The organism is Roseofilum reptotaenium CS-1145 (assembly GCF_028330985.1).
Classification (GTDB): domain Bacteria; phylum Cyanobacteriota; class Cyanobacteriia; order Cyanobacteriales; family Desertifilaceae; genus Roseofilum; species Roseofilum reptotaenium.
Window position 1 is genome coordinate 1 of sequence record NZ_JAQMUE010000024.1, and the last position, 47,568, is coordinate 47,568.

At 44.6% G+C, this 47,568-nt stretch carries 40 protein-coding genes, 1 tRNA gene and 1 pseudogene; 17 read left to right on the plus strand and 25 right to left on the minus strand.

The window, feature by feature from the left end; all coding sequences use genetic code 11:
• Positions 1-122 precede the first annotated feature (122 nt).
• The 5 genes and pseudogenes from PN466_RS03060 to metH form a co-directional block, all read right to left on the minus strand.
• Positions 123-466 (minus strand): annotated as a pseudogene (locus PN466_RS03060) (vitamin B12 dependent-methionine synthase activation domain-containing protein); the annotation flags it as partial.
• 8 nt (positions 467-474) lie between these two features.
• The gene (locus PN466_RS03065) at positions 475-813 is read right to left on the minus strand and encodes a DUF5615 family PIN-like protein (protein WP_271936875.1); all 339 of its coding nucleotides are present in this window, start codon (positions 811-813) and stop codon (positions 475-477) included.
• 11 nt (positions 814-824) lie between these two features.
• Positions 825-1,166: a DUF433 domain-containing protein gene (locus tag PN466_RS03070; protein ID WP_271936877.1), complete on the minus strand. Its 342-nt coding sequence runs from the start codon at positions 1,164-1,166 to the stop codon at positions 825-827.
• Positions 1,167-1,299: 133 nt separating this feature from the next.
• Entirely contained in the window at positions 1,300-3,084 is a 1,785-nt protein-coding gene (locus tag PN466_RS03075; protein ID WP_271936879.1) for a GmrSD restriction endonuclease domain-containing protein, read from the minus strand.
• Positions 3,085-3,214: 130 nt separating this feature from the next.
• The gene (gene metH / locus PN466_RS03080) at positions 3,215-6,760 is read right to left on the minus strand and encodes a methionine synthase (RefSeq protein ID WP_271936881.1); all 3,546 of its coding nucleotides are present in this window, start codon (positions 6,758-6,760) and stop codon (positions 3,215-3,217) included.
• A gap of 140 nt (positions 6,761-6,900) precedes the next feature.
• On the opposite strand from metH, the gene lhgO reads away from it, so the two are divergent.
• From lhgO to PN466_RS03095, 3 genes are all read left to right on the plus strand, one after another.
• The gene (lhgO, locus tag PN466_RS03085; protein WP_271936929.1) at positions 6,901-8,091 is read left to right on the plus strand and encodes an L-2-hydroxyglutarate oxidase; all 1,191 of its coding nucleotides are present in this window, start codon (positions 6,901-6,903) and stop codon (positions 8,089-8,091) included.
• 260 nt (positions 8,092-8,351) lie between these two features.
• The gene (locus PN466_RS03090; protein WP_271936882.1) at positions 8,352-9,719 is read left to right on the plus strand and encodes an NAD-dependent succinate-semialdehyde dehydrogenase; all 1,368 of its coding nucleotides are present in this window, start codon (positions 8,352-8,354) and stop codon (positions 9,717-9,719) included.
• A 129-nt stretch (positions 9,720-9,848) separates the two neighbouring features.
• Positions 9,849-11,486, plus strand: coding sequence for an acetolactate synthase large subunit (locus PN466_RS03095; RefSeq protein ID WP_271936884.1), 1,638 nt, complete (start codon positions 9,849-9,851; stop codon positions 11,484-11,486).
• 152 nt (positions 11,487-11,638) lie between these two features.
• Here PN466_RS03095 and PN466_RS03100 read toward each other — a convergent pair whose 3' ends face one another.
• Both PN466_RS03100 and PN466_RS03105 read right to left on the minus strand, forming a co-directional pair.
• Positions 11,639-12,082 carry a retroviral-like aspartic protease family protein gene (locus tag PN466_RS03100; protein ID WP_271936886.1) on the minus strand — a complete coding sequence of 148 codons (444 nt, stop codon included), beginning with the start codon at positions 12,080-12,082 and terminating at the stop codon, positions 11,639-11,641.
• A 71-nt stretch (positions 12,083-12,153) separates the two neighbouring features.
• Positions 12,154-12,735 carry a Uma2 family endonuclease gene (locus PN466_RS03105; RefSeq protein WP_271936887.1) on the minus strand — a complete coding sequence of 194 codons (582 nt, stop codon included), beginning with the start codon at positions 12,733-12,735 and terminating at the stop codon, positions 12,154-12,156.
• Between the two features lie 156 nt (positions 12,736-12,891).
• On the opposite strand from PN466_RS03105, the gene PN466_RS03110 reads away from it, so the two are divergent.
• A complete protein-coding gene (locus PN466_RS03110) occupies positions 12,892-13,458 on the plus strand; it encodes a ComEA family DNA-binding protein (protein ID WP_271936889.1) in 567 nt (188 codons plus the stop codon).
• On the opposite strand, the gene lepB is transcribed toward PN466_RS03110, so the two are convergent.
• From lepB to hisF, 7 genes are all read right to left on the minus strand, one after another.
• Positions 13,445-14,017 carry a signal peptidase I gene (gene lepB / locus PN466_RS03115; protein WP_271936890.1) on the minus strand — a complete coding sequence of 191 codons (573 nt, stop codon included), beginning with the start codon at positions 14,015-14,017 and terminating at the stop codon, positions 13,445-13,447. The genes PN466_RS03110 and lepB overlap by 14 nt on opposite strands.
• A 152-nt stretch (positions 14,018-14,169) precedes the next feature.
• Positions 14,170-14,577, minus strand: coding sequence for an allophanate hydrolase-related protein (locus PN466_RS03120; protein WP_271936891.1), 408 nt, complete (start codon positions 14,575-14,577; stop codon positions 14,170-14,172).
• A gap of 45 nt (positions 14,578-14,622) precedes the next feature.
• A complete protein-coding gene (locus PN466_RS03125; protein WP_271936893.1) occupies positions 14,623-15,852 on the minus strand; it encodes a DUF445 domain-containing protein in 1,230 nt (409 codons plus the stop codon).
• Between the two features lie 272 nt (positions 15,853-16,124).
• Positions 16,125-16,850, minus strand: a complete 726-nt coding sequence (gene ubiE / locus PN466_RS03130) for a bifunctional demethylmenaquinone methyltransferase/2-methoxy-6-polyprenyl-1,4-benzoquinol methylase UbiE (RefSeq protein ID WP_271936895.1) — start codon at positions 16,848-16,850, stop codon at positions 16,125-16,127.
• 79 nt (positions 16,851-16,929) lie between these two features.
• Positions 16,930-17,781, minus strand: coding sequence for a response regulator (locus tag PN466_RS03135; RefSeq protein ID WP_271936896.1), 852 nt, complete (start codon positions 17,779-17,781; stop codon positions 16,930-16,932).
• Between the two features lie 103 nt (positions 17,782-17,884).
• Positions 17,885-18,199, minus strand: a complete 315-nt coding sequence (locus PN466_RS03140; RefSeq protein ID WP_271936931.1) for a hypothetical protein — start codon at positions 18,197-18,199, stop codon at positions 17,885-17,887.
• Between the two features lie 117 nt (positions 18,200-18,316).
• Positions 18,317-19,093: an imidazole glycerol phosphate synthase subunit HisF gene (hisF, locus tag PN466_RS03145; RefSeq protein ID WP_271936897.1), complete on the minus strand. Its 777-nt coding sequence runs from the start codon at positions 19,091-19,093 to the stop codon at positions 18,317-18,319.
• A 209-nt stretch (positions 19,094-19,302) separates the two neighbouring features.
• On the opposite strand from hisF, the gene PN466_RS03150 reads away from it, so the two are divergent.
• Entirely contained in the window at positions 19,303-20,175 is an 873-nt protein-coding gene (locus tag PN466_RS03150; protein ID WP_271936899.1) for a calcium-binding protein, read from the plus strand.
• A gap of 143 nt (positions 20,176-20,318) precedes the next feature.
• On the opposite strand, the gene PN466_RS03155 is transcribed toward PN466_RS03150, so the two are convergent.
• Positions 20,319-21,827, minus strand: a complete 1,509-nt coding sequence (locus PN466_RS03155; RefSeq protein WP_271936900.1) for a serine/threonine-protein kinase — start codon at positions 21,825-21,827, stop codon at positions 20,319-20,321.
• A gap of 122 nt (positions 21,828-21,949) precedes the next feature.
• Between PN466_RS03155 and PN466_RS03160 the strand changes: the two genes are divergently transcribed.
• Together PN466_RS03160 and PN466_RS03165 are read left to right on the plus strand one after the other, a co-directional pair.
• Positions 21,950-23,473, plus strand: coding sequence for a UbiD family decarboxylase (locus PN466_RS03160; RefSeq protein ID WP_271936902.1), 1,524 nt, complete (start codon positions 21,950-21,952; stop codon positions 23,471-23,473).
• 201 nt (positions 23,474-23,674) lie between these two features.
• Positions 23,675-25,600 carry a mechanosensitive ion channel domain-containing protein gene (locus tag PN466_RS03165; protein ID WP_271936904.1) on the plus strand — a complete coding sequence of 642 codons (1,926 nt, stop codon included), beginning with the start codon at positions 23,675-23,677 and terminating at the stop codon, positions 25,598-25,600.
• A 44-nt stretch (positions 25,601-25,644) separates the two neighbouring features.
• Here PN466_RS03165 and PN466_RS03170 read toward each other — a convergent pair whose 3' ends face one another.
• On the minus strand, positions 25,645-26,334 hold the full coding sequence (locus tag PN466_RS03170) for a TerC family protein (RefSeq protein WP_271936905.1): 690 nt from the start codon (positions 26,332-26,334) through the stop codon (positions 25,645-25,647).
• Between the two features lie 216 nt (positions 26,335-26,550).
• Here PN466_RS03170 and PN466_RS03175 point away from each other — a divergent pair, with 216 nt between their 5' ends.
• Entirely contained in the window at positions 26,551-27,444 is an 894-nt protein-coding gene (locus PN466_RS03175; protein WP_271936907.1) for a hypothetical protein, read from the plus strand.
• 66 nt (positions 27,445-27,510) lie between these two features.
• Here the strand turns inward: PN466_RS03175 and clpP are convergent, their stop codons facing one another.
• Positions 27,511-28,119 carry an ATP-dependent Clp endopeptidase proteolytic subunit ClpP gene (clpP, locus tag PN466_RS03180; RefSeq protein ID WP_271936908.1) on the minus strand — a complete coding sequence of 203 codons (609 nt, stop codon included), beginning with the start codon at positions 28,117-28,119 and terminating at the stop codon, positions 27,511-27,513.
• Between the two features lie 284 nt (positions 28,120-28,403).
• Here clpP and PN466_RS03185 point away from each other — a divergent pair, with 284 nt between their 5' ends.
• From PN466_RS03185 to dxr, 3 genes are all read left to right on the plus strand, one after another.
• A complete protein-coding gene (locus PN466_RS03185) occupies positions 28,404-32,705 on the plus strand; it encodes a CHAT domain-containing protein (RefSeq protein WP_271936909.1) in 4,302 nt (1,433 codons plus the stop codon).
• A 186-nt stretch (positions 32,706-32,891) separates the two neighbouring features.
• Entirely contained in the window at positions 32,892-33,443 is a 552-nt protein-coding gene (locus tag PN466_RS03190) for a zinc ribbon domain-containing protein (protein ID WP_271936911.1), read from the plus strand.
• 184 nt (positions 33,444-33,627) lie between these two features.
• The gene (gene dxr / locus PN466_RS03195) at positions 33,628-34,818 is read left to right on the plus strand and encodes a 1-deoxy-D-xylulose-5-phosphate reductoisomerase (RefSeq protein WP_271936913.1); all 1,191 of its coding nucleotides are present in this window, start codon (positions 33,628-33,630) and stop codon (positions 34,816-34,818) included.
• A gap of 195 nt (positions 34,819-35,013) precedes the next feature.
• Here the strand turns inward: dxr and PN466_RS03200 are convergent, their stop codons facing one another.
• The 4 genes from PN466_RS03200 to petL form a co-directional block, all read right to left on the minus strand.
• Positions 35,014-37,332 (minus strand): CHASE2 domain-containing serine/threonine-protein kinase, encoded by a 2,319-nt coding sequence (locus PN466_RS03200; RefSeq protein ID WP_271936914.1) that lies wholly within the window; start codon positions 37,330-37,332, stop codon positions 35,014-35,016.
• A gap of 65 nt (positions 37,333-37,397) precedes the next feature.
• Complete coding sequence (locus PN466_RS03205) at positions 37,398-38,219, minus strand: alpha/beta hydrolase (RefSeq protein ID WP_271936915.1); 822 nt, start codon at positions 38,217-38,219, stop codon at positions 37,398-37,400.
• A gap of 76 nt (positions 38,220-38,295) precedes the next feature.
• On the minus strand, positions 38,296-38,766 hold the full coding sequence (locus tag PN466_RS03210) for a DUF29 domain-containing protein (protein WP_271936916.1): 471 nt from the start codon (positions 38,764-38,766) through the stop codon (positions 38,296-38,298).
• Between the two features lie 119 nt (positions 38,767-38,885).
• Positions 38,886-38,987 (minus strand): cytochrome b6-f complex subunit PetL, encoded by a 102-nt coding sequence (petL, locus tag PN466_RS03215; protein ID WP_271936917.1) that lies wholly within the window; start codon positions 38,985-38,987, stop codon positions 38,886-38,888.
• 115 nt (positions 38,988-39,102) lie between these two features.
• Between petL and aroB the strand changes: the two genes are divergently transcribed.
• The 3 genes from aroB to PN466_RS03230 all read left to right on the plus strand — a co-directional run bounded on the left by aroB (position 39,103) and on the right by PN466_RS03230 (position 41,778).
• Positions 39,103-40,224, plus strand: coding sequence for a 3-dehydroquinate synthase (gene aroB, locus PN466_RS03220; protein WP_271936918.1), 1,122 nt, complete (start codon positions 39,103-39,105; stop codon positions 40,222-40,224).
• Positions 40,225-40,336: 112 nt separating this feature from the next.
• Complete coding sequence (locus tag PN466_RS03225; RefSeq protein ID WP_271936919.1) at positions 40,337-40,486, plus strand: hypothetical protein; 150 nt, start codon at positions 40,337-40,339, stop codon at positions 40,484-40,486.
• Positions 40,487-40,554: 68 nt separating this feature from the next.
• A complete protein-coding gene (locus tag PN466_RS03230; RefSeq protein ID WP_271936920.1) occupies positions 40,555-41,778 on the plus strand; it encodes a URC4/urg3 family protein in 1,224 nt (407 codons plus the stop codon).
• 131 nt (positions 41,779-41,909) lie between these two features.
• Here the strand turns inward: PN466_RS03230 and PN466_RS03235 are convergent, their stop codons facing one another.
• Entirely contained in the window at positions 41,910-42,338 is a 429-nt protein-coding gene (locus PN466_RS03235) for a Uma2 family endonuclease (protein ID WP_271936921.1), read from the minus strand.
• Between the two features lie 117 nt (positions 42,339-42,455).
• On the opposite strand from PN466_RS03235, the gene upp reads away from it, so the two are divergent.
• Positions 42,456-43,088, plus strand: coding sequence for a uracil phosphoribosyltransferase (gene upp, locus PN466_RS03240; protein WP_271936922.1), 633 nt, complete (start codon positions 42,456-42,458; stop codon positions 43,086-43,088).
• Here the strand turns inward: upp and PN466_RS03245 are convergent.
• Together PN466_RS03245 and dprA are read right to left on the minus strand one after the other, a co-directional pair.
• A complete protein-coding gene (locus PN466_RS03245; RefSeq protein WP_271936923.1) occupies positions 43,050-43,979 on the minus strand; it encodes a WD40 repeat domain-containing protein in 930 nt (309 codons plus the stop codon). The two genes, upp and PN466_RS03245, sit on opposite strands and share 39 nt — an antisense overlap.
• 220 nt (positions 43,980-44,199) lie before the next feature.
• Positions 44,200-45,351: a DNA-processing protein DprA gene (gene dprA / locus PN466_RS03250; protein ID WP_271936925.1), complete on the minus strand. Its 1,152-nt coding sequence runs from the start codon at positions 45,349-45,351 to the stop codon at positions 44,200-44,202.
• A gap of 90 nt (positions 45,352-45,441) precedes the next feature.
• On the opposite strand from dprA, the gene PN466_RS03255 reads away from it, so the two are divergent.
• Positions 45,442-45,513: transfer RNA gene (locus tag PN466_RS03255), tRNA-Thr, on the plus strand.
• A gap of 245 nt (positions 45,514-45,758) precedes the next feature.
• Here the strand turns inward: PN466_RS03255 and PN466_RS03260 are convergent.
• Positions 45,759-46,259 carry a hypothetical protein gene (locus PN466_RS03260; protein WP_271936927.1) on the minus strand — a complete coding sequence of 167 codons (501 nt, stop codon included), beginning with the start codon at positions 46,257-46,259 and terminating at the stop codon, positions 45,759-45,761.
• A gap of 435 nt (positions 46,260-46,694) precedes the next feature.
• Between PN466_RS03260 and PN466_RS03265 the strand changes: the two genes are divergently transcribed.
• Positions 46,695-47,021 carry a hypothetical protein gene (locus tag PN466_RS03265; protein ID WP_271936928.1) on the plus strand — a complete coding sequence of 109 codons (327 nt, stop codon included), beginning with the start codon at positions 46,695-46,697 and terminating at the stop codon, positions 47,019-47,021.
• The last annotated feature ends 547 nt before the right edge of the window (positions 47,022-47,568 follow it).

Sequence of the window (47,568 nt, forward strand, 5' to 3'; positions counted from 1 at the left end):
CTCGATCAGCTAGAAGAAGTGTTGTACCAGCGCTGCCAAACCTTATTGAAACAGCCAGAATTAATTGGAGGGTTAACCGATTTTTACGGGTGGAGTGAACTCACTGCTATATCACAACTTATTCAACGGACTTGATATAACTTGTAAATACTATAGCGCGCAGCGCTATACATATTAATGCGATCGCTCCCCAGCAGCTCCAATTGCTTGTACTGGTCTTCCATATTCGGACAAGCAGGATAGCCGAAACTATAGCGGGAACCGTGATAGCGCTGTTTGAACATATCGCGCACATTATCGGGTTCTTCATCTCCAAAGCCTAATTCACGGCGAATTTTGGCGTGCAACCATTCCGCCATCGCTTCAGCAGTTTGCACCGCCATACCATGGAAATAAAGATAATCGGAATAGCGATCTCCTGCAAACAACTTCTGCGCGTTTCCGTTCCTACTTCTCTAACCGTAATTTCATGTATTAGACAAAAATCACTTGATTAGCAAAATCCTCTAGTTCTCCAATTTTGGCATACACTTCTAACTCCTCTACCGCATAGCCAATAGAGATTTTGGCACTGAGAAAGAAGATTCCTGTAAAATATTCGCCATTGTCACTACAATTTTTAGCTAAAACAAGAAAATCATGGTCAGTGGTTACCAGGGGAAGATTGAGTTGCACAGAGCGGCTCAAAATAATTTCATCAATAGCACTACTTCTATCGTCTTCTTGAGCCGTCAATACATCAACCCCCCTCAGTTGCAGACCAATTTTAATCGATCGATGAACTGGAGCATCAAAATAGTAAGAGATTGCCATTTTTAGTCCTACTATCCCCGTTTTGCCTGAATTTTTTGTTTGAAATTGGAGCTATGATGACCGACTCCCATTTGAATTAAGTCCGCTTGCAATGCTTGAATGGTTTGCTGTTCTTGAGCAATTTGGGCATCAATCTGGGGTTGATAGGTATAGTAATAGCTGAGGGCAGAGTAAATAGCGGCAAGGGAAATTTCAGGATGTTGAAAATGCAGTTCTTCAGGACTCCAGCCGTGGGCGTGTTTTTCTTGAATTAGTTGGGAAACGAACACACGACTATCCACAATTTTTGCCCGATTTTGAGCGTCAATTTCCAGGTATTGCCAAGTTACGGGGTTGTCTATGGTGAAGGTCATATTCAGGATAAGGTAAGAGTTGATGTTATTATAACGAAGTTCCTAGAAACCGGGTTTCTTAAGCTCTGATTCAGGGTATAATATTAGGTATATAGTCATGGAGAGGTTTAAAACTGGTACTTCAATACTGTCACTACTTTTGAAAAAGTGCGGAAATAGCCAGTATTTTTGGCCCTTTAGCTTCTACTGTTGAAGAATCCTCCCTGATAAAAGCTGTTTCACCGACAAATGAAATTTCCTTTTGAGGTGGGATATTAATTCTAATTACAGAATGTTCTTTGTATTTTATTGTATCAATTTTCATTAAAACTTGGGTCTTTAAGGCATTCGTTAATTCAGATCTTTTTATTGTATTAATTAGTACTCCAACATAATCTTCTAGAGTTTTACCTAAAATGTTAGCTTCTCTATCAATGCCCACAACATATCTACCACTAATTTCAATTGAATGAAGACCATCTAACTTTTCGATTTTGTCTGCATCTTGCTTTTTATCAGCTACCCCAAGAAAAATATATCCATTTTCTTGAGGGTCAGAATTAGCAATACCGCAAATTGTTTCAACAAGTCTCTGCAATAAATTATCATTTAGTTTTCTAGCACTTGGGTTTAAATCTAGCAAACCTTGCTTACATTCGTATTTTGCAGTTTCTATACAAGAACGAAGCAATGAATTCTTGAAAGTTTGTATTAAATCAGCACCTTGTCCCAGAGTTGATTTATCTTTTTGGGCAAAGTAGTCTTGTATCAATCCCTTTGTTTTCTTAATATTAGTTATACGACCTTTTGTCGTTTTATAGCGTTTACTAATTTCTAGATTTTTTTGCAAATTTTCAAGTGAATGCATAATTTCTTGGAGATTTGCAGGTAATAGATCTAAATCAATCACCAATTCAAAAAAAGTCATAAATATTGTATAAAAAGCCTGTGGTATTGGGTTTGTAGCTCCTGGATTAACCAGTTGTTGTAAGCATTTATTATCACAACTATAGGTTTCAATTGTTTCTACGAGAACAGAGAAAGTTTTAACAATTTGTTCTTCCAGTAAACCAGAACCATGACTGGCAAGTGCTTTCTCTATTGACTGAAACTCTCTACTTTCTTCATCATAGAGACTATCCATCAGTTCTTTGCTGACTTGTATGGGTTTACCGAGTAATATTGATGCTGCAATATCTGCTATCATAGCTTCATCTTCACTATCACGAAGTTGACGTGGCGTAAGAATTCCTTGTTTGCACCATAAAGTTTCTTCGGCTTGAATTCTATAACCTTGATGATTGCGTTTTGAATCAATACTGACTTGGGGCATATCACAAAGGTAAAGTGTTTTCTGCGAATCATCCCCCCGCAACTGCATAGCAATTTTACGAACTACTTCTGAGAAGGATGTTGTCACACCTGCTTGTCGTCTCTCTTGATTACTTAAATGTTTGCCACCAGAATTTATTCTGCCAAAGACTTCTATGATATCACTTTCATCCATTGCAGTATAGATCGTTACTGCCAGTTGATAGTCTAAAATATCTGTACATTCTGTAACAGATAAGTAATTGTCATGTTCAACAACTTTAAATTTGCCTTCATCTGCATATTGTTTTGCAGTTGAATACTTGTTTATATCGAAATAATGTCCATTAAATGGAAATGAATTTTCAATAAAACTACAAATTGCATTAAGTCGCTGCATCCCATCAATGATTTCATGAATTTTCTCTCTACCACCATGATTTTGAGGTCGTTCAGCTAGTAGAATTAAGGGAATTGGATATCCATTTAAAATACTTCCAATTAATTTTTCTTTCTCTTCAACTGACCAAATTAATTTTCTTTGATACTTTCTGTTTACGAATAAGCTTCCTGATCGATAGAGTCGATAAGCCTCAGTCACTGTCATGCCACGTGGAACAATGCTCATCCGTGAAATCCCCTGAACTCAGTATTTTTCTATTTAAACCACTTGGTTACCCTTAAAAAGGATAGCAGAAAGCAAAAATAGCTCCTTCCCCTCCCTGTGTGTTCAAGAGAGGGGAAGATGTCAAAGGTGCTTATGGGCTAAAGTATTTAGAAACTGGATGGTGGGTGATAATCGCGCTTGTTGATTGTTCGGGATAGATTTGTTCGCTCTCATCCATATACATATTAATGCGATCGCTCCCCAGCAGCTCCAATTGCTTATACTGGTCTTCCATATTCGGACAAGCAGGATAGCCGAAACTGTAGCGGGAACCGTGATAGCGCTGTTTGAACATATCGCGCACATTATCCGGTTCTTCATCTCCAAAGCCTAATTCGCGGCGAATTCTGGCGTGCAACCATTCCGCCATTGCTTCGGCAGTTTGCACCGCCATACCATGGAAATAAAGATAATCGGAATAGCGATCGCCGGCAAACAACTTCTGCGCGTATTCCGTCGCCACTTCTCCCACCGTTACCGCGTGCATCGGGAACACATCCATCACCCCGCTCTCCTTCGGTGCAAAGAAATCGGCAATACACAAGCGACGGGAGCGTTTTTGCCGGGGAAACTCAAAAGTGTATTTCACCGTTTTCGCCATTCCCCCATTCATTTCCTCGGCATCATAAACAAACACCGTATTGCCTTCCGACTGAGCGGGAAAATAGCCATAAAGCGCTTGGGGCTTCAAGATATTTTCGTTGAGAATCTTCTCTTTCCACTCGTCTAAGATGGGATAGACTTTCTTTTGCAAGAACTCATCGTATTCTTCGCGGGACTTATCCTTCGGCTTGCGGAACTGCCATTGTCCCACAAACAAAGCTTGCAAATCTAAATACCAAAACACCTCTTCTAAAGGAATATCTTCCGGCTGTAAAATCTGATTCCCCCAGAAAGGAGGAGTCGGACGGGGAATATCAATGTCCACGGCTTCCGAACGTCGGGTATCAATCACCTCGGGTTCTGAGGGTTCTGATGGTGCTGCCGTTTCTTCTCCCGTTTCCTCTACTGCATAGCGATTGCCATTGCCATTGCCCTCTTCATCCAAAAAGCCTTGGGAATCATCCCAATTATTTTCCGCTTTCGCTGGCATCAACTTGTCCATAAACGTCAAGTCAGAAAAGGCATCTTTTCCGTAAATCACTTGACCTTTATAGGCATTTTGGCAATCTTGATAGACAAACTTAGGCGTTAGAGCAGCTCCCCCCAAAATCACAGGAACCGTAATTCCTTGCTCGTTAAACACCTCCAAATTATCTTTCATAAACGCCGTCGATTTCACGAGCAAGCCACTCATGGCAATACAGTCGGCGTTATGCTCGCGATAGGCATCAATAATGTTATCGACAGGCTGTTTAATGCCCAAGTTAACAACTTTGTAGCCGTTATTGGACAGAATAATATCCACCAAATTCTTCCCAATATCATGGACATCCCCTTTCACCGTGGCAATCACAAAGATTCCTTTGGAACTATTTCCCGATTCTGATGTTTCCATGAGCGGTTCCAGAAAAGCTACCGCCGATTTCATAGTTTCTGCTGATTGCAACACAAAAGGAAGTTGCATCTGTCCTGAGCCGAACAAATCCCCAACGACTTTCATGCCATCGAGCAGAAAGACGTTGATAATTTCTAGGGGCGGATACTGTTCTAAAGCCTTTTTCAAGGAATCTTCCAAACCAATACGCTCGCCGTCGATGATATGGTTTTTCAGGCGCTCTTCAATAGGCAGATTTTCATCCACGGAGCGATCGCGCTTCGCCTTTTTCCCGGCAAACATTTTGGTCAGTTCAGCCAGGGGATCGTAGGTGCAAATGTCGCCATCAAATTCCCGTTGGTCGTAGATGAGTTTGCGGCAAACTTCTTGATGTTCCGGTTCAATTTTCGCCAGGGGTAGAATCTTGCTGGCACTGACAATGGCGCTATCTAATCCCACTTGCATGGCTTCATGCAAGAACATGGAGTTGAGGACAATCCGGGAGGCGGCGTTTAAGCCGAAGGAGATGTTGGAAACACCGAGTAAAACATGACATCCTGGTAATTCCGATCGAATCCGGCGAATCGATTCTATGGTTGCTTTTCCGTTTTCCCGGTCTTCTTCGATCCCAGTGGAAACCGGTAGCGCTAGAGTGTCAAAGAATATTTCGTGAGCAGGGATTCCGTACTCAACGGCTTGATTATAAGCCCGTTTTGCGATTTCAAACTTCTTATCCGCCGTTCGTGCCATACCATCCTCATCAATGGTTCCCACAACCACACCAGCGCCATATTTTTTCGCCAGTTCTAAGACTTTCAAAAATCGGGGTTCTCCATCTTCGTAGTTGGTCGAATTGAGGATACATTTTCCGCCAGCCACTTTTAACCCCGCTTCCATTTTTTCCCACTCGGTGGAATCTAACATTAAAGGCAGGGTATTATTGTTGACCAAACGGGAGGCGAGTTCGTTCATATCGCGCACCCCATCTCGACCCACATAATCGACGTTTACATCTAAAATATGGGCCCCTTCTTTGACTTGGGCTTTACCTAGAGAAACCAAGCCATCCCAGTCTTCATTATTGAGCAGGGTACGGCATTTTTTGGAGCCACTGGCGTTGAGTCTCTCGCCGACAATCAGGAAGGAATTATCTTGTTCGTAGGGTTGGGGACTATAAATGGAAGCGGCTGAGGGTTCAAATACGGGATTGCGTTCTTTGGGTTTCAGGGTAGCGCCAATTTCTGCTAATTGTTGAATATGATCGGGACGGGTTCCACAGCATCCGCCAATCACTTGCACGCCCCAATCTTCAACAAACCGATTGAGAGCCATGCGTAACTCCATGGGGGTGAGTTTATAATGGGCATGACCGCCAACATTTTCCGGGAGTCCGGCGTTGGGAATACAGGAAACGATGAAAGGGGAATGCTCGCAGAGATATTTAATATGATCGGCCATGCGATCGGGGCCGGTGGCGCAGTTTAAGCCTAAGATATCAATATTGTAGGGTTCAAGAATAGTTAAAGCTGCGCCAATTTCGGAACCAACTAACATGGTTCCCATGACTTCCATGGTGATGGAAACCATGATTGGGCGGCGTTCTCCTTTGCGTTCAAAAACAGTTTCTACGGCATTTAATGCGGCTTTTATTTGTAGAACGTCTTGACAAGTTTCAATAATAAAGAGGTCTACATCCCCATCATATAATCCTTCGGCTTGTTCGATAAAGGCGGCTTCTAAGGTATCAAAATCAATATGTCCCAAGGTGGGTAATTTGGTCGTCGGCCCCATGGAACCAGCCACAAACCGGGGTTTGTCTGGGGTAGAAAATTCGGCCGTGATGCTTTTCGCCAGTTCTGCGGCGGCTTTATTGAGTTCGTAGGCTTGGTCGGCTAAATCATATTCAGCGAGGACGATAGATGCAGCACCAAAGGTATCGGTTTCAATCACATCACATCCAGCACTGAGGAAATCACGGTGAACTTTGGCGATCGCCTCTGGCTTAGTTTTGATTAAATATTCATTACATCCTTCATATTCTGGGCCTCCAAAGTCATCTGCGGTTAAGTTTTGGACTTGGAGATTGGTTCCCATCGCGCCATCAAACACGATGACGGGACGTTCTGGACTGTGTAGACGGTTCAGGAAGGCACTATTCATGGGAACGATTTTGAAAAAGTTGACAAGCTTATTTCTTTATTGTACTGGCGATCGGGAGATGGGGGAATAGTAGGAGACTTTAGACACGCGGATGTGATATGAAATCCTTAGATGTTTGCTAGGGATAGAGGAGATCCATGATGTATGATTTCACAATCATTGGTGGCGGAATTGTTGGTTTAGCCACAGCGATGGCATTGAACAATCGTTTTCCGAATGCCCAAATAGCGGTATTAGAAAAGGAGCCTCAATTAGCTTTCCATCAAACCGGGAATAATAGTGGGGTTATTCATTCGGGAATCTATTATAAACCGGGAAGCTTGAAAGCGCGGTTTAGCCGTGCCGGAGCAAAATCTATGGTGGAGTTTTGCCAACAGCATGATATCCCCCATGAGGTTTGCGGCAAAGTGATTGTTGCTACAGCACAAGAGCAGTACCCCCAATTAGAAAAGCTCTATCAGCGCGGGTTGGACAATGGGTTAGAAGTGGCGAAAATCACGCCAGAAGAAGTGCGGGAAATTGAACCCCATGTGCGCTGTTTAGCCGGAATTAAGGTCACATCAACCGGCATTGTTGACTATCGCCAAGTTTGTGAAAAATATGCCTATTTGATTACCCAATCTGGGGGGGAGATCCACCTGAATACCAAGGTGGAAAACTGGCAAGACAGGAAAGAAAGCATTATTTTAGATACCTCTAAAGGGGAAATTGAAGCCAAATTTGTGATTAATTGTGGGGGGTTATTTAGCGATCGCCTCACCCAGATGAGTGGGATGCAACCCCAAGCTAAAATCATTCCATTTCGCGGTGAATATTACGAATTAAAGCCCGAAAAACGCTCTTTGGTCAAAAATCTCATTTACCCAGTTCCCAATCCACAATTCCCTTTTTTAGGCGTTCACTTTACTCGCATGATTGATGGTTCTGTCCATGCCGGCCCCAATGCGGTGTTAAGTTTAAAACGGGAAGGCTATCGAAAAACGGATATCAATCTGGCTGATGTGGCTGAAATGCTAATGTATCCTGGATTGTGGAAACTCGCAGCTCAACATGGCAAAGAAGGGGTTAAAGAAATTATCCGTTCCTTTAGTAAGACTGCTTTTGTCCATAGTCTGCAACAATTGATTCCCGAAGTGCAAGCTGAAGATGTAATTCCCACCCATGCTGGGGTGCGCGCTCAAGCTTTGAAACCTGATGGGGGACTGGTGGATGATTTTTTGATTGTCCAGGATAACCGGAAAATGCATGTTTGTAATGCCCCTTCTCCGGCTGCGACAGCTTCCCTAGAAATTGGTCAGGAAATTGCCGCACAAGTTCCTGAACTTGATTGAGTTCATCAATATTAATAAATGGTCAAATAGTGATATATATCGGATGACGTTGAAGTAGGACGATAAAACACATTTCTTAAGCTCTCATGCAGTAAGCACACTTGACAAGTGCTACAAATTGTAGAGTTTAAATCTTGTAACTCTCCATTTTATCTAAAATTTAAATGAAGACAATCAGTAAAAGTCTTTTGCTAGAAAGATCTGTCTCCTATCCGGCAAAGGGCTTTTTTCGCCAATGATACACTGGATGGAGAACCTGCATGGGCATTGCCACTGTTAACCCAGCAACGGGAGAAACTTGCGAAACCTTTTCCTCGCTCACAGATGCTGAACTAGAGCAGAAATTGGCTTTAGCACAACAAGCCTTTTTAGAGTATCGTCAGACTTCCTTTTCCCAAAGAGCGACTTGGCTCAAGCAAACAGCCGATATTGTGGAAGCAGACGCGGAAAGGTTTGGCAAAATTGTTACTATAGAAATGGGGAAACCCATTAAACAAGCGATCGCCGAAGTGAAAAAATGTGCCTTGGTTTGTCGCTACTATGCCGAGAACGCCAAAAATTTCCTCAGTCCCACCTATACCGAAACCGATGCGAGTCAAAGCTTTGTCGCTTACCATCCCTTGGGAGCCATTCTAGCAGTGATGCCTTGGAATTTTCCCTTCTGGCAAGTATTCCGCTTTGCGGCTCCCGCACTAATGGCTGGTAATGTGGGACTGCTCAAACATGCCTCCAATGTGCCCCAATGTGCGATCGCCCTGGAAGAGATTTTTACCCAAGGGGGTTTTCCTCCAGGAGCGTTCCAAACTTTGCTAGTTGGAGCAGATAAAGTCGCCCAAATTGTTGCTGATGACCGGGTAAAAGCCGCGACTTTAACCGGCTCAGAACCCGCTGGAGCGAGTTTAGCCTCCATTGCCGGAAAACACATTAAAAAAACTGTCCTGGAACTCGGTGGAACTGACCCCTTCATTGTTTTAGAGAGCGCCGATCTGGAGGCGGCTGTCGCTACGGCTGTGATCGCTAGACTGCAAAACAATGGCCAATCTTGCATTGCGGCTAAACGGTTTATTCTGCTTGAGGCGATCGCCGATCGCTTCCAAAATACCTTGTTAGAACAATACCGTCAATTGAAGATCGGTGACCCCATGGACGAGCTGAATGATATCGGCCCCTTAGCGACTCCCAGCATCCTCACAGAACTCGATCAGCTCGTGCAAGCCTGTGTCAGTCAAGGTGCAGACGTTATTATTGGCGGTCAACCCTTGAGCGATCGCCCTGGGAACTACTACCCGCCCACCATTTTAGCCAACATTCCCCCCGGAACTCCCGCAGATACCGAAGAATTTTTCGGCCCTGTTGCCTTACTGTTCCGAGTCAGAGATATTGACGAAGCCATTACCCTGGCTAACTCCACGTCCCTAGGACTAGGGGCTAGCGCTTGGACCAATAATGAACCAGAGCGCGATCGTCTAATTCGCGACCTAGAAGCTGGAGCTGTCTTCATCAATGGCATGGTCAAATCTGACCCCCGTCTCCCCTTCGGTGGCATCAAGCGATCGGGCTACGGCCGAGAACTGAGCGTCGAAGGCATCCGAGAATTTGTCAACCTCAAAACCGTTTGGATCAAGTAGAGGTAAGGGAATAGGGAATAGGGAATAGGGAATAGGAAAAACCGTATTTTCCTTATCTCCCCATCCCCCCATCTCCCTATCCCCCTATCCCCCCATCTCCCTATCCCCCTATCCCCCCATCCCATTCCCATGAATACCGCAGAATTACTAATCCGTTGTTTAGAAAACGAAGGCGTTAAATACATCTTTGGACTTCCTGGAGAAGAAAATATGGCAGTGTTAAAAGCACTGACTAAATCCTCCATTCAATTTATTACCACCCGCCACGAACAAGGCGCAGCCTTCATGGCCGATGTTTATGGTCGTCTCACGGGTAAAGCTGGCATTTGCCTGTCCACCCTTGGCCCAGGAGCCACAAACCTAATGACCGGGGTTGCTGATGCCAACCTTGATGGCGCTCCCCTAGTCGCCATTACCGGCCAAGTGGGGACAGACCGGATGCATATTGAATCCCATCAATATCTCGATCTGGTCTCCATGTTTACTGCTGTAACCAAGTGGAATACCCAAATTGTGCGCCCCAGCAATACGAGGGAAATTGTGCGCCGAGCCTTCAAAATTGCCCAAACGGAAAAACCGGGAGCAGTTCATATTGATTTACCCGAAAATATTGCTGACATGCCAGCAGAAGGCGACCCCTTAAAACGAGATAAAATAGATAAGTTTTATTCGGCTTATCATAGCCTCAATGAAGCCGCTTTAGTGATTTCTAAAGCCAAATTCCCCATGATTTTAGTGGGCAATGGAGCCATTCGAGCTAATGCTCACGAAGCCCTAACAGAGTTTGCTACCCATTTGAATATTCCAGTGGCTAATACCTTTATGGGCAAAGGCGCAATTCCCTATACTCATCCCTTATCCCTCTGGACAACCGGATTAAAACAACGAGATTTTATCAGTTGTGCTTTTGATCGTACCGATTTAGTGATTGCTATTGGCTACGATTTGATTGAATATTCCCCGAAAAAATGGAATCCTAATAACAAAATTCCTATCATTCATATTGGGGCCAAACCAGCCGAAATTGATAGCAGCTATATTCCCGAAGTGGAAGTGGTAGGAGATATTTCAGATTCACTTTTGGAAATTTTGCGGCGCTGCGAGCGGTCAGAAAAACCCGATCCCTATATTCATCAATTGCGCTCGGAAATTCGTGAAGATTACGAACAATATGCCAACGATCCAGGGTTCCCAGTCAAACCCCAAAAAATCATCTATGATTTGCGGCAAGTGATGGAGCCAGAAGATATTGCTATTTCGGATGTGGGCGCTCACAAAATGTGGATGGCTCGCCATTATCACTGCGATCGCCCCAATACCTGTATTATTTCTAACGGATTTGCAGCCATGGGAATTGCCATTCCAGGGGCGATCGCCGCGAAGCTAGTTTATCCCGATCGCAACGTTGTCGCCGTTACTGGTGATGGGGGATTCATGATGAACTGCCAAGAACTCGAAACCGCTCTGAGAGTGGGAACCCCCTTTGTGACTATCATCTTTAATGATGGCGGTTATGGCTTAATTGAGTGGAAGCAGGAAGACCAATATGGCGAATCTGCCTTCATTAAATTTACTAACCCTGATTTCGTTAAATTGGCGGAAAGTATGGGATTAAAAGGATACCGAGTAGACGCTTCGGAAAACTTATTACCCATCCTCAAAGAAGCTTTAGAACAAGACGTTCCTGCTGTGATTGACTGCCCTGTAGATTATCGAGAAAATGCTCGCTTTAGCAAAAAATCCGGGGGCTTAAGTTGTCCTATTTAGATGCTTTAGGGTATGGAGATCGCTTGTAAGGTAAACTTGCAGGCGATCGCTATATCAATTAAAAATTAAAAATGGGTATGGCTTATAGCGCAAAGTGCTGTATTGCCTACTGCCTATTGCCTATTGCCTATTGCCTATTGCTTTGCGCTATATTACAAAATAGTTAGATAAGTTTCTGTTGGAGTAATCGGTAAAGGTTTTAAAGTACGATTATTTAAGTCTATTTCTAAACCTAACAATTCCAAGGGAATAACACCTAAAAGAGGGTCTCGACCTCCTGGTAATGCTAAACACTCAAAGGTTCCTTGGCGATCGCCAATTGATAGGGTCGCATCCCGGAAAATCCCAGCTTTACCGATTCCCATAGCAGTTGCCACGTCAACTTCCCGCAGAAGTCTGAGTCCGAGTTGAGCGATCGCCTCTTCTGGCAAGCATAAGGTCGTCGCACCAGTGTCAACTAATACGTCTTTTAGAGTGATTGACCGGATTTGATCTTCAGCAATTACCCCAGCTTCTGCTAAAATCTCATCAGCGCGATTGGTAACGGTTAGGTTGGTGAATACTTTTCCCATGCTACTGTCCTTCGTCTGGCTCATGTTGGTTCACTCTGTTGATCTTAGTACTGTATTTTTGCTAGGGAACGAAAGATTACATTCATTACAGATTTCTACAGGCAATCGCTGCTCTCTTCATCCGTAAATACAGGCGGCCAAATTTCGTTAATTTTTATTGACCAACCTGGTAAAAGTTTGGGAATCGTTAGCTCTTGTTTATCTCGTAAAACAATCGGTTCAGCATTCGCGCGATAAACGGTTACTGTTTGCCGATCGGGATCGATCAGGAGACCAACCAAACTACCGAGACTGAGGAATAATTTAACTTTGTCTTCGAGTGATTTTATGCGATCGCTTTGAGATTTGATTTCAACGACTAAATCGGGAACCAGATCGCCGAAATAACGAGGGGTTGTTTTCAGTCGTGCAGCACGTACAAAGGAAACATCCGGTGCTTTGAGGTCTCTATTGGGTAAGATGAAGCCACCAGAGGAATTAAAAACTCGTCCTAAACGTCGAGGATAAACCCAAATTGCGAGTAAACTAGAGAATAGAACGGTTATTTCACTAGAAACAATATCTGAAGGCCCCATAACAATAATTTTTCCATCTTCAAGTTCTAAACGGTAATCTTGGCCAGATGCCTCGAGAATAGCCTGTACTTTTTCAAGGTCTTTTATGCTCATGCATGACATAATTGAATCTCCTGGATAGGCGACAAGAGCTATGTTAATTCTAGCGATGCACGCTGGTAATGGGTAATTGGAACCTCGATAATGGGTAATGCTGGTTTTCGTTTAAAATCGCTAAGTGCTGTATATTAAATATGCAGAGGTTAAATGTATCAAGTTATGGCTGAGTTAAATCGGGTCATTCGGATACTGAAAAATCAATTACGAGCCATATTATCCAATCCTATCCGGACTCGGCTTCTCGATCCCTATTATCGGTTTCAATCCTTGGAAGAAATCGCTTTAGCAGCTCAATTTGGGGTTAAAATTGATGTCAATCAAGCCACGGTAGATGATTGGTTACGGTTACCTCTTTTATCGATTCATCAGGCGCGATCGCTCGTTACTCTCACTCAAACAGGAGTACAATTCTACCGTTTAGAAGATATTGCTGCAGCCCTAGCTTTACCCGTGAAACGATTACGTCCAATTGAGCCGATTTTACAGTTTTGTTATTACGATCGCAGCCTGGAGTTAAATGTGAATCAAGCTTCTTTAGAGGAACTTTTACAAATTCCTGTCATCGATCGCCCTCTGGCTGAAGCAATGATTACCCAGAGAGAGCATCAGAGAGACTATCAAGATTGGGTGGATTTTCAACGTCGTCTAAGTTTATCTGGAGAGCAAATTACGGCCTTGCTCCCCTATTTACGATTTATTGCGTCTAAATCAATCAATGACGAATAATGTCTAGACGATCTAGGGGCCAAAAGCGAACAACAGCGCGACCTATAATATTTTCCTGGGGTAAGAACTTCCAAATATGGGAATCATTACTATCGTTGCGGTTGTCTCCCATAACAAACAATCGTCCTTCGGGAACTTGTTCTGGCCCCCACTGATATTCTGGCGGTTCAGCAATATAATCTTCTTGAATGGGTCGATCATTCAGATACACTTTACCTCCAGAAACTTCGATAGTCTGCCCCGGTTGACCAATAACTCGTTTAATAAAGGCTTGATCTTTGCGATATCCTTGAGCTTGGAGTTGGGGTGGGGGTTCAAAAACAACAATATCACCCGTTTCAGGGGGATGGAAATGATAGGAAACCTTTTCAATCACCAGGCGATCGCCGACTGCTAAGGTAGGAAACATAGAATCTGACGGAATAAAGCGGGGTTCGGCGATCGCTGTCCGCACCAATAGAGCTATAATCGCTGCGATCGCGATAATCACCACATTTTCCCGGTGCTGATTCCATACTTTCCCCAAACCCGAAAGAGAGGATTTTGAAGGTTCTGTCATTTCAATTAATAATGAAAATTTTATATCACAAGTCTCTCATTTTACCTAATTGCAGGTTATTCTCGCAATACCTATCGTCAAACGTTACTTCTTTTCGAGGGGATATACTCTAGGAGCAAATTTGCTCCTAGGGAAAAAGTCAGCAAATCTTATTAAGGATGAGGGGCACTCGGATCTAAGAGGTGCTGTTTATAAGCTGCCCATCCACCATATTTAGAAATATCTGGCCAACCATAGCTTTCAATCAGTTTTTGAGGGTAAAGCATAGCAGAAATTTCTGAGCCATCTTCTAGTTTTATTTGACCTTCATATAATCCAGGCGGTTCATTGGCCATCAGATTATTATATTGCTCAATCGTAAGTTCATAAATTTCTCCCGGAATCGAAATTCCACCTTCAGAAACCTCATAAATTCCTGGATGCAAATCGTCAACAGAATAGAGGCGATAGAGCGGTAAAGTTTGGGTGGCACAAATCAAATTTGCACCTTGAAGATTTTGATGATCGGGTTGTCCAGTAAGGGCTGAACCACAAATAAAAAAATGTTTAGTGTCTACCATGGTTTAAGAGATTTTCAATGTATATTAGACTGGCTAAATTCCATTCTATTTTAACAATAAGAAACTGACTTGTAAACAGCCAACGATCACCCCTAATATGCCACCTAAGTTCACAATGGCTTGTAATTCACTGCGGACAATTCCATTAATTGCCATTTCTAAATTAGCGGGAGAAGTGGAATTAACACGGTCGATAATCACCTGATCGATATCTAAAATGGGAATAACTTGGGCAATAATCAATTCCATATCTTTTTCTAAGTAGCGGTCTAAAACCAGCGCTAGTTCTTGGCTAACAATTTCTAAGGACGATTGCATAATACTCGAATTTTGCAGTCGAGTTAAGATTAAAGTCGCAATATTTTCCCAGTTAATAGAGTTACCTAAACCTTGAATTAAGTCTGATCCTCGTTCTTGTAAATAAATTCTGACACTGTGCCGGATATTTTTACGCAGTTGTCGCACGGTGAGAACGGGTAAATTTTGTAGGGAAAGACTTTGTAACCATTGTTTAATCTTACGCTGAATCGCTAAAGCATCTATGAGTTCTTTTATTTTTTGGTTAGCTTCTTCCCGTTCATCTAAACAGTAGTTGCGGAGACGATGTAAGGCGTTTTTTAGCCCTAGGAGGTTGGCAACGACCCAGTAAGTGCCGCTGGTTTTTTCTCGAAATCCTTCATCAATGATTTGAATATTGTAGTCCGTGAGAAAGTCAATTAGGGCTTGGCGAATGGTATTCGGGGGACAGACGACATGAAAGAGCCATTCACACAGCGATCGCGCCTGAACTTCCGTTAAACTAAAATCTAACAAGACTTGATCGAAGATATGATTAATCTGGTCTTCAAGAAAATCTTCTCGCCGAGCTAACACCCGAATTAAGCGGGGTAGAGATTGACCCAGTAAATCTTTGAGGATGCCAGCGAGAATTTTAATTGTTTTTTGTTCTTTATCGGCCTCTAGCTGCTTTAGGGCTAACTGGAGTAACCAGAGAATAGCCGCTTGAGTGCGCTCAGTTTGTAATAAGCGACGGGCTAAATTTTGGAGTTCCCTGGGGGTGAGTAAAGACCCCATGATCGTATCAGCAACTCTTTGAGCTAACCGTCCTTGGTTACTGGGAATTAAACCGGGAGTAAAGGGGAGTTTCCGTTTACCAATATAAATCGCTCGATAGGGACGAAAGAGCATTTTAATGGCTAAATCATTGGTAAAGTAGCCAATAATGCCACCGGCAATGGGAGGAGTGATGTATATCCAAAGATCTAGAAAACGCAAGGCTAAGACTAGGAATCAAGAGCAATAGTGGGAGCATGGAATCCCCCTTTTGAAAAAGAGGGAGGAAAGGCGAGCCGCTCATTTGACCGTCGTTGATCTCGAATCATGGAGATAATCCTTTTCGAGAAAAGTTGTGAGTCCCTAAGACCACCAAAAGCGTTGTGTCTCGCAACGACGCGATGCTTCCCCCAAAGAAGCCAACAGATAATTCGGACTAGGGAAACACTTAACAAGTGTTATCGTTTTTGGCTCATGGTCTAATCACCTCTTAGTTAGATTTTTGGGAATCCAAGCTGCGTCTCTTTAGAGTGCAGAAGGTGACCAGATTTGGTAGCGACCAATACTCCCATCATACCGCCTGCGATCGGATAATGAACAGCGTGGGCAAATCCTGCTTGGTAGGCGAGTTTAACTTGTTCGGAGCCGAGGGGGAAGCGCTGGAGACTGGGGATAATGTAGGCGTATTCTTCTGTAAGTCCTTGTTGTTGGGCGTAAGGAACGACAATTTGATTCAGATACCACTGTTGAAATTGCTCGAGTAGGGGTTGGCTGGGACGATGGAAGTCCAGGATAGCAGCCGTTGCACCGGGTTTGAGGACACGATGGAGTTCTTGCAAGGCTTGGGGAATACTACAGACGTTGCGGAGTCCATAGCCCATGGTGGCAGCATTAAAGGTATGATCGCTGAAGGGAAGATGGAGGACATCCGCTTCCACCCACTCGATGGGAGTCCAGGTATAGTGATGTTGGGCGATCGCCAACAAATTCTGACAAAAGTCTACCCCATACACTTGACCGCTAGATCCCACTTGTCGAGCTAATAACCGCGTCAGATCGCCACTTCCACAGCATAAATCGATCGCCACCGAGCCGGGTTTTGCTCCACTCCACTGAACTGTCATTTGTTTCCAAATGCGATGTTGCCCTAAACTGAACCAGTCGTTCATCTGGTCATAAACTGGAGCAATACGATTAAAGATATCCTGAACCTGAGGCATGAGTCATTGAAAGGCAATAGGCAAATAAAGGCAATAGGCAATAGGCAAATAATTCAGAAGTCCCCGAGTCCCCCATCCTCTAACCCATGGCAGCAATGAGCAAACCCACAAGTTGGGCGGAGGTATGAATAGAGTTTTTTTCTTCCTCGTTCAGGTTATACGCTTGCGTCCATTGTAAGGAAAGCAGAGCTAAGAGTTTTTGCTGATAGTGGATGGGCATAGCCAGATGGGCCTTAATCGGGCCATCAGCAAGTTCTGAATATTGAAGGCTAGCCGAAGATAAGGCCTCTTGAGTTAAGGCATCTGTACTTAAGTCAAGAAGCTCATCGGTACTGCTATAACGACCCACAGGGGAAGCGAATGCACCATCTTTAATAATTTGTAGGATACACCCTTGGGTTTCAAAGGCTTGAGCAAACACTTCGGCGATCGCCCCTAAAGCGGTCTCTAACTCTTGAGGCTCTTCAGTTAACTTGACTAAAGTCGAGAGCAGTAGGGTTTGAGATTCACAAGCTTCTAACTCTTCCGTGCGCTGTTTGAGCAGATCGTAGGTTTGAGCCGCTCGATCAACCACTCCCTTTAATTCTGTAGGGTCCCAAGGCTTCGTAATATATTTATAAACCTGGCCGGAATTAATCGCTTCTACCAGGTCTTCTACATCCGTAAACCCAGTCAGAATAATCCGCATGGTATTCGGATATTGTTCGACTGTCTGACTCAGGAACTCTGTGCCCTTCATTTGGGGCATTCGCTGGTCAGAGATAATCACTGCCACTTCCCCTTCTGTGGCTAACACATTGAGCGCGTCTGCTCCACTTTCAGCTTTCGACACCTGAAATTCACGCCGAAAGGTTCGGTAAAGCAAGTCCAAATTATCCGGTTCATCATCTACGACGAGCATTTTTGGCTTTTTCCGTCGGCTCATACTCATAATTGGGGATCTAGTGGGCAATTGAGACCAGCACTGAACAACTGGTTAATCTTAATCATAATAGTTTTTGGATGGTTCTCCAACTGTATGATCGGGGAATGATTTAGCGATCGCCCAAATTTGGGTAGCTACTAATCTCTGTGCCTCCTACCCGGGTTTGTTGAGCTTCATCGAACTCTACCAGCCAACTGAGGACTTCACGGGGTTCTCCGATCGCCTGATTGTCCAGCCGAGCTGTTTCATTTAAATAGCCGAAGTAATGGCCCATGAGAAAATAAACCGCTACCATCGCTACAGCAGCCCCTGCCACTAGAACCCCAGCTAACATCAAAGAGAATTCCCGCGTATGAATCGCCGATTCCATTAGATGCAAAGACCAGGCTACTAAGGCAATGACAATTATGAGAATAATGATCATTGCTCGTTTAAGAAATGTAACAATTCCTGTATTGTAACAACTTATTGCAGGACTGTCGCGGTTCAATTCTTAAATTCTTCTAGAAATCTGTACTTTCTGAACAAGATGTGATATATATCACCTCGCCAGTTGTCTAATTTTCAAACCCTGGGCAATCAGATGCTCCTTAATTTGAGCGACAGACAGTTGGCCATAGTGGAGTAAAGAGGCTAAAAGGGCCGCCTCAGCCTTTCCTTCCGTTAACGCTTCATGGATATGTTCGCAGGTTCCCGCGCCACCCGAAGCAATCACCGGAATTTCCACAGATTCAGCAATGGTGCGGGTTAGCTCTAGATCGTAACCGGCTTGAGTGCCATCAGCATCCATACTCGTGAGCAAGATTTCTCCAGCCCCACGAGCTGCCACATCTTTAGCCCAGGAGAGTGCATCAAGCCCTGTATTCTCCCGTCCCCCGCGCACATACACATCCCATCCTGGATTCTCAGGATCGCTGCGTCGTTTAGCATCAATAGCAACAACAATACACTGATTTCCAAAGCGATCGCTGGCCCGATTTACCAAATCTGGGTCTCGGACTGCCGACGAGTTAATACTGACCTTATCCGCCCCGGCCCTTAACAAATTTTTAATCATTTCTAAGGATTGAATTCCCCCACCCACTGTCAGAGGAATAAACACCTGCTCGGCCGTCCGGTAAACCACATCCAGAATAATATCGCGGTCTTCATGAGTCGCCGTAATATCGAGAAACACCAACTCATCAGCCCCCGCGTCATTATAGACCGAAGCCAACTCCACCGGATCGCCAGCATCCTGAAGGTTAACAAAATTAATCCCCTTCACCACTCGTCCCGCCCTCACATCCAGACAGGGTAAAATCCGTTTAGCAACCATCTGCTTCCTCTTTTCTTCTGTTCAATAGTTGTCCCCAGACATCATACAGTGCCAAGCCTGGGTCATGGGTGAACCACTTTTCCTCTTCCCTATTCCTTAATTCCATAATTCCATGTAAACCTCTCAGGATTTGACCGGTTTAACGTCAACCTATTGTTTGGCTTCCCTCACAATGACAAAATACTGATATTGCTGTGAAAGACTAATTTATGCGTCTTCTATTTACCATTGCCCATTTTTATAACCCCCAAGGGTCTCAACGGCACGCTTCCCAACGTCCCGATCCCCAACCGCGCATCCAAGCGCTCACCTCAAGTCTGTCAGCTATTCATCAACTCTATAGCCAATTTCAATGCATGATTGACATTGCTCAAAGGGTCGTTGTACCGAGCAATCAACAATACACGAATCATATTGATATCGTGATTTGTACTACTGGGGAATACCATCTACTCAAACAACTACCTATCCCTCAGGAGTATTACCATCACCATGCAACCCAATGTGAACCGATGCTTCTCGGTTTTGAATGTCAAGCCGTATTGCGCAGCAACCTTGGCTGTTATGATTATTACTGTTTTCTAGAAGACGACTTAATCTTATCTGACCCCTGGTTTTTTGTTAAACTGATTTGGTTTAATCGGATTACTGGCGATCGCAACCTTCTGCAACCCAACCGCTACGAGAGCGCCATCGGCACTACATTCCGCAAGGCCTACATTGACGGAGATCTAAAACCTCACGTCACTCAACCTTTTCAAAACCTAGAAGAACATCCCCAACTCACAGGAAAAGTGATGGAATGTCCGGTTATCTTAAAACGTCCTCTCAATCCCCATTCTGGTTGCTACTTCCTCAATGGCGCACAAATGGATTATTGGGCCAATCAACCCCATTTTCTCGACCGAGATACCCGCTTTATCGGCCCCCTAGAAAGTGCCGCCACCCTAGGTATTATGAAAACCTTCCGCATCTACAAACCTGCCCCCCAGAATGCTAATTTTCTAGAAATTCAGCATTTTGGTACAGGCTTTTTAAATCTTATTGGTAAAGAAGTGAAAATCCCCAATCAAACCGCTTGAAGGTTGTTGAAAAATGGGAGAATAGGGAAGTAGGGGTATCAAAGCTAATCCGCGATTAAAAGCAACCCTTATAGTAAAATAGAGCCAACAAGAATGGTGATGAACCGGTCTAAAAACCTAACAATCTGTTGAGGGGCTAGAGTCTAGAGAAGAGAAAAGAGGATACACAGGACTACCCCTACTCCTCCAGATCCCACCCGTACTTCCCCAACCGCCAATCCCCAAACTGCGCTCGCAGGCAGGTGACCTTGCAGTGCATTGGTCGTGAATATGTAATCACTATAATTTAACAATGAACCATTTTTACGCCAGCCAACGCGATCGCCAAGTTTTATAAACGTATCATAATCATAATCGTCTAGCGTTCCTCCCAAGTCCAGCCAGATCCGCTTTTGCACGCTAAAGCCAAATCGACCCCTGCTATATTTCACCCATAATTGGTCAATGGTTTTCAAGTCCATGCAAGGAAAGTTTTTCAAGTCTTCAAGACGAAAGTAACTCTCTTTTTCCCGTTTCACCGCTTCCAGCATCCTGCGGTAGGTTTCATCATCTGCATCTTTCCATCTCTGCTGCTGCAACAGTCTCTGCAAGAGCGTATAGTCTACTCCTCGCTCTGACCTTAAATCATCTTCTTGCGGTTGATATACATTCAATCCAGGAATGGAAGCAAGAGGTTTATTAATTTTCGATTTAGGAGCAGATATAGGGAGCTGATGCACAGTCGATTGAGGCACAGGAGACACAGAACCATTCACCCAAGGTAACCATGACCAGTCCCATCCCTTATTCTCCGGCTCAGGAAGTTCACTCATTCTGACTGTATCGGGAATATCTCTGGAAAAACAGGGCAACCCTAACCACTTCTGGATTGACTGGGGACGTTTTCCTGCTTCCAAAGCCATCCCCCAGACAATAGCATAATTTAAGCTGGGACTAATCGATTTATAGCTTTTTGGCTCAATCAAAGGAACCTTTTTCAGTCGCTCTGTAGAAGGGGTCGGACATTCTCCCATCACTGCATAATATAAACCAGCAGCTAACGTATAGATATCTACTGTTACGTTCCGCTCTCCCAGAAACTGCTCGTAAGGGGCAAATGCTGGATTTCCCGTTTGCAAAGAAATTGAACTAGGAGGACAATCTCCAGCAATGCCAAAATCAATTAATACAGCCGTTCCATCCGGTCGAATCATGATATTCATCGGAGTTGCATCGAAATGGACTAACCCCGTTTTGTGGATATGCATTAAGGCACTACCGATTTGCTGAATATACCCCACTGCCTCATTTTCCGGGAGTGCCCCTCCATCTTTGACTAAATTGAATAAACTCTTTCCTTCAATAAACTCCATCATTAAACAAGGAATTTTCACCCTAGGGTCATCCTCATCCGGCTCTTCAAATAAATCAAACACTCGCACAATATGAGGATGGGGTTTGAGACTCGCCAGGGTTTTCGCCTCTTTGTAAAACCGGTATACAAACTCTCTATAGTTGTTATCCTGACGAAATTCTGTCCTTGGCGTTTTAATCACACAGAACGAACCCAGGGTAAGGTGTTTGGCTTTGTAAGTAATGCCAAACCCACCTCTACCCAACACTTTCTCAATCCTGTACTTGCGGTCAATAACTTTTCCGGGTTGCCAATCCACGATCTTCAGGTACACAAACGCCAGTTTTCCCTATTATGCTACATCTGTTCCCTATCTCCCTATCTTCCCACTCCTATTCCCCCATTCCCCTACAATAGAAAAGTAACCCTTTCACTCAACCCATGGCCAGAGACTTACGCGGATTTATCAACCTACTCGAAGAGCGCGGACAACTACGACGAATTAAAGCATCTGTCGATCCGGATTTAGAAATTGCCGAAATTGCCAACCGAATGTTGCAAGCGGGAGGCCCTGGGTTACTGTTTGAAAATGTTCAAGGATCGCCCTTTCCCATTGCCATTAATTTAATGGGAACGGTTGAGCGTATCTGTTGGGCGATGAATATGGATAATCCTCTAGAATTAGAAGATCTAGGGAAAAAATTGGGCATGTTGCAACAACCCAAACCGCCCAAAAAGATTTCCCAAGCCATTGATTTTGGCAAGGTTTTATTTGATGTGGTGAAAGCCAAGCCAGGACGCGATTTTTTTCCGAGTTGTCAACAGGTCGTGATTTCAGAAGAAGACTTAGACTTAAATACCCTACCCCTAATTCGTCCCTATCCTGGAGATGCGGGAAAAATTATTACTTTGGGATTGGTAATTACCAAAGATTGTGAAACCGGAATTCCCAATGTTGGTGTGTATCGGTTACAGCTTCAATCTGCTAAAACAATGACCGTACATTGGTTATCGGTACGGGGCGGGGCACGTCACCTGCGAAAATCCTCTGAGCAAGGAAAAAAATTAGAGGTGGCGATCGCCCTCGGCGTTGACCCCCTGATCATTATGGCTGCCGCAACCCCCATTCCCGTGGATCTCTCGGAATGGTTATTTGCCGGACTCTACGGAGGTTCTGGAGTACCCTTAGCTAAATGTAAAACTGTAGACCTCGAAGTTCCGGCAGACTCAGAATTTGTACTCGAAGGAACCATTACCCCGGGTGAAGTTCTCCCTGATGGTCCGTTTGGCGACCATATGGGTTACTATGGAGGAGTGGAAGACTCGCCCCTAATCCGTTTCCAATGCATAACTCATCGAAAAAAACCAGTATACTTAACCACTTTTAGCGGTCGTCCTCCCAAGGAGGAAGCCATGATGGCGATCGCCCTTAACCGTATTTACACCCCCATTCTGCGCCAACAAGTCTCCGAAATTGTTGATTTCTTCCTCCCTATGGAAGCCTTAAGTTACAAAGCTGCCATTATTTCCATTGATAAAGCTTATCCCGGCCAAGCTAAACGTGCAGCCCTCGCCTTTTGGAGCGCTCTACCCCAATTTACCTACACAAAATTCGTCATTGTTGTCGATAAAGACATTAATATTCGCGATCCTCGGCAAGTGGTTTGGGCAATTTCCTCTAAAGTTGACCCTTCACGAGATGTTTTTATCCTTCCAGAAACACCCTTTGACACCCTCGATTTTGCCAGTGAAAAAATTGGCTTAGGAGGTAGAATGGGTGTTGATGCAACCACGAAAATATACCCAGAAACCACTCATGAATGGGGCGCAGTTCTCGACTCAGATCCAGACATAGCTGCTAAAGTAGACCAACGCTGGCAAGAGTATGGATTAGCCGATCTCACCCTCGGAGAAGTTGACCCCAATGTATTTGGTTACGAAATGCCATCAAAATTCAACCACTGAACCGGATCAATTCTGATACCATTTCTTCTAAGATTGCCATTAATCAATCCTTAGGAGGTAACTTGTTCTGGGACAATTGTTAAAGGACATCATTATAGAGAAATGGTATGACAAATCAAAATTTGTCGTTTACACTATCCCTACAGCCTGATTAAGTCTTTAATTCTAGTTTTAAGACCAAGGAGAAGGAGATCCATAATTATGTCCAAGCCCAAGCGCCGCCTACGACAGCTCGTGTTAGCTGCCATGGTTTGCACCCTCGCTAGTTGGGGCGATGTTGTGCCCAGACCCATGCGCTCTGCCGCAGTTGCCCAAGAAGAAGCTACAACGGCTTCTGCCCCCGCACCCAAAACCACCGAAGATCCAGATATTCCTGTTGATGAACTCAGACTTTTAGTCAAGCCTCTAACCTTAGCTGAATTACAAATTGAAGCTGAAGCCTGGCAGGGTTTACTACAAGCCAAAGTACGGGAAATCTCCAACCAAGAAATTGCCATTAAGCGCAAGAACCGCAAGATTCAGGAGACCGAAGACGCGGTACAAAAACTTGAGGAAGCTCAACAAACTCTAGAAGAAGCCCAGGAAGCGGAAGTCACAGAAGGTGCTGGTAGTACCGCCGTGATTGAGAAAACGGAAGAGGCTGAAGCAGCTTTACAAGAAGCTCAGGAATCCGTAGAAGCGGCAGCAGAAGCAGAGCAGCAAATTCAGGAGGATGAGGAATTACGAGAAACGGTTGAATCAACTTTGGACACTGAGCCAGAGCAAGAAGAATTGGGTTCTCTCCTAGAAAATGACCTCAATACTGAGGATGTAGAAGCCGTACAAGAAGATTTTGAAGAGGCGGCTGCTCTACTCGAAGGGGAAGTCGAAGGGGCAACTGAGGATTCAGAAGAAATCGATCCAGTCACTGACGCTCCCCTAGGAGAAGGAGAAACGGCTGCTGAGAGTGATGGCATCACCGACACAGAGGAGAGGATTGGACAACTCGGCCAAGTAGAAACTCAGTTGGAACAAGCCGCAGAAGCTGAAGAAGATGTGAAGCAGGAGTTGATTGTTGGAGTCACGGAGCTGCAAAATCAGCAAACGGCTCTAGCAGACCGCTTTAAGGTGATTTTAGATGCCATAGATCGGCGAGGTGGAGATACAGAATCCTATCGTACATATATTGCTGCTGTTAGTGGTATCGAAATTGATGTGACCGATACTCAAGGATTAATGGTTCGGCTCTTAGCTTGGGCGCAGTCGGAAGAAGGGGGTTTACGCTGGGCTAGAAGTCTAGGAATCTTTTTGGGTATTGTCTCTGTTTCTGGGGTAGTGTCTTGGTTTGGTGGAAATGCGCTTGATGCATTGTTCGTGAGGACTTCATTTGCCTCTGAGTTATTTGAGGGCTTTATCGTCAAGACCTTCCGCCGAGGAACTATAGTGATGGGAGTTCTGATCGGCTTAACTGCCCTAGGAGTAAGCCTTGGGCCTCTTCTGGCTCTTATTGGGGGTGCAAGTTTCATCCTTGCCTTCGCGCTACAAAGCAACCTGAGTAACTTGGCCAGTGGTTTGATGCTGATGTTCTATAAACCCTTTGATGTGGGAGATGAAGTTAAGGTTGCTGGGATGTGGGCTATAGTTGATTCCATTAGCTTGGCGAACACAACGTTCAAAAGTTGGAATGGTGAACTGGTTGCTGTTCCCAATAGTACGGTTTGGAACGACAACATCTACAACCTCACCCATACGGATGTCCGGAAAGTTAAGCATACGCTTCGCCTCAATGTGAATGAGGATCTGCCCCGTGTTAAAGAGCTATTGGTTGAGGTCATGAAATCCCATCCCAAAGTCCTGCAAGACAAACCGATTGGGACGTATGTCTATTGGTATCAAGAGGATCATATTCCCATTAGTGCAGCCTGCTGGGCAACCAAGGAAGATTACTGGTATGTTTGGGAAGAAACCTTGATCATGATTCAAGAACGGTTCAAACAAGAAGGGATTAGTGTGGCAATTCCGACACAGGTGGAAATTGGATATGAGTTTCTCCAAAAACATAGTGGCAACATGCCTTCCTCTCTTGGTGAATCGACAATGCCTTCCTCTCTCTCTGGTTCCACGGCCAGTTTTGCTAAAAATAGCTAAGTAAGGTTGTGTAGGTGGAGGCAATAATGCCCCCCTACGGCCTTTTAATTGGCTTTTAAGATATTGGGTTTCCAAAAGCCCCACACAAAGGTGAGTAAAATTAGAGATATCATCAGCCATTCCGGAGGCACGATATCGGGAGTAATGACCTTAGCTAGGAGTCTTAATCCCACAAAGGCGACGGTAATATATCCAGCATCTTCAAGATTTTCAAACTCATCTAACCAACGGATAAATAGGTTCGCGAGAAAGCGTAGAGCTACAATCCCTAAAATTCCTCCCATCAAAACTAACACAATTTCATCGGTAATAGCGATCGCCGTCGTGACACTGTCTAAAGAAAAGGCTAAATCAGTCACCGCAATGATCGGAACAGCTTGCCACAGAGACTGGAATTTTGGCCCGTGGTGAGGGCGATCGGTTTCCTCTTCGTCTGAAGTAAAATAGTTAAAAACTAACCAGAGCAGATACACGGCCCCTAAAAATTCAAATTGCCAGAAGCGAATCACCCAAGTTGCTGTTAAAATAAGTATAATCCGCAGAATAAATGCAGCAGCCAAGCCAAAGTTGAGGGCTTGTTGTTGATGTTTCTGGCTCTCTAATCCCTTAGAAATTGAAGCCAAGGCGACAGCATTATCGGCTGAAAGTACGGCTTCTAGCGCCACTAAAATGATGATTAGAAACAGGGTATCTAACCCAAAGTGGTGCGAAAAATCTAAGATAACGTCTAGCATTAATGGAGTCTCGAATTTGAATTAAACGACCAACAAAAACCCTATTTCAGGGAAACAGGGGAAGCAAGGTTGAACTGAAATCAGCGTGAACAGTGTTGCCGCTGATTCGATCAGCTTATTCTTACGAATTTAAGAGAAAGAATGATAGAAAAAACAAGCTTTTTCCTGTTTTGATTATACCAGAAATCCGTTAATTTTGCACAGAACTGATTACCTATGCTTGAGCAAATTTTATCTTCATCCTTGTGGACTCAATTTCGGGCTGCTTATCCTACGGCAAGCCTTATTTCGGAGCTACTTCATATTCACGATCGCCAGTATATTGTCCGGGTGCAAATCCAATGCGGTAACTTAGTCTTAGCAACGGGTTTATCAGCCGATCGCCAAATCGAAAAAGCAGAAGATCAAGCCAGAGAACGGGCGATCGCTCTTTTACATTCTCCTTCCTCTCGACCTACTCCCGCAATGGGTGCGGTACAACCGACTTTAGTGGAACCGTCTCCAGTGGAAACAGCTCTAGTGGAACCGACTCCAGTTAAACCGACTGTCGTGGAACCCACTCCAGTTGAACCCATTGCAGCACCCCAACCCACTCCCCCAAAACCCGCTCCTCCAAAACTTGAAGTCAAAGCGCCTGAACCCGAACCCGAACGGGAAACCTGGTCACCCATTCCTCCTCTAGCAGAGGATACAGAAGATTACACCGATCAACCCCTACCTCCTCCACCTGCCCCCGAAACCGAACCCTTACCCGAACCAGAAGAAGAATTTGACTTCACTGACATTAGCCTCAAAATCGATATGGAACTCAAGCATATTGGATGGAGCAGTAAGCGAGAGAGTGAATACCTCAAACGTATCTATGGCAAAAACAAACGCATGATTCTGGGCGATCAGGAAATGAAAGAATTTCTAGAATATCTACAAACCTATGCCCAAACCGATGTCGAACTGAAAAAAGTCGGGTGGAGCGCTCAACAAGGAAAAGACTATCTGAAAAACCAATATCCAGATAGTCAAGGTTCCCGTCTGATGTTGACCTGTAGTCAAATCAAAGAATTTCTCGATTACCTGCAACAAACCGCTTCATCTAATGAAGAGTTCTTTTAGAGATGAGATGCAGAGGAATGGGGAGATAGGCAGATCAGCTATTGCCTATTGCCCATTCCCTATTCCCTAATTAACCACACTGATGGGTTGACTGGCAGAAGGACGGCGATTAATCACTTGATCGATTAACCCGTATTCCATTGCCTCATTGGAGGACATAAAGAAATCACGTTCTGTATCTTCTTGAATGCGCTCCAAAGGTTGGCCGGTATGACTGGCTAATAATTCATTCAACCGTTCCTTATGATAGAGAATTTCCTTGGCTTGGATCTCAATATCCGTTGCTTGGCCTTGCGCTCCTCCTAAGGGTTGGTGAATCATAATCCGAGAATGGGGTAAGCTCATACGCTTGCCTTTCATCCCTGCACTGAGCAGAAAAGCACCCATACTAGCAGCCAAGCCTACACAAATGGTAGACACATCCGGCCGAATTTGATTCATGGTGTCAAAAATCCCCATACCCGCCGTGACCGATCCTCCCGGTGAGTTAATGTAGAGATAGATATCTTTCTCTGGATCTTCAGCATCCAAAAATAGGAGCTGGGCTACAACTAAGTTTGCCACATCTGCATCGATCGCCTGTCCGAGAAATACAATTCTTTCTCGTAACAGTCGGGAATAGATATCAAAGGCCCGTTCACCACGTCCAGATTGTTCAATGACGGTCGGAATCATCGTGTTCTACCCTATTTTCGTAAAGTTTTATTAATTCTGACACTTTTCTGCGAACAATGACAGTGGTGATGATCGTACCTAGGGAATGGTAGAGATGGGAAGGATGCGGTGATGCGGTGACATGGGGACGGTGATTACTTAAATTACCCATGATCCCATAATTGCTGAGTTAAAATGGGCAAGTGCGATCGCCGAGCAAAGATCGTAAATCATTTTAGGGCATAACCTCTACTAGCGCCATTTGTCTGAACTTTCCCTTTATCCTCCAAGATTAGAAAACTACCATGGCCGCATTTTTACCCCGCCTATCTTCAGGTTCAACCCTTCTAGTCCTTAGCCTCTGTCCTTGGCTCAGTGTTTTCGGGTCTGTCAAAGGAGCAGCCCAACCCGCTCCGATTATAGCGGCTCCTGATGGGACTCGGACGCAAGTACAGGCGATCGGTAACCAATACCAAATTACCGGCGGTCAGGTCTCTTCAGATGGAGCCAACCTCTTTCATAGCTTTACTCAATTTGGACTCTCTCCAGGACAAATTGCTAACTTCCTGGCCAACCCGAACCTGCAAAATATCCTCGGTCGTATTAACGGTGGAGATCCTTCCATTATTAATGGATTACTACAAGTGAGTGGGGGAAATCCGAACCTCTATCTGGTTAACCCCGCAGGTATTGTCTTTGGCCCCAACGCCAGTCTCAACGTCCCGGCTGCTTTTCATGCCAGCACCGCCACCGCCCTTGGATTTGATGGACTGAATGGAGAGACCAATTGGTTTCAAGTCTTGGGATCGAATGACTATAACGCACTGATAGGTCAACCCACGACTTTTGAGTTTCAGACTGCCAATCCTGGTGTAATTGTTAACTTAGGGAACTTAGAGGTTGCAGCGGGTGAGAGCTTAACCCTGATGGGAGGAACAGCACTCAATGCCGGAACTCTTACGGCTCCTGGAGGAAACCTTACCGTTACTGCTATTCCAGGAGCGCAACGAGTAAGAATTTCTCAACCCGGTCATTTGTTGAGCTTAGATTTACCCCTGAATCCTAATTCTAATCCATTCATTGCTCCCAATTTAGCCACCTTACTCTCGACCTCAGGAATCGATCACGCTTCTGAACTGCACATTAACCAGCAAGGACAGGTGATTTTAACGGGTTCAGGAATGATTGTACCTGAAATACCAGGAGTGGCGATCGCCTCTGGAACTCTGGATATTTCCACCTCCAACCCCAATAGTCTCCCCAGCACCCTGAATATTTTTGGTCAACACGTCGGTCTTATCAACGCGCATCTCAACGCTTCAAGTCCTTCTCAAGGGGGAACCATCCACATTGGGGGAGGATTTCAAGGACGAGGAGACCAACCTAACGCTACCCATACCCTTATTGATAGCCAAACCCTGATTCAGTCCAATAGCACCAATCAGGGAAACGGTGGTGAAATCATTATTTGGTCCGATGAAGTTACCCAATTTTATGGCACAGTAGAAGCTACTGGAGGACCGATTTGGGGAAATGGCAGATTTGTCGAAATTTCTGGTGGAGATACCCTCGTCTTTCAAGGAAACGTCGATCTGGGTGCTGTGAATGGAGAGCAGGGAACACTTCTACTTGACCCCAAAAATATCACTATTTCTAATAACCCTTCCCAACCCAATGATATTGAACCAGAATTACCCGTTATTCAGTTTGACCTCCTTCCCAATGAAGATATTACGATCAATGCTGGGGTCTTAGAGCAACAAAATGGCAACATAGAACTACAAGCGACCAACGATATTACTATCGCCAGTGGGGTTTCTCTTAACTTTGTCAAAGGGGGATCAATTACGTTTATTGCTGATGCGGATACAGATAACCAAGGTTCATTTATTATGGACTCCTCCGCTACCTTGACTGCTCCAGGTCGAGAGATAAACATTTCTGGAGCCAGCATTAGCATCGGCAACTTGAATACTAGCAATAATCAACCCGGGGGGAATATTTCTCTAACTGCTTCTTCAGGAAATATTACAACGGGCAATTTAGATGCTCATTCTAATCAAGGAGGGGGAAATATTTCCTTAACTGCTTCTGGGGGAAATATTACGACGGGAACTGTGAATACATTCACTAAAATAGGTAATGGGGGTACGATTGAACTGAGTACAAGTCAAGGCAATATAACAACAGGAGAACTAAACTCAAGGGTCAGTCAGGGAGGTGGAAATGGTGGAGAGATTCAGCTAACTATTGCAGAAAGTGGGAATATTACCACCAGTGGTCTGAATATTTCGAGCACACAAAATGGGAAGTCAGGAAATATTATTTTTGAAACGCAACAAGGGGACATTACTGTTGATGGTGTTACTGATGCGAGTACCCACAATGGAGATGCAGGAAATATTATCTTTGAAACGCAACAAGGGAACATTACCGTTAATGATCTTACCGTTTCGAGGACACAAAATGGGAAATCAGGCAATATTACCTTTGAAACTCAACAAGGAAATATTACAGCACGAGATGTTAACTCAAGCACTCAAAATGGGGATGCGGGTGATATTACACTGAGGATTATATCGGGAAATGGGGCGATCGCCCATGGAAGCTTAGATGCGAGTGCCAAAAACGGCACACCTGGCAGCGTGATTGTTGAACCAATTCCCACTCCCAATCCTACTCCCTCTCCCACACCGAGTCCGAGTCCAGTTCCCACTCCCAATCCTACTCCCTCTCCCACACCAAGTCCGAGTCCCTCTCCCATTCCACTTCCTTTGCCTATTCCCAATCCCATACCCACACCCGAGCCAAGCCCTATACCTGCACCAACACCGGAACCGAGTCAAACACCAAATCCTACTCCAACGTCCACATCTAGCGATCAAGGTTCATCAGAGGATAATTCTAATGCCGATACTCTATCGCCAAAATCACAAACACCAACCCCCTCTAATACCGTAGAGACTAATCCTTCAGAATCCATAGAATCAGAGACTCAAAATACAAGTTCTTTAGAGGATTCTGAAGTTGAAATTGGCGAAGTCTTTGATTTTACGGCTGGCTTTGAACTATCTAAGTTCCCTAGCCCTCCAGAAGTGGAAATTGGAACCTTTCTTAATCTTGATCCTAATATCTCCCAATTAAATCCTGTTTTACATTCGCCTACTGTCCATTCAGTAGAAACATCAGAAATTTCATCTTTGAGTCTTCAAAATCAGATAGATGGTAGTGTCAATAAACCCATTTCCTATGCAAGTGCCGATCAAGAATCAGATGAAAAGAAAGAAGAAGCAAGGGTTATCAATCTGGGAAATTTAATGTCTCCACAAGAATTTAATGTGGTGATTCAGGAACGAGAAAAACAATTGAGTGATGAGTATGTTAATTATTTCAATTTAGATTTGCAAGGAGTTCAATATCATGCGGTTCGAGAGAGTCAAGAGATCTTGGAGCATATGGAGCAGCACACAGGAGTCAGAAGTGCAATTGTATATGTAGGATTTTATGTGCCAGAGGTGATTAATGCTCAGAATAAGACAGAGATTACGGAGAAGACTGAGCCAGAAGCGCAATATCTAGAATTGATGATGATAACGCCTGAAGGTAAACCCTTTCGCAAAATTATTGCAGGAGCAACAGAGGAACAAGTATTAAAGAAAGTTAGGGAGTTAACTTTAGAAATCACAAATCCCCGCCGACGATATACGACCAGTTATTTAAGTTCATCTGAGCAACTCTATGATTGGATTATTCGCCCACTAGAAGAGGAATTGAACCGGCAACAGATCGAGAATTTAGGGTTTGTTTTAACCACAGGCTTGCGATCGCTGCCCATGGCTGCTCTCTATGATGGCAATCAGTTCTTAATCGAACAGTACAGTGTGGCAATTATGCCTAATCTAACTTTGACAAATACTGATTTTTCTAAGTTTGAGGACACTCAGGTATTAGCTATGGGTGCATCCGAATTTACTGAACTGGCTCCCTTACCGGCTGTACCGATAGAGATTAACACCATTGTCAATACTTGGAGAGGGAATGAATTTCTTAATCAAGGATTCACCCTTAATAATTTGATTGACAGTCGCGAGCAACAAAAGTATAGCATTGTTCACTTGGCAACCCATGGTGAATTTCGCCCAGGGAGTCCAGAAAATTCCTATATTCAATTGTGGGATAGTCAACTCAAACTTAATCAGCTCGATCAACTTAACTTAAAAAATCCCTTGGTTGAACTTTTGGTCTTAAGCGCTTGTCGCACGGCATTAGGGAATCCGGATGCAGAATTAGGGTTTACCGGATTAGCTGTTCAAGCAGGTGTGAAAACAGCCTTGGGCAGTTTATGGTATGTCAGTGATGAAGGAACTTTGGGATTAATGAGTGAATTTTATGCCCATCTCAAACACTCAGGAATCAAGGCACAAGCCTTGCAAAAAAGTCAACAGGAAATGATTCAAGGATTGGTGAAAATCAAAGAAGGACAGTTAATTGTTCCTAGCTTAGAACAGCCTATTCCTTTGCCGGATAGTCTCAAAAATATGGATAATGAAGTTCTAAGTCATCCTTATTTTTGGTCTGGGTTTACCTTGGTCGGTTCGCCTTGGTAATATAGCAGAGAAAAGGAGAGTTAGGATATTTTCTGCGATTCGTGCCTATTGCTAGAGTGCCTCAAACCATAACCTAACAGCCCTAACCAACTCTTTCTCCGCTCTATCAATTCATAATGAAATAATTAACGGATCTAAAACTGACGTTAAACTAGATCTTAAGAGAAAGCTTCAAGGTGAACAAAGATGACTTATATGTGTGAGTTGGGTGCAGGACATCGAATCTACTTGGATAATCCAGGGATGCAAACTGTAGTCACGGCGATCGCCAGTAGTCCAGGACAACAACAGCAATCGAGTAATTCTTGGGAAACTGGTAGTTGGAGCAGTGCCCCAGAAGTATTTGCCACGGGAAGTGGAGTGGTGGTTAAGATAAAAACCTCTGGAGGCGATCGCCTCATTCAAGTTCAAGGTACTCAAATGGGTATGCTCAGTTCAACCAATATTTCTGGACAGCAACAGGCGATCGCCTTGCAAACCGTTGACGCTATGCCCAATACCTTCCAACCCATGAAACCGATGGAACAGATGAAACCCATGGAACCCATGAAAATGGGCAATATGGAAATGAGCTTTGCCCCCATGGAAATGAAAATGGGCAATATGGAAATGAAAATGGGATCAACCTCCTCTTCTGGTTCTTCCTCAACGACTCAACGGCGCTTTTGTACTCAATGCGGTGCAGCGATACAGCCAGAAGATCGGTTTTGCTCCAGTTGTGGGCATCGTTTGGAATAGGTTTGGGAGGAAGAGATGGGGGACACTTCCTTTGACACTTCAGCTTGGCTCAGTGCGGCGTTCTACTCAAGGAGTGCAGATGCACAGATCGACCTTGACCCATTATCCAAGTTTTAATGATTAATTATTAATTAATCATTGGTATAGTGGGTTTTGTGATCCCCGATTCTGTTAAGTAAAATCCGTGAAAGCAATTACACTCCTTGGTTCTACTGGTTCGATAGGTACTCAAACCCTTGATATTGTCGCCGAACATCCCGATCAATTCCGCATTGTTGGATTGGCAGCCGGTAATAATATCACCTTACTTGCCCAACAGATTGAGCAATTTCGCCCAGAAATTGTTGCGATTCGCAATCCTGATAAACTACCAGAATTAAAGTCCGCGATCGCCTCTATTGATCCCCAACCTATTTTACTCGCTGGAGAAACTGGGGTGGTTGAAGTCGCTGGTTATGGTGATTCTGAAAGTGTAGTCACTGGAATTGTCGGTTGTGCTGGACTTCTACCTACCCTAGCAGCGATTAAAGCAGGTAAAGATATTGCCTTAGCCAATAAAGAAACCCTGATTGCTGGCGGGCCAGTTGTATTACCCTTGGTAGAAGAACATGGCGTGAAATTACTCCCCGCAGATTCCGAACACTCAGCCATTTTCCAATGTTTGCAAGGTGTTCCTGAAGGAGGCTTGCGTAAGATTATTTTAACCGCTTCTGGGGGAGCATTCCGAGATTGGCCTGTAGAAAAGTTAGCTCAAGCTAAGGTCAGTGATGCCCTGAAACATCCCAATTGGTCAATGGGGCGCAAGATTACCATTGATTCGGCAACCTTGATGAACAAGGGGCTAGAAGTGATTGAAGCCCATTTCTTGTTTGGTATGGATTACGATAATATCGAGATTGTGATTCATCCCCAAAGTATTATTCATTCCTTAATTGAGGTTCAGGATACTTCGGTTTTAGCGCAACTGGGATGGCCAGATATGCGCTTACCTCTGCTCTATGCCCTCTCTTGGCCAGAGCGAATTTATACAGATTGGGAAACCTTAGATTTAGTTAAAGTAGGTAGTTTAACTTTTAGAAACCCAGATCATGATAAATATCCTTGTATGCAATTAGCCTATGCTGCGGGTAGAGCTGGGGGATCGATGCCTGCGGTGTTAAATGCGGCCAACGAGCAAGCAGTCGCTTTATTTTTAGATGAGAACATTGGCTTTTTAGAGATTCCCAAGGTGATTGAACAAGTGTGCGATCGCCACCAATCCCAGAACACCTCTCATCCTTCTCTAGATGATATCCTAGAGGCTGATCAATGGGCCAGACAAATGGTTTTAGAAGTCGCAGATGGAGTAAAAAGTACTCCTTTAGTGATGCGTTAAATCGCCAATAAGGATTCCTCTCTTTCTAGATGAAGTTGGACTTAACAAGGGGCCCTCAGCCCCCAGTCCTAGTCTGTCCTAACTAACGTTCATTGACTGTTATAGCGCTTCCCACTCTAGGAATAAGCAATAGTTTGTATGGTTTAGGGTCAAGTCTTCAAGCAATACTCCATAGAAAAGAGAAGCGCTATATATTCAACCTAATTTTTTCAAGGCATCGATCGCCTCAGCAGCAGAAGGATAGCGATCGCGGAAATGATAGGCTACCATCTGGTCTAAAATATCCATCAGTTCCACACTTACTGTTTCCTCAACCAAATGATGCCAAATAGCGCTACCACTGCTCCAATCTTGGCGTAACTTCTGGGGATGAATGCCAGTTAAAGCATGGATGGCAATCATGCCTACAGAGTAAACATCACTACAGAGTCTCGGCTGTCCCATCAATTGTTCTGGAGCAGCATAGCCTTTGGTGCCGATCGCCACTGTAAACCGTTCTGTCTCTTCATCTAAATGGGGAGCAAACTGCTTAACTGCGCCAAAATCAATTAAACAGAGGCGGCGATCGCTCTGGCGACGAATAATATTACTGGGTTTAATATCTCGATGGATGACTTGATATTGATGGACAAACGACAACACTTGCAAAATATCCAAGATTAGCGCCACCACTCGATCCACCTCTAAGCAATGATTTTCTCCCAATTCCTCACTTAAAGAACTACCTTCAATATACTCTTCAACTAAATAAAACTCTTGATGTTCTTCAAAATAGGCAAACAATTGAGGAATTTGATCGTGTTGCCCTACAATCTCTAAGATTTCTGCTTCCGTATTAAACAACCGTTGGGCAACCTGAAAGAAATTCCCCTCCGTCTGCAACGGTCGTAGATGCTTAATCACACAAATGGGATGTCGAGGACGCTGAATATCCTGGGCCAAATAGGTTTGCCCAAATCCTCCCGCTCCTAATACTTTCGTGATATGATAACGTCCTCCTAACAGACTCATCGGTTGAGTCCATTCTTCTGTATTGTCCGGAGCAATTTGGGTACATTCATCCTCCTCATACCCCTCGGTTGCTGTCCAAGTTTTCGTCTCTTCTGAGCTTTCTAATTGAGTGGCATCTTGTCGTTGGGTCTGTTCCTCTAAAAAGGTTTGCAAAAGCTTCAAGTCTTTCTCTTGTTGTTTTACCCGTGCAGCCATGTGTTGTTGCAGTTTTTCGGTTTGATAAGACCGATAGCCGAAGACTCCACTGCTGCTGATCAACAATCCCAATATGGGGGAAAATAGGGGAACCCAAAGGGAAGATTGAAAGAACCACCAGCTACTTCCAGCTAAACCCAAGAGGGCGATCGCCAAGCTTCCCGATAAACGCAACGGATGATTGATCTTCCAACTTAACACAGCACCCACTCCTGCCCACCCTAGAATCCAGAGGATTTCCACCCGATCCGACCAGGTACTCATCAATGGTTGACCCTCTAAAGCCGCATTGAGAAGTTGGCTAATCATTTGGGCATGAATTTCTACCCCTGGCATTTGATGATTGCTTTCTTGTCCTCGGCTGTAGGGCGTATAAAAGTAATCATTTAAGCTAGGAGCAGTGACACCAATCAGAATAATGCGATCGCGTATCCAACTCGGATCGACCCGATCTTGCAAAACATCTGTTAATGTTACTTTGCGAGCCACGCGATCGGGAGAATGATATTTCAATAAAATTTGATAACCCTGAGCATCCACTCCCTGATAACCCCCCGTATTAGCTTGTAGGCGGGTTAAAGGCACTGAACCTAACATCAAAGTCCCTTCAGAGGGTTTTACTTCAATATTTTCATCGGTTAAATAATGGCGCGTTAGTTGCAGCGAAAAGGCTTGTTTGATCTGACATCTAGAAGAAGGTAAGGGTCTACCCCATAACAAACTGCGACGAATCACCCCATCGTTGTCAATCACCACATCGGCAAATCCGAGGTTTTTATTCGCTACTCCGGGAGGGGGAGGAACCCCAATATCATCGTCCCCTTTGCTCAGTTGACAAACGGTGACGGTACGATTATTTTCCCCTTGTAAATAGGCCATCAATTGCTCGCGGCCAGGATTTTGGGGAATATCTCGATAGATATCTAAACCAATAATCCTTGGCTCATGGGCCTCTAAGTTCTGTAAAAGCTGATCGATGGTTTTATCGGATAGGGGATACCTCTGTTGGGCCTGAATATCCTCTTCTGTAACACCGACAATTAAGAGTCGATCGTCAGTTTCGGCGATCGCCCTCCACTGGGTAAACTGGTCATAGATTAACAATTCCGGTGATTCAGTCCAGCCCACTTTTCTCAACGCCACCACTAAGACTGTAGTGGTTAACGTGACAATGACCACCGAATTTCTTACCGTAACCCAATCAAGCCAGGAATTTTGGGAATCTTTCCAAACTGTTGAGAGCTTAGGCCAAATCTGCTCACACACCAGTGAGCGGCATCGCTGCCACAAAGGGAGGCTAGTTTTCATTCCCGGTTCAATCTTGCCCATACTCGCGTATCTGAAACCTGTAGCTGTTGCCTCTTGCCTAGACGCTATATGGGAATCGCCTGTCCTCTGCTCACTTCTTGTAGATTTTGGTTATAGAGATCGACTCTTCCCATCCAATCATTATGCCCTAACCCCTCAATAGGAACCAACATTTTCGGCCCATTGGCAACTTGGTAGAGTTTCTGACCATGGCTCAATGTAATCACCCGATCCAAAGTTGCATGGAAAATTAACACGGGAGCGCTGATTTTATTTATTTTGCCAATATTATTAAATTTGTCGAACGGAAATAGGGGTATCCAAGTTACAACCCGCAAGACAGAAATAAACGTATTTTCAGTGACTAAGGTGGCAATGGGCATCTCGGTGGCTAAATCGATAGAGGGGCCACCACCGACGGAACGACCATAGAGAACAATTTGACTGGGGGGAATCTTCAGAGTTTCGGTTAGATAAGTATAGGCCGCGCGAATATCTTGATAGGCACCTCGTTCTGTGGGTTTTCCTTCGCTGGTTCCATAGCCTCGATAGTCGTAGGCAAAGATGTTAAATCCCAGTTGATTCAAGTGTTCGAGAACCGGTTGAATCATCCCCAGATCTTCGGCATTGCCATGGCTATAGAGGAGAGTATAGGTGGCGCTGGGGTTGGGGAGATATTGACCAGTAATGTTGATACCCGGTTCGGAGGTGAGGGTAACGGTCTGGGGTAAGGTTTGATAGGTAGTATCTGGAGGAAGAAAAATTCTACTGTCTGCGATCGCGAAAATGTAGATGCAGAGAATGGTATAAATGGCGATCGCCGATCGCAGCAGACGGAACAGGGAAAATTTCCCAATTAACAGAGTTTTTAACCGTTGAGTCTTCATACTAACAGGGAATTAGGGAATAGGGAATTGGAGATCGCCGCGTCTCCATGTCTGCGCGTCGTGTCCCCCAATTAAATTATTCATTATTTGGTAGCCAGTTTTCATCTAAAGCCTGTTCTAAGGTGAACTTAGGGGAATAGGGAATTAGTCCTTCATCTAACTCGCTGGCTTTGAGAAATAATTTTCTCCCATTTTGATACTGCTTAACAAAAATTTCCTCTAAAAACACATTCAGACTCGGACTACTTTCCAATTCTTCTGCAATTTCAATCCGAAAATTGGTGATTTCTGTATTCCAGCCTCGAAAGCATCGTTCTCGCTCTGCTTCCCAATACTGGATCTTGAGCAGATGTTCGCACAGTCGCATTAAATAGCTAGAAATGCCTCGTTTCTCCCGTTTCCCCAAACTTTCTAACTCCTCAATTAAATGGTCTAGATCGACTCCTTCAAAGTTATGGGAACGCAACTGAATTAACGTTTGCTCTAGCCAAAGATGATAATCCTGGTCGTATAAGGATAGAGTATTCAGCGTCACTTGAGAATTCATCTGTACCCTCTCTAGGGAATTAGGTAATAGGGAATAGGTAATAGAAGAGCGTCTTCATGTCCCCCCACTTACCCATCCCTGTGCCCTTCGACTGTGCTCAGGGCACAGGGTGGGTAATTTTAGATTAACTTAATCGCCCGTAGTCCAAACCATAGGGTCAGGGCTACACCAATCATGCCTCCGAGGAAGGCAAAGTAGGTAATGGCTCCACCAATGCTCATGTTTTTTCTCCTTTTGTTAACTCAGTGATTCAGTCTTGAGATTAATCCCAACATTCCGTAAACTAGAATACAACTGATTGACAAAGAGTTGAACCACAAAGCGATGATAGATGGATTGGTTTCAGGGTCTACGGTGCGGGTGGAGTTGGGGGCATTGTCTTATGAGATTGCGATCGCCCCAGGCTCTCTTGACGAACTTGGCTCTCGTATGGCTCAGTTTCCTTCGGACATAAAAGGTTTGGGGAAAAAGGTGCTGGTGGTGTCTAATCCTACGATCGCAGATTACTACGCAGAACAGGCGATCGCTTCCTTAACCGATGCTGGTTTTACCGTCTACTCCCATCTGATCCCCGCAGGAGAACAATACAAAACCCTGGACTCCATTCAAACTATCTATGATTGTGCCCTGGAAAACCGCCTAGAGCGCTCCTCTACCCTCGTCGCCCTTGGTGGTGGTGTAATTGGTGATATGACTGGGTTTGCCGCTGCCACATGGCTCAGGGGAGTCAACTTTGTGCAAGTCCCCACCTCTCTACTCGCCATGGTGGATGCTTCCATTGGCGGTAAAACGGGAGTCAATCATCCCTTGGGCAAAAATCTGATTGGGGCATTTTATCAACCGCGTCTTGTTTGGATTGACCCCCAAGTGCTAAAAACTCTACCAGAGCGAGAATTTCGGGCAGGAATGGCGGAAGTCATTAAGTATGGAGTGATTTGGGATTTAGAGCTATTTGAGCGACTTGAACGGTCAAAACGGCTGGATCGGTTTGAGGAGATTGAACCAGAGTTATTGAACTTAATTTTAACTCGTTCCTGTGAAGCCAAGGCGCAGGTAGTGAGTGAGGATGAGAAGGAAGCCGGGTTACGGGCAATTCTCAATTATGGACATACGATTGGTCATGCGATCGAGAGTTTAACGGGTTATGAGCAGGTGATTCACGGCGAAGCAGTGGCGATCGGGATGGTAGCCGTCAGTAAAATAGCTCTGAAGATGGGATTCTGGGGACAAGATTGGGATCAGCGTCAGTTAGCGTTAATTGAAAAAACTGGCTTACCCACACGCATTCCCTCACAAGTGAGCATTGAGAGCATTTTAGATAGCTTGCAAACCGATAAAAAGGTAAAATCGGGTCGCGTTCGGTTTATTTTACCCACAGAACACACGGAAGCAAAGATTACTGACCAAGTTCCGCCCGATATCTTGCGGGAAGTATTAGCCAGTTTAGGTGCGTCTTGAGGTTATATAAAGTTGGCCAAATCAACGACAATCGCAAGTCTCTAAACTAGAGATCGAGAAACTGGTTTTTTTTACCGGAAATGCCAATTTAAGCGATCGCGTCCGTAACTGGATGGAAGATCGTCAACATCAGAAGTCGATCGGTGTCGCGAGTGCTTGGGAAATAACAATTAAACAAAGCCAGCAAAAATTGACATTGCCCATGACTGTTGCTGATTATATTCAGGAGAAAATTCAACAGAAGCGAACCGGTCGAAAATAAAACTGGCTCGTCAGTTTATGGAGAAGGCTAAGAGCCAAACTTTATCGTCATTTCAAGGAGGAAGATAGATGCAGGAAGTTATCAGAGAGTTAAGATTACCACAAACGATTCGCGATCGCGCTTCAATCCTATTCGATTTAGCCCAATCTGACCAACTATCGGGCTTTCGCTGCCACTTATCCAAACTACCCGATATTGCGGATTACGTCATTGAAGTCATTCGTGCTGAATATCCCGATCTCAACGTTCCCTTTCATTCCCGGTGGCGACACTTTGAAGTTGGGGACAACTCCCGTTTAGAACAACTGCAACGCTCACTATCTGCCTATTCCGATCTAGAACAAGCTAAATCTAAACTCGATTTAGCCATCATCAGCGTCCTCCTAGATGCCGGTGCAGGCGCACAATGGCACTATCAAGAACCCAATACAAACAACACTTACAGCCGTTCTGAAGGATTAGCCCTTGCCAGTTTTCACTCCTTTTCCGAAGGTCTATTTTCCAGCAGTCCAGATCGTCCCTATCAAGTCGATAGTCTCGCCCTGCAAAATTTGACTGAAACCACCCTAGAAACCGCTTTTCAAACTACTCCCGAAAATCCCTTAGTCGGCATCTCCGGAAGGGTGCAACTCCTGCAAAAACTCGGTCAAGTTCTCTCCAACTACCCCCAAGTTTTTCCCAATTCTCCCCCCCGTCCCAGCGATCTAATCCACAGTTGGCTAGGACAAACTCAAAATAATCAGTTATCCGTTGTCACAATTTTCCAGACTATTCTAGAGAGTCTAGGGGAAATTTGGCCCGGACGATTAATCCTCGATGGCGTTAACCTAGGCGATGTTTGGCAACATTCTGCCCTCCCCAATACCGGAATAGGCTCCCAATTCATCCCCTTTCACAAACTCTCCCAATGGTTAACTTACTCTCTGCTCGAACCCTTGCAAGAACTGGGTTTAACCATCACTGATTTAAATCAACTTACCGGGCTACCCGAATATCGCAATGGCGGACTTTTCTTAGACTTAGGCGTATTAGAAATAAAAGATAGTGCCTGGTTAACAATTTCCCATAAAGTCGATTCAGAACTGATTATCGAATGGCGTTCCCTCACTGTAATTTTACTCGATCAACTCGCAGAAATCATCCGCGAAAAATTAGGCTTAACTGCCGATGACTTCCCCCTCGTCAAACTCCTACAAGGCGGAAGTTGGACAGCAGGACGCAAAATTGCCGCCCAACTCCGCCCTGATGGAGTTCCTCCCCTACGCATTGACAGCGATGGCACAGTATTCTAGTTCTTCTCCGTGTTCCTTTGTGTCTCTGTGGTTATCTCAATAACCAGCTAAAAACCTGATTGACGGTTAACTGCAACTCAATACCCTCTAAAACTGGAAGCACATCCTCACCGCGATAGAGAATCATCCGCTTATCTGGCCAAAATACCATAATCACTTGTTCTGTTGAGTAACCATCCCAGTTGAGTTCCAGCTTGCAAACAGAGCTGAATTTTGCTAATTAAAGCTGTGGTACTTTGGTCGCGAGAAAGAATTTCAATCATCCAGTCAGGAGCGCCAGAAACCGCTGTATTTTGCACTGGGATGCGATCGCCGCGAATAATGGTAATATCGGGAACAACAGACTGCTCCGTTAGAGTGCAGCGTAACTCTGGAAAGGCTTCATAGGCACTTCCTGCTTGATCAATTGCCCCAGTCAATCGTTTCTGTAAAATGCTATGGTCAACGGTTGGCATCGGTTTTAAGTGGGCTTCTCCCTGGAAAAATTCCCACGCGGGGGACGCTTCTAAATTAGAGCGTTGTAGAAATTCTGCTAAAGTCAGAACTTGAACGGTAACCATAGATCGGGCATAGCTCAATGGCTACAGCTTATAATTATCAATAATTCACTGTCAACTCTACAGTTTATCCATTCCTATTCCCTAATTACCCATTACCAGCACGAAGCACTATCTCTAATGTCCAACGTTACCGTTATCAACCATCCTCTCATTGCCCATAAACTAACCCTCATGCGTCGCGAGGAAACCAGTACAGCCAAATTTCGCTCTTTGCTCAAAGAAATTAGCTTGTTACTCGCCTATGAAGTGACGAGAGATTTACCCTTAAAATTAGAAGAGATTAAGACTCCTTTAGGGGTAATGGAAGCACCCGTTTTAGCGCCAGAAAAGAAAATGGTAGTGATTTCCATTATGCGAGCTGGACAAGGCATTTTAGATGGCATGTTGGAACTCATTCCTTCTGCGCGGGTGGGACATATTGGCTTATACCGAGATCCGAGAACCTTGATTCCCATTGAGTATTATCTCAAGGTTCCCCATGATGTCGAAGAGCGAGATATGTTCATTGTCGATCCCATGTTAGCCACCGGTAATACTGCTGTTGCTGCCATTAGTCGGTTAAAAGAACTGAACCCAACATCAATTAAGTTTGTCTGTCTATTAGCCGCTCCCGAAGGGTTAGAGCATGTTCAAGAAGAACATCCAGATATCCCAATTTATACGACTGCCATTGATGAGTGCTTAGACGAGCATGGCTATATTTTACCCGGTCTAGGGGATGCTGGCGATCGCCTCTTCGGAACCAAGTAAATCGGGATTTGAATCTTGGTTAGCCGTGAATTTGAGAGGATTTGGCAAACGCCACAAAACAATAGAATTAGAGTCAATATTAGCCCACAAGTTTCCTTGAGCAGTAGAAGCGATCTCGCCACAAAGCTCTGACCAAAATCCATCACTATTAGAGTTATCTCCTAGCGATTCCGATAAACCACTACAAGCTATCTCTGACCATTGGTCTACAGGCAACGGATCTTCGGCAAGATTGGAGCCTAACAACTCTCCAGTCAGCGGATTCCAAAAATGGACGATATCGCGATCGGGATAACGAGTCACTAAAAAGTTACCATCATCACTATAAGAGACTTCAACTTTTGACTGTATTGGTGTACTAAATTCTCGTCTTTTTTTACCCGTATTTAAATTCCAAACTTCTACAGTACCATCCTCATTACCACTGGCAAAGGTTTGTCCATGGGGACTTACAGCTAAGGAATGAATTTCATGATCTGTATAGATAGTCATGTTTAGTCTTAACATAGCTAAATTCCAAATTTTGATCGTTTTATCAGTACTACCACTAACAAAAGTTCGCCCATTAGGACTAAATACCACTGAGGTAACTTTAGCGGTATGACTGTGCAGGTCACGAACTACTTGTTGCGCTCTTAAATCCCATAAATGAACGATCGCCTCTTGACTCCCCCCCACTGCAAAATTTCCTGTCGGACTAATGTCTAAAGCGGTAATAGTTTGGTCTGGTGTGGGTAGTTGTTTCCAAATTGTCGCTTTTTCCATGAGTGCATAGGATTGGGCGTTAATTTCTGTCTCTTTCACAGGGTTGGCATAAGCCGGTTGCACAGAAGAGATAAAGACCGTTGAGGAAAGACTTAAAAGAAGAGTGAGAATAGATCGCGTGTTCATAAGATAAAACTGAGAGACGTGTTCTAGGGATTTCCCCAACTATAAGAAGATCTATCCCCCAAGGTTCCGGCAAAACTGACAGTATAGGTTTTGGCTCAAGGGGGACTGACGAATACCATCGGCCAGCAGTTCCTAGCAATGGGTTGTCTAGCTTAACTTTCAAGCAGATCGGATGGCGATCTGGATAATTTTCTCAATTCTGCCTTGAGATAGGACAGTTTTAACGCTGGTATCTCATTCCAGGTAATTGGGACACTAATCCCAGTAGCTCTAATTCGATTAAGGTCGAGGAAACTTCTGCTGCACTTAATCCCGTTTGCTGTACGATCGCATCCAGGGAAGTCGCTTCCATCTTTACGCCGTCTAATACCTTCTGTTGCAAAGGAGGTAACGAGGGAACAGGAGCAGGTGCAGGTTTAGGAGATGTGGGGAATAAGGATAACTGTTGAGTGGGTACGTTCTCTCTTGGAATCACCGGATCGAGTTCTGGAATTTGGGACAACAGCTCTAATACATACCCTTCATTAATCAGCACCTGTGCCCCTTTACTGATTAAACCCAGACATCCTTTAGAGTTCTCATCATCAATTCGGCCAGGCAAGACATAGACATCCCGGCCAAATTCATTGGCTAATCTGGCCGTAATCAATGCTCCTGAGTGAGTCGGTGCTTCAGTGACTAATACGGCTCGACTCAATCCCGCCACAATACGATTCCGTTGGGGAAAATGGGCCCGGTTGGGTTGGACTCCTGCGGGATATTCACTGATCGCTAATCCTTGTTCGAGGATCTGGTTGTAAAGGGATTGATTGCCCGGAGGATAGATAATATCAACTCCAGTTCCCAAAACAGCGATGGTACGCCCTCCTGCGTCTAAACATCCCCGATGGGCTTGAGTATCCACCCCTTGAGCCATGCCAGAAACAATTGTAAATCCCCGTTGGACTAATTGCTTACTGAGGCGATAGGTCCATCGCCTACCATAGTCGGTCACTTCACGAGTGCCCACAATGGCTACGGCTGGTCTGATTCCTTGATTTTCTTCGGGTTCCACTATGCCTCGATAATAGAGTACCGGTGGAGGACTGGGGATTTCTAATAGTAAGCGTGGATAAAGGGCATCGCTAGGAGTCCAAAATTGAGGATTCGTTTGTAAATGCTGTTCTAAAAGGGCGATCGGATCGAGCTGTTTACGATGAGCTACCCAGGATTGTGCGGTTTTGATTCCAACTCCTTCTATAGAACTGAGGGCGATCGCATCTGCTTGCCACGCGGCTGCCAAACTGCCAAACTGATTCTCAATTCTTTGTAGCAAAACTGGCCCTACCTTCGGCAATTGTGACCAGGCTAACCAAAAAGCACGTTCTGTCATTCAACGTTGAGTTTGAATCTTTTCTTTTGCGTATTCCCTGTAGATTCTAGTCTAAAATCTAAGTCTATGCTATACTAAAGGATGGTCATTGCCGATGTAGCTCAGTGGTAGAGCAACCGATTCGTAATCGGTAGGTCGTGAGTTCAAATCTCATCATCGGCTTCAGCACTTAAACCCTTACACTGATAGGCTTTGACTCACAAGCCACCGGCTACAAATCGGGGATTAAACACATATTCGGCACAAATACAGCCTACTGCCAGAAGAGGGCATGAGACAAAATAGGATGCCTGTCGAAAAGAGGCATCCTTCCTAAATCTCTCCCATCCCATGGCTGTATTTTTCCCAATCATCATCCTTACTCTCTAGCCCAATGTAGGTTGCCTTCAGGCTTCCTCTAGCGTTGATTAATCCCCTACGGTAAACTCCCGTCTTTTCTGGCGTATCGCATCGTCGCCACCAGTAACCAAGCCTGTCCATCTATGACCCGGTAGGATTGCCCTTACTTGAGCATGGGTAAAGTGACCGGTTGCCATTAACTGTTCTTTGTCCATTACCCGACCAGCGTATGGGTTCCTCTGTGGTTTTGGGTTCGGGACTAACTTATCTATCTCAGCCCTGTGGGATCGCCTTGCCTCATCTACTCCTGATCGGGGAGAAGAAACCAGTTCATCCTCCCCAATCCGGTAGACAATCCCCCCTTTATCAAAGTCAATCCTGATGACTTTCCTGATGAGTAGCTCGGCAATAATTGCTGCCGAAAAGTAAACGCCATCGGACATAGAGCCATTGCCAATCTTGGATAGTAGCCTCTTGGTGTCTTCTGAGATAGTCAGGGTTGTCCGGCTCCGATTGATATCTTCCTTCCGCGCCGATTGGGAGTATAGTCCCACCTTTCCTTTATGCATAACCAGTGTCACGTCAAATAATAGTGATACTGATTGTATGTATTACCAATCTCCAAGTCAAGGGAGTGGGGAGTAGTTCAACTAATAAGAATAAAAATAGGATGCAGTGATAGTGAGATCTCTGGAAACTTTACGCTGTGAAATAGGGTTCAATCTCACAGCGTAACAACTGTTAAAAATAGGGCAGCTCTCGATTCTCTGACAGGGTCAATCCTTTTTCTCGCCCCTATCACCTGATAGTGAGGGAATAGTCCATTGAGAGAAAGCCCAACAAATTACCCTACCATCCCATGGGAGGAATAAACAGCTCTGTGCACCGGAATAATAGGATTCATTCCTGCTCGTTTACAATCAATGTAATATGTCACCCCTAACAGATTGACTAGGATACTATTGCAGTGTACACTGCAATAGTAGAGAATAAAGATATGAATCATGACTTGGAAACGCAACACATCAGGTTTTATCAAAACCCCGCCCAAGTGGAAGAGTGACCCGAAGACTAAAGCCGTAAGGATTCCTGTGTCCCTTGCGGAAGAAATCCTGGCGATCGCCCACCAGATTGATGACGAGAGAGCAGGAAATGGGGGTAGTGGGTCAGCAACCTATTTACCCCCAAGAGGTGAGGATAAAGCAATCGGCGATCGTGACTATGACGCTGCGATCGCAATCCTCAAAGACTCCCTTTTGTTAAAGGCGAATGCAGGGGGTAAAATTAAGGCGGAAATTAAAAAAGCTTTGGAGCTGTTGGAGGGAAATTAGGGTAGGATACTCGGCAAGATAGGCGCTTATCTTTAGAAAAAACAATGGCTAGAGCGAACCCTAGCCAACAAGAAAAAATAAACAATTAAATTATGGCTGAAATGCGGACAAAATCTCAATCCCCTGCTGCTCAAAAAGCTGGTAATCGTTCTAATTGTAGCACTGGAAAGCAGAGTGGGCAACGGTTTGAGAGATTTGACATTCTAGAGCATCTAGACCTTCTAGAGCCTACAAAGAGGAAGAACTTCTACCATTGCCCCAATTGCGGTAAGAATGATTTTCACGTCAACCCCATGGATGGAAAGTTTGCCTGTTTTTCTGGTGGTTGTTCCAGTGATTCTATAGTAGAGGCTCTCAAGCGAAAAGCAGGAACCTGGGAGGAACGGGGGTCAGGAAGTAAGACCCCTTTGACATCCTCCCCGCCCGCCGCTTCGCTCTGGACGGGGATTCCCTGTCTATTCAAGCAGTATCAAATAACGATAACTGCTTGAATTCCAGATGAGTTGACGCTTCAACGGTTGCTGCTCCCTTGACGGAAGTCTTACGC

Coding starts and splice junctions, on each gene's coding strand:
- PN466_RS03065 (WP_271936875.1), bottom strand. CDS start 813: ATGGCAATCTCTTACTATTTTGATGCTCCAGTTCATCGATCGATTAAA.
- PN466_RS03070 (WP_271936877.1), bottom strand. CDS start 1,166: ATGACCTTCACCATAGACAACCCCGTAACTTGGCAATACCTGGAAATT.
- PN466_RS03075 (WP_271936879.1), bottom strand. CDS start 3,084: ATGAGCATTGTTCCACGTGGCATGACAGTGACTGAGGCTTATCGACTC.
- metH (WP_271936881.1), bottom strand. CDS start 6,760: ATGAATAGTGCCTTCCTGAACCGTCTACACAGTCCAGAACGTCCCGTC.
- lhgO (WP_271936929.1), top strand. CDS start 6,901: ATGTATGATTTCACAATCATTGGTGGCGGAATTGTTGGTTTAGCCACA.
- PN466_RS03090 (WP_271936882.1), top strand. CDS start 8,352: ATGGGCATTGCCACTGTTAACCCAGCAACGGGAGAAACTTGCGAAACC.
- PN466_RS03095 (WP_271936884.1), top strand. CDS start 9,849: ATGAATACCGCAGAATTACTAATCCGTTGTTTAGAAAACGAAGGCGTT.
- PN466_RS03100 (WP_271936886.1), bottom strand. CDS start 12,082: ATGAGCCAGACGAAGGACAGTAGCATGGGAAAAGTATTCACCAACCTA.
- PN466_RS03105 (WP_271936887.1), bottom strand. CDS start 12,735: ATGTCATGCATGAGCATAAAAGACCTTGAAAAAGTACAGGCTATTCTC.
- PN466_RS03110 (WP_271936889.1), top strand. CDS start 12,892: ATGGCTGAGTTAAATCGGGTCATTCGGATACTGAAAAATCAATTACGA.
- lepB (WP_271936890.1), bottom strand. CDS start 14,017: ATGACAGAACCTTCAAAATCCTCTCTTTCGGGTTTGGGGAAAGTATGG.
- PN466_RS03120 (WP_271936891.1), bottom strand. CDS start 14,577: ATGGTAGACACTAAACATTTTTTTATTTGTGGTTCAGCCCTTACTGGA.
- ubiE (WP_271936895.1), bottom strand. CDS start 16,850: ATGCCTCAGGTTCAGGATATCTTTAATCGTATTGCTCCAGTTTATGAC.
- PN466_RS03135 (WP_271936896.1), bottom strand. CDS start 17,781: ATGAGTATGAGCCGACGGAAAAAGCCAAAAATGCTCGTCGTAGATGAT.
- PN466_RS03140 (WP_271936931.1), bottom strand. CDS start 18,199: ATGATCATTATTCTCATAATTGTCATTGCCTTAGTAGCCTGGTCTTTG.
- hisF (WP_271936897.1), bottom strand. CDS start 19,093: ATGGTTGCTAAACGGATTTTACCCTGTCTGGATGTGAGGGCGGGACGA.
- PN466_RS03150 (WP_271936899.1), top strand. CDS start 19,303: ATGCGTCTTCTATTTACCATTGCCCATTTTTATAACCCCCAAGGGTCT.
- PN466_RS03160 (WP_271936902.1), top strand. CDS start 21,950: ATGGCCAGAGACTTACGCGGATTTATCAACCTACTCGAAGAGCGCGGA.
- PN466_RS03165 (WP_271936904.1), top strand. CDS start 23,675: ATGTCCAAGCCCAAGCGCCGCCTACGACAGCTCGTGTTAGCTGCCATG.
- PN466_RS03170 (WP_271936905.1), bottom strand. CDS start 26,334: ATGCTAGACGTTATCTTAGATTTTTCGCACCACTTTGGGTTAGATACC.
- PN466_RS03175 (WP_271936907.1), top strand. CDS start 26,551: ATGCTTGAGCAAATTTTATCTTCATCCTTGTGGACTCAATTTCGGGCT.
- clpP (WP_271936908.1), bottom strand. CDS start 28,119: ATGATTCCGACCGTCATTGAACAATCTGGACGTGGTGAACGGGCCTTT.
- PN466_RS03185 (WP_271936909.1), top strand. CDS start 28,404: ATGGCCGCATTTTTACCCCGCCTATCTTCAGGTTCAACCCTTCTAGTC.
- PN466_RS03190 (WP_271936911.1), top strand. CDS start 32,892: ATGACTTATATGTGTGAGTTGGGTGCAGGACATCGAATCTACTTGGAT.
- PN466_RS03200 (WP_271936914.1), bottom strand. CDS start 37,332: ATGAAAACTAGCCTCCCTTTGTGGCAGCGATGCCGCTCACTGGTGTGT.
- PN466_RS03205 (WP_271936915.1), bottom strand. CDS start 38,219: ATGAAGACTCAACGGTTAAAAACTCTGTTAATTGGGAAATTTTCCCTG.
- PN466_RS03210 (WP_271936916.1), bottom strand. CDS start 38,766: ATGAATTCTCAAGTGACGCTGAATACTCTATCCTTATACGACCAGGAT.
- petL (WP_271936917.1), bottom strand. CDS start 38,987: ATGAGCATTGGTGGAGCCATTACCTACTTTGCCTTCCTCGGAGGCATG.
- PN466_RS03225 (WP_271936919.1), top strand. CDS start 40,337: ATGGAAGATCGTCAACATCAGAAGTCGATCGGTGTCGCGAGTGCTTGG.
- PN466_RS03230 (WP_271936920.1), top strand. CDS start 40,555: ATGCAGGAAGTTATCAGAGAGTTAAGATTACCACAAACGATTCGCGAT.
- PN466_RS03235 (WP_271936921.1), bottom strand. CDS start 42,338: ATGGTTACCGTTCAAGTTCTGACTTTAGCAGAATTTCTACAACGCTCT.
- upp (WP_271936922.1), top strand. CDS start 42,456: ATGTCCAACGTTACCGTTATCAACCATCCTCTCATTGCCCATAAACTA.
- PN466_RS03245 (WP_271936923.1), bottom strand. CDS start 43,979: ATGAACACGCGATCTATTCTCACTCTTCTTTTAAGTCTTTCCTCAACG.
- dprA (WP_271936925.1), bottom strand. CDS start 45,351: ATGACAGAACGTGCTTTTTGGTTAGCCTGGTCACAATTGCCGAAGGTA.
- PN466_RS03260 (WP_271936927.1), bottom strand. CDS start 46,259: ATGCATAAAGGAAAGGTGGGACTATACTCCCAATCGGCGCGGAAGGAA.
- PN466_RS03265 (WP_271936928.1), top strand. CDS start 46,695: ATGACTTGGAAACGCAACACATCAGGTTTTATCAAAACCCCGCCCAAG.